Source organism: Nocardioides caricicola, assembly GCF_039541135.1.
Lineage (GTDB): Bacteria > Actinomycetota > Actinomycetes > Propionibacteriales > Nocardioidaceae > Nocardioides > Nocardioides caricicola.
Window position 1 is genome coordinate 394110 of record NZ_BAABFQ010000003.1, and the last position, 54565, is coordinate 448674.

Consider the following 54565-nt stretch of genomic DNA (forward strand, 5'->3'; position numbering starts at 1 on the left):
TCGTCGCACGTCGTCCGCGCGATCGACCGCTACCTGCACTGGCACTGGAACGGCTGGCGCCGCGAGCGCGAGCCCGCTTGAGTCGGGCCCGCACGGCGCCCTCGGCCTGGCCGCGGATGGATCTGGGGTAGACGACGGGGAGGCGGACCCCGATGATCTCCCAGACCAGGCGCACGATCAGGCGGGCGAACAGGTAGCCGAGCGGGATGCCGACCACCCATCCGCAGAGCGCCAGCACGACCCCCTCGGTCGTGAAGATCCGAGGGATGTCCCGAGCGCGTGCGACGTGGTGCCGTCTACGGCACCGGTGTCCCCGGAGTCCGGGACCTTCTGCGTCGCCTGGGGACCTTCGCCTCTGGGACCTCACCTGACTGAGGCAGACCGTGGAGGGGAGGGAAGGGTCTGGAGGCTGCGAGATGAGTCGCCGCATTGCAGGGATGGTGGCGGTCGTGGTCGTGCTCCTGGTGGGTGTGACCACGGCAGTAGCCGCGACCGTCGTGGATGACGATGATCGTTGGAACGGTCGCGGTGGCGGCATGACGTCGTCCCAGATGATGATGTTCGGCGGCATGCACGGGATGCGGGCAGCCAGCGAGGACGTCTACCTGGCGGAGATGGTCGCCCACCACGAGGAGGCCGTCGCAGCAGCGCAGCAGCTGCGTCGTTCGCCGCGCGCCGAGATGCGTGAGTTCGGTGAGTCCATCGTCGCCTCCCAGTCCGCCCAGATCGACCAGATGCGGCAGTGGCTGGCCGACTGGTACCCGGATCGCACCGAGCAGGTCGCCTACCGGCCGATGATGCGAGACCTGACCGGCCTGTCGGGAGACCGGCTGGACCGAGCCTTCTTGCAGGACATGATCCGGCACCACATGGCGGCCGTGATGATGTCGCAGCAGCTGCTGGTGCGGGGTGGGGCCGAACACGACGAGGTCGAGGCGCTGGCTGAGGACATCCGCGACGAGCAGCACGCCGAGATCTTCCAGATGCAGCAGTGGCTGCGGGACTGGTTCGGTGTCGGGTGGCAGCACGGCATGCACGGCGGGCCCTGGATGATGCGGTAGCCGCGCCAGGGAGACCACAGGCGGCCCCAGGCCGTCGGCGACAGCGCCCAGCAGGGAGAGGTCTGGCGGCTCTCGGACGGCGACAGCTGAGCGAACAGGCGCTCCGTCCTGCTCCGTCCTGCCCGTGGGCGCGACTACCGGCAGTCGACGGCGACGATCGGCCGCCACGTCTGCTGTTCGACGGTCACCTCGCGTGCCTGGAAGCGCACCGGAACCGACGTGCCGGGCTTCACGCGAAGGCACGCCGGGACACCGTGGTCGTGCCAGGTACCCGAGGAGTCGATCCAGCTCATCACCGACAAGCCAGAACCGTACGTCCAGTCGTCGTGCGCGACAGAGAACTGATCAGCGCCGACGTGGGCCACACCTTCCGCCCAGGATCCGGAGGCTGCACCGGAATCCATGGCCGCCCGTGCAAGCCAGATGGCCGTGGCCAGGGTCAACGAGAGGGTCACCAGCACCACGACGAGTCGACGTCGATCGGCCGTCTGCTGATCAGCAGGTGCTCGACCTTCGGTCGACGTCCCGAGAGTTCTCACACCCAGCAGTGTGCAGTACACCCACCCTCGTCTGCCCGACGTGCGCCCTCACGCCGATGAGGGAGATGCCCACGCTGACACCCATGCGGGCCACACAGATGAACGGAACCTGGAACCCGCGACCTCCGCGATGCGGTGACTCCAAGCTTGCGATTCGAACATATGTTCGATAGACTGGGGCATGGCCGCACTCTCGGAAGCTGAACTCGTGGACGCGATCCGCGAGCTCGAGGACCTGAAGTGCCGCGCAGCGGCACAGCAGGCACGGCTCGCCCGAGACCTGGCTGCGGCCCGTGAGCGCGACGCCGCCGCCCTGGTTGCCCACGCACGGCGCGAGTCGCCCACGCGCGGCACCCGGCTCGTCGGTCTCGCCACCGCGCTCGCCGAGCTTGCGCACACCGAGGCCGCGATGGATGCCGGCGTGCTGTCGGAGTGGCGCGCGACGATCATCGCCCGCGAGACCGCCTGTCTCTCCCGCGAGGACCGCGCCGCGGTGGATCACCGGATCGCCGCACCCGACGCGGCGGGGCGCCGCCCGCTCGACGGCTGGGGTGATCGCCGGCTCGCTGCCGAGGTCCGCGCGCTCGTCGCGCAGCTCGACCCGCAGGCCGTGGTCGACCGGCACGCCCGCGCCGAGGCCGATCGCCGCGTGACGCTGCGACCGGCGCCGGACACGATGGCACAGCTGACGTCCCTGCTCCCCGTGGCCCAGGGCGTCGCCGTCTGGGCGACCCTCAGCCGGGCCGCGGACGAAGCCCGGGCCGCCGGCGACCCGCGCAGCCGCGGACAGGTCATGGCCGACACGCTCGTCGAGCGGGTCACCGGTCAGTCCCGTGCGGACGCCGTTCCCATCACCGTCGACCTCGTCGTGTCCGACCGGTCGCTGCTCGCCGGCGGCCACGAGCCGGCCTGGCTCCAGGGGTACGGCGCGATCGCGGCCGACCACGCCGACGAGCTCGTGCAACAGGCGGTGACCAACGCCCGCGCCGCGCTGCGCCGGCTGTACGCCGCCCCGACCGGCGGCCTCGTCGCGATGGAGTCCCGGTCGCGCGAGTTCCCCGAGGGACTCGCCCGGTTCCTCGAGCTGCGCGACCGGACCTGCCGCACCCCGTGGTGCGACGCCCCGATCCGGCACCGCGACCACGTGGTCGCCCATGCGGTCGCCGGCTCGACCAGCGAACCGAACGGCCAGGGCCTCTGCGAGCAGTGCAACTACGTGAAGCAGGCGCCCGGCTGGCGCGCGAGGCCGATCACCGGGCCACCCGGCCATCCCCATCAGGTCGAGATCACGCTCCCGACCGGCCACGTCGTCCGGAGCACCGCTCCCCCGGCACCGAAGCCGAGCGGGCTCCGTCCCGCACACCGACTCGAATGGGCGCTGGAGAGGATCGTGCTCGCCGCCTGACAACTGGGCCGAAGCCTGTGGATTGCGCGGGCTGCCGGGACCTCGATCGAGCTAGCGTGCCCATGCCTCGCTCGGGAGGCATCTCCAGATCGGAGGCTCACATGGGGCACTACCACCGGATCGTCAATCTCACCCAGCACCAGGTCATCACGCCCATGGATACCGGCGTGCTCGACAAGCTGCTGGAGTTCGGCCAGAGCTCGGCGACGGCGATGGCTGCACTGTGGTTGCTTCTGGGTCGCGAGGCGTGGTGCGGTGATCGCATCGCCATCCTGGGCTACGAGGGCAGGCGCCACGACCTGTCACCTGAAGTCGTGGCCGAGACGGGACACGACGGGACTGCCTTCTACGACACCACCTTGAGATGCGCCGGAGAACTGGCCCGATCCGTCCTGGTCGAGCGAGGCATCTGTTCGTTCACCAGCGAGGCTCGCGAGGGATACGACGTCTGGCGATCACATCCTTCCGAGGAGGTTCGCCCCGCCGGCGTGGACGTCGTCGCCGCCGACCTGGACCGCCACGAAGTGCTCGATCCAGTCCAGTTCGGCGACGACCGCGACCTTCACCTGGCCGCCGCAACCGGCGGTCTCGGAGGCGTCACGACCGCCTTGACGGCCGTCCTGGCGGGCTCGAACAAGCTCGGCGGACGCGGCGGTGGCGACTTTTGCAGTACCGACCCGATCATCGGCTCATGGGCAGGTGATCACATCGGCGTCGTGCCACTCGCCGCTGCGCACGGTTTCACCGACATCTCGGCCGAGGTTCGGCGTGCTCTGACCGGCACCGGTGAGTTCGCGTACCGGGAGGCCGCCGGCAGGGTCACCCGTGCGGATCCTCCGTGGCGGGCCCGCGCGATCAGCCATCTCGACGCCGGGTAGTCGCCGTCTCGTCAGGCGTCGAGAAGACCTGCACGCCGCGCTCAGGCGCCGGTCTCCTCCGGCCCCTCCGCCACCTGCCGCAACGTCGCGACGACGGTCGCCTCCGGCCAGTGCTTGGCGTGCAGCTCGGCGAACTCCTGCTGCCCGGCGACGGCCTCCTCGAGGGTGTCGTACCTCATCAGCGCCCAGCCGCCCACGACCTCCTTGGCCTCGGCGTACGGGCCGTCGACCCGGCTGACCTCGCCGCCGCTGGAGATGAAGTTCACCGTGTCCTCGGTGCCGAACAGGCCGCCACCGTCGAGGAAGACGCCCTTCGCGGCCTGCTCGCCGATGTAGCTGTCCATCGCGTCGTACAGCGCCTGCGGCGCCGTGCCCTGGCCCTCTTCCATCCGTACGAATCCCATGAAACGCGGCATCTCGATCGGTCCTCCTGGTTGTTGGTCGCTTGCTTCTCGCGGGTACGTCGAACGGCGACCCCGTTCTTCGACACCGGGCGCGCAGTCAGTTGATGATCTCGGCGCGCTCGTCGTGGAGCAGCGCCGCCAGCCGGTCGCGCCACGCCTGGAGCGCCTCGGGGGCCAGTCGCGGCCAGTCGTCCACCTCGCGGACCACGCGGATCGGCTCCGTGCTCCGGTAGGAGCGGGTGGGGTTGCCCGGGAACTTCTTGTCGGTCACGTTCGGGTCGTCCTCGAAGTCCCCCGTCGGCTCGACCTCGTAGACGCGCGGCGCTCCGGGTCCGGTAGCGAGCTCCGCGGCCAGGCCGGCACCGTCGATCACCGCGGTGAAGTAGATGTGGTTCATCACGATCTCGGGCCGGTAGTTCGAGCTGAACCCCGCCCGGAGCAGGTCGCCGACGTGGAGGTCCGCCTTGGTGCCGTGGAAGAACGGCCCGTCGTCCAGCGCGTCGGTCACCGGGCCAGCGTACGAGGACCGCGCTCGGACGGCGACGCCTTTCTGCGCGGGCGCTGCACGATCACGCCGTACCAGCCGAGGCCCTCGTAGGTCTCGTAGCCCGGCGTGCGGGCGAAGCCGACGACCTCGCCGTCGCGACGGGTGAACGACCCCACCTCGGTCGAGCCCATCGGCGCCAGGTCGATGTGCTCGGACAGCACCCCGGCGCCGTCGGAGGACGCGAGCACCCGGTGGGAGGCGTCCACCAGCAGCACCCGGGTCACGTCGCGGTCCGCGTCGGCGACGCGGACGCCGGTCACGATGTCGTGCGCCTGCGGGGCGAAGTCGAAGAAGATGCCGAGCGCGCCGAGCACCTCGCCGTCCTCCTCGCCGCCCGCGCGGATCGCGGTGGCGTACGTCGCCACCGTGGCGACGCCGAGCAGGTGGTTGGTGGAGACGTCGTCCACGACGTACTCCGCGCCGGACGTGGTCGCGACCGCGCGGGCGAACCACGGCTCGCGCGAGACGTCCGCGCCGCGCACGGAGCCGAAGCGTCCAGGACGGCCGTGCGCGATCACCCGGCCGTCGCGGTCGGCGACCCACAGGTCGAGGTAGACGGTGTACGACGAGAGGATCACGCCCAGCCGGCGCGAGGCGTGCCTGGCCTCGTCGGTCCCGGCTCCCGCCACGCACGCCTCGACCATCGCCGAGTCGGTGGCCCACCAGCGCACGTCGCAGGAGCGCTCGTAGAGGTTGCGGTCGATGAGCTCGACGGCGTTGAGAGCGAGGTCGGCGAGCCGGGTGCCACGCACCTGCTCGACCAGCGAGGCGCCGAGGGTCGACAGCTCCTCGACCAGGGGCGCGAGCTGCTCGTCGAGCTGCGTCGACAGGGAGCGGACGGTGTCCGCGACGGTGCCGACCTCACGGGCCACGATCGCGAACCCGGCGCCGGCCGCACCGGCGCGCGCAGCCTCGATGGAGGCGTTGATCGCGAGGATCTTGGTCGAGGAGGCGACCCCGCTGACCTCCTTCAGGCGGGCGCGGGTCAGGGACGACACCTCGTCAGCCAGTCGGACGACTCTCTCGGGCATGGGTGAAGCCATCGGCCCGGCCCGGCGCCGGATGAGTGCTGTGAGGGCTCCGTAAAGACCCCGTAACACTCCGGTCTAGCCGGGCCTCAGCGCGGTAGGCCCAGGATCCGCTCGCCGGCGACGTTGCGCAGGATCTGCGTCGTGCCGCCGGCGATCGACAGGCAGCGGGTGTTGAGCATCTCCCACACGTCGTCGCGCACGTCGTCGTCGCCGAGGGCGACCTTGTCGCCCAGCAGCGCGACGACGAGCTCGGCGCCGTCCTGCCGGTTGCGCACCCCGAGCAGCTTGGCGACGCTCGACTCCGCTCCGGGGCCCAGCCCGGCGAGCGAGCGCATCGTCGAGCGCACCCCGAGCAACGAGCACACCGTGGACAGGGCGATCGAGTGGCCGACGGCGACCCGCTGCGCGGGCGTGGCGCCGGCCGCGGCGAGCTCGACGGCGCGCTCGGTGCTCTTGCTGAGCCGGCTGGTCGCCATCGCGACCCGCTCGTTGGCGAGCGTCGTCCGGGCGAGCTTCCACCCGTCGTCCACCTCGCCGACGATCATGTCGTCGGGCACGAACACCTCGTCGAGGAACACCTCGTTGAACAGCGCCTTGCCGGTGATCTCGCGCAGCGGCCGGACCTCGATGCCCGGCGCGCGCATGTCGACCAGGAAGTACGAGATGCCCTTGTGCTTCGGGGCGTCGGGGTTGGTGCGCGCCAGGCAGATGCCCCAGTCCGCGCGCTCGGCGACCGAGGTCCACACCTTCTGCCCGGTGATCTTCCACCCGCCGTCGACCTTCTCGGCCTTCGTGCGCAGCGCCGCCAGGTCGGAGCCGGCGCCCGGCTCGGAGAACAGCTGGCACCACACCAGCTCGCCCAGCAGGGACGGCGACACGAACTGCTCGCGCTGCGCGGCGGAGCCGTGCTCGAGGATGGTCGGGAGCGCCCAGCCGGCGATCACGATGTCGGGCCGGGTGAGCCCGGCCCCGGCCAGCTCCTGGTCGATGACGATCTGGGTCACCGCGTCCGCCCCCAAGCCGTACGGCGCGGGCCAGTGCGGCGTCAGGTAGCCGGTCTCGACGAACGCCGCGCGCCGCTGCTCCTCCGGCAGCGCCGCGATCCGCTCGACGCCGGTCCGGATGTCGGCACGGACGGCCTCGTCGCGTCCCTCCAGGTCGAGCTGGACGCGGCGGCGTACGCCTCCGACGGCAGCGGCGGTCAGGCGCTCGGCGGCGTCGTCGCTGTCGCCGACGAGGGATCGGAGCGCCAGCGCCCGGCGGAGGTAGAGGTGTGCGTCGTGCTCGAAGGTGAAGCCGATCCCGCCCAGCACCTGGATGCAGGCCTTCGCGACCTCGACCGCGCCGTCGAAGCAGGTCGCCGCGGCGACCTCCACCGCGAAGGCCCACTGCTCGTCGTCGCCGGCGTCCGCGGCGGCGGCCGCGTCCCACGCGGCAGCCGTCACGGCCTCCGCGGTCTCCAGCATCTCGGCGCACAGGTGCTTGATCGCTTGAAACGCGCCGATCTTCTGCCCGAACTGCTCGCGCACCTGGGCGTACTCCACCGCGGTCGCCAGGCACCAGCGCGCGACGCCCGCGGCCTCGGCGGCGGCGAGGGTGACCGCGGTCCGGCGGACCCGGTCGCCCGACTCGATGTCGTGCGCGTCGACCGCGCGCCCGTGCCGCACGCTGAGGTCGACTCCCAGCACGGCCTGCACCTGGCCCTCGTAGTGGCTCCCGTCGGGCGCCAGAACCTCCTCGGCGGTCCCGCCGTCCCACACCACGCCGCCCGGCCGGACCTGGACGCCGTAGCGATCGGGCTGGCCGGTCAGCAGCGAGCCGACCGCCGCGCCGAGCAGGCCACCGGGCACCAGCTCGTGCGCGCACGCCTCCAGCGCGACCGCCTGGTCGAGCACGGTGCCGCCTCCGCCGCCGGCCGACTCCGGTACGGCGATCGCGTGCACCCCCATCTCCTCGACGGCCTTCCACGCGGCGTCGAACCGCTCCGCGGACTCGCCCTCGGCCGCCCGGACCAGCGCGACCGGGTCCAGGCTGGCGGCCCACTTGCGCAGGCTGGCGGCCAGCTCGACGTGCTCGTCGGAGATTCCGATCGACATGGGGCTCCCCTGATGGTCGAGGTCGAAACTAGAACGTGTTCCAATCCTACTAGAGTCGTGCCGTGACCACCGACTGGATCGACCACGCCCTGGCCGCCAAGGGCTTCATGCCCGAGGACGAGGGCCTGCTGCTGCACCGCTACGCCCGGGAGCGGCTCCCGCACGGGCCGGTGCTCGAGGTCGGCACCTACTGCGGCAAGTCCGCGATCTACCAGGGCGCGGCCGCCCGCGAGGTCGGCGGCGTGGTGTTCACCGTCGACCACCACCGCGGGTCGGAGGAGAACCAGGCCGGCTGGGAGCACCACGACGCCTCGCTGGTCGACGAGGAGTTCGGGCTCATGGACACGCTGCCGGTGTTCCGCCGGACGATCGCGCGCGCCGGCCTCGAGGAGCAGGTGGTCGCGCTGGTCGGCAGGAGCACGACCGTCAGCACCCACTGGCGCACGCCGCTGTCCATGCTGTTCATCGACGGCGGGCACGCCGAGGAGCACGCCCAGAACGACTACTCGGGCTGGGCGCCGTGGGTGATGCGCGACGGCCTGCTGGTGATCCACGACGTGTTCCCGGACCCGGCCGACGGCGGGCAGCCGCCGTACCACGTCTTCCTGCGCGCGCTCGAGAGCGGCGCCTTCACCGAGGTGGAGGCGCTGGGCTCGATGCGGGTGCTACGGCGTACGGCCGGGGACGCCGGAGAGGCTGTCGGCTGACGGGCAGCCGCACTCGAGCGCCAGCTCGGCGAAGTGCGGCGCCAGCGAGGTGCCGCGCATGATCCCGGAGCCGGCCGTGCCGTGGCCGGCGACCTCGCCGAGGGCATCGACGGCGAGGATCACCGCGGCGGCGGTGTACGTCGTGTGCTCGTCGGGCCAGTTCACGTTGCGGGGCTCGCCGGACTCGGGGTCGATGTCGGCGTCGCCGTACACCCAGCCGGTCCAGTAACGACCGTCGTCCTCGCGCAGGTGCTGCATGTCCTTCAGCAGCGTCAGCGCGCGGCGGTGGTCGCCGAGGATGTCGAGCGCCATCACGAGCTCGCAGGTCTCGGCGCCGGTGACCCACGGGTTCGTGGAGACGCAGAGGATGCCGAGCCCGGGGCGCACGAAGTCGTCCCAGCGGCTGTCGAGCAGCTCGAACGCGTCGCGACCGCGCACGGCGCCGCCGAGGACCGGGTAGTACCAGTCCATCGAGTGGATCGACTTGTCCGCGAACAGGTCGCGGTGCTCGCGCACAGCGTGACCGAGCCGGCCACCCGCGAGCTCCCACTCCGGCTGCGGGTCGTCGAGCAGGTCGGCGAGCGCGACGCCGGCGCGCAGCGACTGGTAGATGCTGGAGTTGCCGGTCAGCAGGCAGTAGTCCTCGGTCGGCGTGTAGTTGATGCCGCCCCAGGAGACCTGCTGCGCGACCACCCAGTCGAGCGCGGAGCGCACGGTCGGCCAGTAGCGGCGAACGAACTCGATGTCGCGGCGCACCAGCCAGTGGTGCCAGATGCCGACCGCGAGGTAGGCGGTCATGTTGACGTCGCCGCGGTCGTCGTCGGCCACGCCGTTCACGATCTTCATCGGGAACGACCCGTCGGCGTGCTGCATCGTCGGCACCCAGGCGTAGGCGCGCTCGGCCGCCTCGACCTGTCCCCCGACCAGCATCGCCATCGCGGCCTCGACGTGGTTCCAGATGTCGACGTGCTCGCCGGTCGTCCACGGCACCGCGCCGCACGGCTCCTGCATCGCCGCGATCGCGGCCGCGCTGTCGGCGACCTGCTCGGCCGTGAGGATGCCCTCCACGTAGGGAAGGCTCACGAGAGCGCTTCCGGCTTGCGGAAGTACAGCACCATGCTCTTGCCGATCAGCGGGTCGAGCACCTTGGCGGCGTACTGGAGCGTCTTGGGCTGCTTCATGATCTCCCAGACCAGCAGCTTGTGGTAGGCCTTCGCGGCCGGGTGCTCGTCGTTGTTGACCCCGACCGCGCACTTGATCCACCAGTACGGCGCGTGCAGCCCGTGGGCGTAGTCCTTGCCCTCGAAGACCATCGCGTCGCCCGGGGCGCCGTCGTTGAACTTGCCGGCCTTGGTGACCTTGTCGATCAGCTCGTGGTCGGTGTAGATGCGGATGTGGCCGCCCTCGGCGTTGTGGTACTCGTCCGACAGCTTCCAGTTGATGACCTCGGGGAGCCACCGGGGCACGGTGATCGCCATCGTGCCGCCCGGGCGCAGCACCCGGACCAGCTCCTTGATCGCGTCGACGTCGGCGTGGATGTGCTCGAGCACCTCGGCCGCGACGATCCGGTCGAACTCACCGTCGGCGAACGGCAGCTCGAGCGCGTCGCCCTGCTTGATGTCGGCGCTGGCGCCCGCGGGCACCTCCCCCTGCTCCTTCATCGCACCGAAGATCTCCAGCACCCCGGCCAGCTCGTCGGCATCCATGTCGAAAGCGACGACGTCGGCGCCGCGGCGGTACATCTCGAACGCGTGCCGTCCACCGCCGCAGCCCATGTCGAGCACCCGGTCCCCGGGCAGCAGCCCGAGGCGGTCGAAATCAACGGTCAGCAACGGGGTGGTCCTTCCGGTTCTCTGCCCGATACTGGGCAATCACTTCTTCGTACGCCACGGCGACCTTCTGCGCCACGGCTCGCCAGCTGAACAGCTCCTCGACGCGCTTGCGGCCGGCGGCGCCGTACCGTGCCCGGCGCTCGGGGTCGTCGAGCAGCGCGGCGATCGCCTGCTCGAGCTCGCCGACGTCGCCGGCGGTGACCAGGTCGGCGCACAGGCCGTTGGGCCCCACCACCTCGGGGATCGCGCCGGCGTCCGAGGCGACCAGCGGGGTGGCGCACGCCATCAGCTCGGCGGTCGGGAGCGAGAAGCCCTCGTACAGCGACGGCACGCACGCGAGCTCGGCGGACCCCATGAGGTCGACCAGCTCGGCGTCGCTGATGCCGTGCACGAAGTGGACCGAGTCCTGGATCGAGAGCTTGTCGATGAGCTTCTCGGTGCGGCCGCCCGGCTTGGGCTTGGTCACCAGGAACAGCTCGAGGTCACGCTCGGTGCGCAGCTTGGCGAACGCCTCGAGCAGGGTCGCGATGCCCTTCATCGGCGCGTCGGCGCTGGCCATCGCCATGATCCGACCCGGGACCCGGGGCTTGGTCGGCGGGACGAAGATGTCGTCGACGCCGAGCAGGATCACCTGCATCCGGGCGGGGTCGACGCCGAAGTCCTTGGCGATGTCGCGCTTCGAGGTCTCCGACGGGGTCAGGATCTTGCGTGCCTGCCGCGCGACCCGGGCCTGCATCTTCACGAAGCCGTACCAGCGGGTGAGCGTGAACTTCCGCCACGGGTTCTTGGTCGAGGCGATGTCGATGCGGCGGTCGTAGCTGATCGGGTGGTGCAGCGTGGTCAGCAGCGGGAGACCCATCTTCTCGATCTCGAGCATCCCGTAGCCGAGCACCTGGTTGTCGTGGACGATGTCGAAGTCGTCGACGCGCTCCTTCAGGGCGCGCGCGGCGCGCAGGCTGAAGGTCTTCGGCTCAGGGAAGCCGGCCACGCACATCGTGGCGAACTCCTCGACGTCGATGCGGTCGCGGAACTCCTTGAGCTTCGGCACGCGGAACGGGTCTGGCTCCCGGTAGAGGTCGAGGCTCGGCAGCTTGGTCAGCGCCACGCCCTCGTCGAGCTCCGGGTAGGGCTGTCCGGAGAACACCTCCACGTGGTGACCGAGGTTCGTGAGCTCCCGGCTGAGGTGCCGGATGTAGATGCCCTGGCCGCCGCAATGGGGCTTGCTCCGATAGGACAGCAGTGCGATCCGCATCCGCACCCTCTCTGTTGCGCCCGAGCCTGTCGGGGTCTGCCGGATGCGTGGGACACGCCGTACCGGTGAACTGGAACGTGTTCCTATTTTAGACCACCGATTGCTAGCCTAGTGGCCGGTATCAACCGGACACTCGGGGGTTCCCTAGACTCTGCGTTCCGGACATGACGTAGATGGGGGTCCCCGTGAGCAGCGCCAACTCGCTGGCGGTCGACGACCTGGGCTCCGCCGCCCAGCGCGACCGTCGCAAGCGCATCCTCGATGCGACGATCGCGCTCGCCTCGCAGGGCGGGTTCGACGCCGTCCAGATGCGCGCCGTCGCCGAGCAGGCCGACGTCGCGCTGGGCACGCTCTACCGGTACTTCCCGTCGAAGATCCACCTGCTCGTCTCCGCGCTGCAGCGCGAGTTCGAGCGCACCGAGATCGCGCTCCGCGACAAGCCGGTCGACGGCGACACCGCGGCCGACCGCGTGATCAGCGCGCTCAAGCGCACCACCCGCGGCATGCAGAGCGACCCGCAGCTCACCGAGGCGCTCACGCGGGCGTTCATGTTCGCCGACGCCTCGGTCGCGGCAGAGATCCACCAGGTCGGCATGCTGCTGACCGCGATGGTCACCCGCGCCATGTACCCCGAGGGTCACGAGGAGCTCACCGACGAGGACGTCTCGATCGCCCAGGTGATCGGTGACGTCTGGCTCTCCGCCCTCGTCGGCTGGGTCACCGGCCGTACGTCGGCCGCCGAGACCGGCCAGCGCATCGAGGTCGCGGTCCGGCTCGTCCTGCGCGACTAGCCGAAGGCCTCGGCCGCGCACCGTTGTGCGTCGGTCTCGACCGCGGCCGCCATCTCGGCGTTCGTGCGCGGCGGCGCACCCTCGTGCCACCGCTCCTTGGTCTGCACGGCCCAGAACACCGCGACGTTCGCGATCATCCAGGCCTCGACCAGGAACACGTAGTGGTCGACGAACCACGTCGGGCCCAGCTCGGCCTTGCCCGGCACGAACAGGACCACCGAGACCACGAGCATGGCGACGGCCTGGCCGACGTACAGCCGCGCCCGCCTCCCGTCGCGCTCCGGAGACAGGGCGATCTCGCCCAGGCAGGCGTTGAAGGCACGCGCCAGCCTCCCGCCGGCCTCCCGCAGCCGCCGCCGGCCGAACCACCAGGCGACGCCGATCCAGAGGATCCCGAGCGTGATGAGGACGAACATCACGATCGCCGAGGTGAAGTGGACGTCCTGGTAGAACCAGCTCGCCCCGCCCGGGGTCCGGTCCCGGACGGAGAACTGCCAGAGACCGAGCACCCACAGCGCGGTCGCCAGGCCGAGCGGCACCCAGAAGCCGACCTGGTTGTCACGGATGAGCGGCCACCGGTTCTTCACGCGTGCGATGACGCCGACCGCCACCAGCACCGCCAGGAAGATCCCCACCACGATCAGGTAGCTCCACATCGCGTTCGCGATGGCCGCCTGGTTGCGGACCGGGTCGAGCGCGCTGTCAGCGGGACACAGTCCGTCGTCCTTCGCGGGGACGAAGGCGACGACGGGTGCGAGCAGCCCGGCGAGGTTGAAGAGCGCGTCCTCGATCGCGGTCTTGCCCCACAGCGCGATCAGCACCAGCCCGATGGCGCACAGCGCGCCGACGAAGACCGAGCGCACCGGGGAGTAGAAGTACGCGCTGATCGAGCCCTTGAGGCACCAGTCGGTGCGCTCGACCTCGATGAGGATGGAGATCGCCAGGAGCCCGATGACCCCGATCACCGTCAGCCGCAGGAAGCGGTACGTCCTCAGCGCGACCGCAGGGACATGGGGCTGGTCGTCCATGGCACTCCTCCTCACCCAACCGTCAGGAGCCCGGCGGACCGCCGTCAGATACCCGTGGCCCGGTCAGTACCCCAGCCCGTGCCCGTACGGGAACAGCGTGCCGGTCCCGTCGGTCTGCGGGATCGCGACCGGCAGCGTGCCGACCGGGTCGATCTCGCCGAACAGCACCCGGGCCAGCGCCTCGACCTGGTCGGCGGTGTAGCCGAACGTGTCGACCACGGTCGGGGCCGAGGGGAAGGACGCGACGTCGTACGGGTTGCGCATCGCGGCGACGACGACCGGGGTCCCGGTCGCGAGCAGCGCCGTGACCAGCTTGGTCTGCGCGGCCGCACCGGCGGTCGGGTTCCCCGTGCTGGCGTCGACGGCGTACGCGTTGTTGGTCGAGACGACGACGAGGTCGGCGTCCTCGGCGGCCTCGACGGCGAAGTCGATGTCGTCCTGGGTCGGCGTGGTGCCCGTCTGGAGCACCGTCGGGGTCGCGCCGCGCGCGCCGAGGGCGGTGCCGAGCAGGGCGGTCGTCGTGACGCCCCATCCGGTGACGAGGACGTCGCGCGGTCCGGCGCTCAGCGGCAGCAGGCCGTCGTCGTTCTTCACCAGCGTCGTGGTGCGGTCGGTGATCGCCTGGGCGTCGTCGAGGTGCTCGTCCATGCCCACGACCTGCGCTGCCGTCGACGGGTTCACCAGCGGGTCGGCGAACAGCCCGCGGCGGAACTTGTGCAGCAGGATCCGGTAGACCGACGCGTCGAGCCGGCTCTTGCTGATCTCGCCGCTGTCGACCGCATCGAGGACCGAGGCGTACGCCGTGTCCATCTGCGGCGGCACGAGCAGCTGGTCGGCACCGGCGAGGATCGCCCGGACCGGCGCGACGTCCGGCGGGAAGGTCTCGGTGGCACCGGCCATGTCGAGGGCGTCGGTCACGATCAGCCCGTCGAAGCCGAGCTCCTTGCGCAGCAGGCCGGTCAGGATCTTGCGCGACATCGTGGCCGGCACGCCGCTCGGGTCGATCTCGGGCATCACGACGTGCGCGGTCATGATCGAGTCCACGCCGGCCTTGATTGCGGCACGGAACGGCGGCAGGTCGATCTTCTCCAGCTGCGCGCGGGTGTGGGTCACCTGCGGCAGGCCGTAGTGGCTGTCGACGCCGGTGTCGCCGTGGCCCGGGAAGTGCTTCGAGACCGCCGAGACACCACCGTCGTGGAAGCCGCGCACCTGCGCGGTGACCAGACGCGAGACCAGCGCGGGGCTGGACCCGATCGAGCGGATGCCGATCACCGGGTTGTTCGGGTTCACGTTCACGTCGGAGACCGGCCCGTAGTCCTGCGTCACGCCCACCGCGGCGAGCTCCTCGCCGATGACCTCGGCGGAGCGCCGCGCGTCCGCGGACGAGCGACCGGCGCCGAGCGCCATGTTGCCGGGCATCTGCGTCATCGGCGCCCCGAAGCGGGCGACCAGCGAGCCGCCCTCCTGGTCGACCGAGATCTGCAGCGGAATCTCGTGCGGCTGGGCGAGCGCCGCGAACTGCAGGCCGTTCGACAGCGTCGCCACCTGGGACGGGCTGCCGAGGTTGTCGTCGTTGTTGCGCGTCGTGAAGTAGATGACGCCGCCGGGCTGGTACTTCTCGATGACCTCGGCGGGCGTGTCGACGCCGTACAGCCTCTGGTTCGTCGCCTTCGCCGTGTCGCTGACGGTGTAGGCGTCACGGCCGGCGACCTCGATCACGAAGAGCTGTCCGACCTTCTCCTCGACGCTCATCTGCCGCAGCAGCTTGAGCACCTTGGCCCGGTACGGCGCATCCGCGGGCGAGCCGGGTGCGGCCGAGCCGGGAGCAGCCGAGGCCGGCGCTACGGGTGGGCCGGCGACTGCCGCCAGGACCAGCGACAGCCCCACGACCAGGGCACGACGAGCAGGGGTCCGCGTCACCCTGCGGACACTACCTCCCGGAGGCGGTCCAGCATGGTCTGTTCGCGATCACTGACCCGGACGGCACCGATGCCCATGAAGCCGCCCTCCTTGCCGGCGTCGGCCGCGGCCTGGGCGACGTCGACCAGCCAGAGCCCGAAGGCCGCGGTCTCCTCGGGCGTCGCCTTCGCGGCCACGAGGTCGCGGGCCTCGGTCAGCTCCGTGAGCACCTGCTCGGCGAGCGTGCCCGGGGCGTCCTTCGCCGGCTTGTAGCCCTTGAGCGGGTTCTGCTTGTTCTGCGACTCGGCCTGGATGTCGAGGGCGATCTCGGTGATCAGCTGCTCGCGGCTGGTCGGCGAGGTGGCGGCGCGCAGCATCGCCACCGACTCCTTCGCGATCTCGATCGGGCCACCGGGGTCGGCCATCGAGATGGCCATGCCGGCCACGAACGGGGCACGGGTGATGCGGGTCCACTCGTCGGCGGAGAACTCACTCTTGGTCGTCATGAGCCCAAGAATGCCGCAGTGGTCCCACCGAGCTCCATGGCCGGCAGTCCCAGCTTGCGGTGGTCCCACGACCGGACCCGGTCGGGGTCGAGCCGGATCGCCGCGCGGTTCTTGGCCATGAACTCCACGAACGGCTTCATCTCCTCGGAGTACGGGCCGTTGTAGCGCTCGAAGATGTTCACGCAGACGTTCCAGACCACGTCCTCGTCCTCGACGACCACACCCTGACCCTCGATCGAGACACCGCGCAGCTGGTCATAGGTGTGGCCGGCCTCGACGAGGAACGTGCAGCGCGGGTCGCGCCGCAGGTTCACGGTCTTCTGGGCCTTCTTCTTGGTCTCGAACCAGATGTGGTCGTCCATCACGGCGTACCACATGCCGACCAGGTGGATCTGACCCTGCGGCCCGAGGGTGCCGAGCGTGCACTCACGCTGCTGGTGGAGGAACTCGACCTGCTCGTCGTGGGACATGACGATCTGGGCGCGCTGGTTGGCCATGGCGAGAACCTAGCCTCCGAACGCGTGGGTGGCGGTGACGCCCCCGTCGATCGAGATCTCGGCGCCGTTGATGTACGACGACTCGTCGCTGGCCAGGAAGACGTACAGCGGCGCGATGTCCTCGGGGTGCCCGACACGACGCAGCGGCACCTTGGAGGCGCCGTACTCCATCGCGATGTCGCCGCCGTGCACCCGCGTCATCGGGGTGTCGATCATGCCGGGGTGCACGGAGTTGACCCGGATGCCCTTCGGGCCGAGCTCCATCGCGCCGCACTTGGTCATGCCGCGGATCGCCCACTTCGTCGCGGCGTACGCCGTGCAGTTGGCCATGCCGGCCAGGCCCTCGACCGACGAGGCGTTGATGATCGAGCCGCCGCCGTTGGTGCGCATGGTCGCCGTGACCGCCTGCATGCCGAGGAAGCAGCCGAGCTGGTTGACGCGGAACAGCAGCTCGAGCTCGTCGACCGGCATCGTCTCGATCTCGCCGAAGCGCAGCAGCCCGGCGTTGTTGGCGAGCACGTTGACCGGACCGAAGCGCTGGTTGGTGTCCTCGACGAGCGCGGTCCAGGAGGCCTGGTCGCTCACGTCGTGGTGCACGAAGTGGGCGGCGTCGCCCCCGAAGTCCTGGCAGAGCTCGTCGGCGAGCGCCTGGCCCTGCTCCTTGGCGATGTCGGCGATCGCGACCCTCGCGCCCTCGGCCACGAACTGCCGCGCGATCCCGGCACCCTGGCCCATCGCGCCGCCGGTGACGATCGCGACCTTGTCGTCCAGACGTCCCATCGTCACACCGTCAGCTTCATGATCGAGTCCGCGGCGAAGCCGGCGGACGGGTCCCGGTCGGAGAAGTAGCTCCCGAGCTGCTTGTCGAGGTCGTCGGCGGTCCACAGGCTGCCGGCCTTGTCGAAGCGCTGCTCGACGACGGGCGGCGCGATCAGCGCGACCATCCCGCCGTACACGACGAAGACCTGGCCGGTGATGCCGGACGCGGCCGGCGAGGCGAGGTAGGCGACCAGCGGCGCGACGTGGTCGGGCGAGTACGGGTCGACCTCGAGGCCGGACTGGTCCTCGCCGAACACGTCGGCGGTCATCGCGGTCCGCGCCCGCGGGCAGATCGCGTTGGCGCGGACGCCGCTGCTGGCCATCGCACGGGCGGTCGAGACCGTGAGCGCGGCGATGCCGGCCTTGGCGGCGCCGTAGTTCGCCTGTCCCGGCGGACCGGAGAGGAACGCCTCGGAGGCCGTGTTCACCACGGCCGCGTCGACCGGGCCGGACTCCTTGGCCTGGGCCCGCCAGTACGCCGCGGCGTTGCGCGAGAGCAGGAAGTGCCCGCGCAGGTGGATCTTGATGACGAGGTCCCACTCCTCGTCGCTCATGTTGAACAGCATCCGGTCGCGGGTCACCCCCGCGTTGTTCACCACGATGTCGAGCCGGCCGAAGCCGTCGACGGCAGCGGCGAGCATGGCGTCGGCGGTGGACCGCTCCCCCACGTCGCCCGTGACGACGCTCGCCTCCCCACCGCGGGACCGGATCTCCTCGGCCGCCTCGTCGGCGCCACCCGGCAGGTCGTTGAGGACGACGCGCGCTCCGGCATCGGCCAGCGCGAGCGCCTCGGCGCGCCCGAGACCGGCGCCGGCCCCGGTCACGATCGCGACGCGGCCGTCGAGAGAGGTGCTCAAATCAGTCCTCCAGGGAGATGGCGGCGCGCGGGCAGGCCGCGACGGCGCGCTTGACGTTCTCGATGTTCTCGGGAGTGGTCTCCTCGGTCTTCAGCTGGAGGTAGTCGTCGTCGTCCAGCTCGAACACCTCGGGTGCCATCGCCTCGCAGAGGGCGTTGGACTCGCAGAGGTCGAAGTCCACCTTGATCTTCATTGCTCAGCTCCCTTCCGAGGAGTGACCGGGGAACACGTGGGCGGTCGGGTCGATCACGACCGCAGCGTTGTTGACCGCGGTGGCGGCCTCGCCGAAGCCGACGGCGATCAGCCGCACCTTGCCGGGGTACTCGGTGATGTCGCCCGCGGCGAACACGCGCGCGAGGTTCGTGCGCATCGACGGGTCCACGACGATGTGCCGCTTCTGCACCTCGATCCCCCACTGCTGCAGCGGTCCGAGGTCCGCGATGAAGCCGAGCGCCGCCACCACCGCCTGGGCCGGGCGCGTCGTGGTCTCGCCGTCCACGGTGATCTCGACCGACTCGAGGACGCCGTTGCCGTGCAGTGCGGACACCTCCGCCCGGGTGACGATCTCGACCGAGGAGTCACGGACCGCCTGCACGGTCCGCTCGTGGGCGCGGAACGCGTCACGCCGGTGCACCAGCGTGACCGACTGCGCGACCGGCTCGAGGTGCAGCGCCCAGTCGAACGCGGAGTCACCGCCGCCGACGATCACGACGTCCTTGCCGGCGTACGGCGCGAAGCTGGGCACGAAGAACTCGAGTCCCCGGCCGAGCCAGCCGTCGCCGGCCGGCAGCGCGCGCGGGCTGAACTTGCCGATGCCGGCCGTGATCAGCACGGCCTTGGCGCGGATCTCGGTGCCGTCGTCGAGGCCGACGACGACGCTCTCGTCCTCCTCGGTCAGCGTGGTCGCGGTCCGGTCGAGGAAGTACGCCGGGTCCGCGGTCGTCGCCTGGGCCACCAGCCCCTCGACGAGCTCGCGGCCCTTGATCGACGGGAACCCGGCGACGTCGAGGATCTGCTTCTCGGGGTACATCGCCGTGATCTGTCCGCCCAGCTCGGGCAGGGAGTCGACGATCGCGACGCTCATGCCGCGGAAGCCGGCGTAGTAGGCGGCGAACAGGCCGGTCGGGCCGGCGCCGATGATCAGGAGATCAGTGTCGTGTTGGTCGGCCACGCCGCGATCCTGCTCCTCTCGAAGGGGTCGACTCAACTATAACCTGTTCTAGTTTTGTCGCGGCGTCAATCTCGTCACTGCGTCTCGATGTCGGAGACCAGCCACCCGTGGTCGGTGCGCACGACCGTGACCAGCGCTCGGTACTGCGCGTAGTCGGTCCGCGGCTGGCCGTCCACGACCTTCTCGACGTACTGGTTCAGGAAGAGCAGCGCCTGGACCTGCTCGGGCGACGCCTGCACCACGCTCTGGCCGACCGTCTCGAACTGGAGCTTCGTCTTCCCGGCGACGAACCGGTCCTTGATGCCCTCGGCGGTCGCGCGGTACTCCTCGGCGAAGCTGTCGGTCATCTTCGAGGTCGCCTGCTCGACCTGCTCGTCGTAGTCCTCGTACGACGTCGACAAGATGTCGACGGCCGACGTGGCCGCCGCGTCGACCGCGGCCCGGTGGCTCAGCTCTCCGGTGACGACCGGTCGGTCGGCGGACACCGTGGCCGTGGCGTCCTGGTTCAGGTAGAGGATCTCGGCGATGCCGATGCCGAGCAGCACCACGATGGCCGCGGCCAGCACCCAGGTGCGCCGTCCGGTGGTTGAGGTGCGAGCGGAGCGAGCCTCGAAACCACCGTCGTCGGCAGGTGCGGTGGTTTCGAGGCTCGGCGCTGGCGCGCCTCGCACCTCAACCACCGGTTCCGACCGCCGTCCGGCGATCTTCTTCGGCTTGCCCGTCGGGTTGCGTGACGTCATCAGCTCACGAACTCCAGGTTGCTGGTGCGCCACTCGCCGTCGACGTACTGCAGGTCGAGCTTGAGCCGGAAGTAGCGCGCGACCGGCTTGTTGCCGGACGCCTTGTTCGCGACGGTGCCCTTGGTGGAGGCGAGGACCGTCGCGCTGTCGCCGTCGAGGTCGACGACGCCGGCCGAGAGCACCTCGCCGTCCATCACGGACTGGTTCTGCTCGAGCAGCTGCACGACACCCTCGGTCGAGGAGTCGTACTGCTCGGCGAACTCGCCGGTCGCGCCTTCGGCGACGGCGTCGATGCTCGCCTGGGCGTCGCGGTAGTCGATGTTGATGAACGCCTCGACCTCGTCGCGTGCCGCCGCGAGCACGGCGCCGTACCGCGCCTGGGCGACCGCCTCGCTCTCACGGTTCTGGTGCTCCTTGTAGACGAGCACCCCGCCGAAGACGACCGCACAGGCCAGCAGCAGCGCGACCGCGAACAGGGCGATGTCGAGACGGACCCGCGTCACGGGTTCATCACGGAGCTCGCCAGGAGCCACTTCCATCCATCCCCTCCCAGGATCGACAGGTCACCCTGATCGACGAATCGTACGGGGTTGCCGTGCCGATCGACCGCTCCCGACACCAAGCCGCTGCGCGGGTCGTAGGACGAGCGGTAGACCCGTCCCGGGGAGTTCGGGCCGGAGTTCTGGCCGGAGTTCGGGGAGTACTTGGGACCGCGCATCACGAACGGCGGACCGCTGGCGCACTGCGCGGGGTAGATCGGCGAGTCCGTGAGGTCGTTGGTACGCCGCCACTCGCTGCGCGGCTTGTACCCCTCGGTGCACGGCGGCTGGCGGTAGTCGAGCTGCAGGTTGACGTGTCCGTACCCGTCGCCGGGCGTCCCGGTGAACCCGCTCGCGATCGTCGTCGGGTAGGTGACCAGCAGCTGCTCGAGCCCGGCGAGGTGGGTGACCACGACCTGGTTGACGCTGACCGCGTTGCCCAGCAGGACCGGCAGCGTCGGCTGGAGGTCGCGCAGCAGCGCGTCGACCTCGCGGGCGGCGCGCGGCGTCCCGTCGAGGACCCGCTCGAGGTCGTCGTCGCTGCGGGCGAGGGCGTCGGTGATCTCGGCCAGGTCGCCGGCGAGGCTGGTGATGTTCTCGCGCTCGCCCTGCTGGGTGGTCAGCACCCGCTTGCCCTGGTCGAGCAGCCGGATGGTCTCCTCGGTGTGGGCGGCCGCCTCCCGGACGAACGTGCTGCCGTTGTCCAGCAGCCGTTGCAGCGGCCGGCCGGTGTCATTGAACATCGTGCCGAGCTCGCGGACGACGGTGGTCAGGTTGTCCTGGTCCACCGAGCCGACGAAGCTGTCGAGCTCGACCAGGAGGTCCGCCTCGTCGACCGGGAGTGACTCCTCGTCGCCCTCGAACGTGTGGCCGTTCTCGGCGTACGGGCCGTCGTCGTCGGGCGGTTCGAAGTCGAGGTACTGCTCCCCCACCGCCGACAGGTTGTGCACGTGCATCGCGGAGTCGAGCGGGAGCTCGGTGCCGTCTTGGAGGTTGAGGTCGAGCGTGACCCCCTCGGCGGTCGCGTCCATCCGGGCGACCTTGCCGACCTTCACGCCGCGGTAGGTCACCTCGCTGCCCTCGAACAGCCCGCCCGAGGTCGGCAGGGTGGCGTGCACGGTCAGCCCACGCCCGAGGACCTTGTCGACGAGTCCGAGGTAGGACCCGGCCATGTAGACGATGCCGACCGCGCTGAGCACGATGAACGCCGCGATCCGGATCTTCACGCCGCGGGTCATGAGCCACCTCCGAACAGCCCGCTCGCGCTCGGCTCGGCGCTCGGCCGACCGTCCGCGAGCGCATCACCGAGCAGTCCGCCGAGGCCGGGGAAGCCAGGGAGACCGGGCAGCTCCGGGAGCCCGCCGGTGTCGCCGCCCGGGAGACCGAGGATGCCGAGCAGGTAGTCGAGCACGCCCTGGAGGTCCAGCCCGTCACCGGCGCCCGGGAGCGCCCGGATGACGACGCAGACCGGGTTCTGGTCGTACTTCTTCTTGCGGCACTCCTTCTTCAGGTTCTTGAACAGCCGCAGGTTGTCGAGCAGCTTGACGCAGGCCTTGCTCTGGATGTCGCCGGAGCGCAGGCACTTCTCGACGTTGGTGAGCACCTCACCGGGGTCCGGCAGGATCGGCGGGATGCCGCCGCCCGGCTGGCCGTTGGGGATGATGTTCTCCAGGTTGATGTCGGCGCGGATCGACGTGTTGGCGTAGTCGCCCTTGACGATCTCGCCCGCTTCCTTGGGGAACGGGAAGCTCACCAGCAGGTTCAGCCCGGGCGCGAGGTCGGCGCCGGCCTCGTGCAGCCGCTGCAGCACCGGCTGCAGGTGGTCCAGCGACGCGAGGATGTCGTCCTTGCTCTGGGTGATCACGCGGGTGCCGACCTCGCCGAGCTCGTCGAGCGAGCCCAGCATCGCGATCAGCTCGTCGTGCTGGGCGGCCAGCACCTCGATGGCGGGGCCGGTCACGTCGAGTGCGTCGGTGATCGTGTCCTTCTCGGCGTTGAGCGTCGCGGTGAGGCTGTTGATCGACTCCATCGCGCGGAGGATGTCCTCCTTCTGGTCGTCGATGGTGCCGACCACGTCCTCCAGCGACCCGAGCAGGTGCCGGAGCCGGTCGGTGCGACCGTCCATCACGGCGTTCAGCTCGTGCGTGATCGTGCCGAGCTGCGCGACTCCGCCGCCGCTCAGCAGGAACGACAGCGCCCCGAGCACCTCCTCGACCTCCGGGTTGCGACCGGTGTCGGCGAGGTCGATGGTGTCGCCCTCCGACAGGTTGCCGCTGGGCGCGACGTCGGTCGGCGCCTCGAGCGCGACGTACTTCTCGCCGAGCAGGCTGACCTGCCGGATGTCGGCGACCGCGTTGTCGGGGAGGTCCACGTCGTCGCGGATCCGGAGCGTGACACGCGCGTGCCACCCCACGCGCTCGACGTCGGTGACCTCGCCGACGGTGACGTCATCGACCATCACCGGCGAGCGGGGCACGACGTTGAGGATGTCCGCGAACTCCGCGGTGACCTCGAACGAGCTGTCCTCGTCCACAGGAGAGCCGGGCAGCGGCAGGTCGTAGGCGCCGTCGAAGTCGCAGGCGGTCGTCACGAGCGCCAGCGAGACCAGGCCGAGGAGGAGCCGCTTCACGAGCCGCCTCCCATCATCGACGACAGCGACCCGGAGGACGCCCCACCGAGGTTCGGGGCGGGCCGGTTCGGGACCGCCGGCGGGACCGTCGGCAGCTGGTCCTCGACCGGCTCCAGGAGCTGCTCGAACAGCCGGCACGCGAGGTCGGCGGCGGCCCGCGGCAGACCCGCCTGCTGGACGACGGCGCACAGGAAGCCGTCGGCGTCCCACAGGTTGCCGCTGATCCCGATCCGCGAGCCGATGGTGCCGGTCTGGCTGTTGAACGCGAGCCCGAGGTTGCCGATCGCGACCGGCGCGATCCGCAGCGCGTCGTCGATGCTGTCGCGCTCCGAGTTGATCGTCTTCATCACCCGCGTGAGCTTCTCGACGTCGGTCACCAGCGCGTCCCGGTTGTCGTGGACGAACGTGCGGACGGTGCCGACCGCGTCGGCGACCGACGCCAGCGCCCCCTGGATCTCCTGCCGCTCGTCGGACAGCTGGGCGGTCACGTCGGCCAGGTCGCGGATGAACGCGCGGACGAGCCGGTCGTTCTCCGCGAGCGTCGTGCTGAACTCGGCGAGCTGGGTGACGGTCTCGAACAGGGGCCCCGCGCCCTCGCCGAAGGTCTCCGCCGCGGCGGCGAGCTCGGTCAGCATCTGGTTGCCGAGCTCACCCTGGCCGTCCAGCGCCTGGGCGCCGGCCTCCAGGACGTTGTCGAGCGTGCCGTCCTTGTTCACGCCGTTCGGTCCGAGCGCCGCCGACAGGTCGCGCAGGCTCGCGTAGATCCGGTCGAGCTCGACCGGCACACCCGTGTCCGGCAGCGCGATGTCCGCACCGTCGGCCATCACCGCGTCGCCCGGGTCGTACGCCGGGGTCAGCTGGACGAACCGGTCCGCGACCAGGGTCGGGGTGACGATGACGGCCTTCGCGTCGGACGGCACCTTGTACTGCGCGTCGTACTCCATCTCGACCCGCACCGAGTTGCCCTCCGGGGCCACACTGGTGACCTCGCCGACGTTCACCCCGAGGATCCGCACGTCGCTTCCGGGGTAGATGCTCACCGCGCGCGGGAAGTGCGCGGTGACGGTCTTGGTCTCGGTGCTGTCGCGCACCGCGAAGAACCAGATCCCCGCCACCAGCACCAGCGCCAGCACCACGGCGACGATCCGCCCGCTCGTCCTGCTCAGCACGTCCATCAGTTCGCCTCCGTGAATCCGGGGAGGAACTCGCCGGTCGGGATCGCGAGGAGGTTGGCCGCGTAGGCGTCGAACCACGGGCCGGTCCCGATGATGTTGCCGAGGATCGACACGTAGGGGCCGAGCGCGGCCAGCGTCGCCTTGAGCTCCTTCTCCTTGCTCACCAGCAGCGAGAGCAGGTCGTCGACCTCCTTCAGGGCCGGCGCCATCTGCGCCTGGTTGTCCTCGGCCACGCCGCGCAGCTGCTCGGCGAGGTCGCGGGCGTTGACGAGCAGCAGGTGGATCGCCTCCTTGCGGCGCTTCACCTCCTCGAACACCAGGTCGCTGTTCTTCATCAGCTCGACCAGGTCCTCGCTGCGCGCGGCGAGCACCTTGCTGACGCTCTGCGAGCTCTTCAGCAGCGCCTGGATCTGCTCGTCGCGCGACGCGACCGTCTGGGAGAGCCGCGCGATGCCGCGGAAGCTCTGCTCGATCTCGGGTGCCGCCTGGTTGGTGGTGTCCGCGACGATGTCCAGCGCCTTCGTGAGCTGGTCGGTGTCGATCCGCTCGGTCGTGGTGGTCAGGTCGCCGAAGACGCCGACGATGTCGTACGCCGACTCGGTGCGGTCCCTGGGGATCACGTCGTCGCCGAGGTCGCCCTCACCGGCGGGCTGGAGCTCGAGGTACTTCTCGCCGAGGAGGTTGAGCACCTCGACCGAGGCGCGGCTCTCGTCGCCGAGCTCGACGTCGTTGTCGACCTCGAACGTGACCAGGACCGTGCTGCTGTCCTCCAGCGCGACCTCCTGCACCCGGCCCACCCGGATGCCGCCGACCTGCACCATGTTGCCCTTGCGGATCCCGCTGGCGTCGGTGAACTCCGCGCGGTACGTCGAGCCCTTGAACCCCGGGAACTGAGAGAGGTTGAAGGCGGCCGCCATCACCAGGAGCATCACCACCAGGGTGATCGCTCCCCACCGCAGCGTGCGGGCCTCGCTCGGGCGGCTCATTCGCCCGCTCCGTTGCAGCGCGGCGCCGAGGAGTGGAACTCCAAGCGGTTGAGCAGCGTCATCAGCTGCCGCACGCCGGGGATCTCACCGAGGCTCAGCGGCAGCGTGATCCGGCCGCTGAACCCGCAGACGTAGTAGCTGTACCAGGAGCCGTAGGTGCCGGTCCGGGTCTGGTCGGTCATCGACTCGGGGAGCCGGTCGAGCATCTCGACCACCTGGGCGCGGTTCTCCTTCTTGTTCAGCAGCTCCGCCAGCTTGCGCAGCTTCGCCACGTCGGACTTGATCAGCGGGCGGCCCTGCCGGATGAGGTCGGCCACGACGACCGTCAGGTCGGAGATGTTGTCGAGCGAGGAGCCGATGAGGTTGCGGTCGGCAGCCAGGTCGGCCATCCAGTCCTTCAGCCCCACCACGAGCTCGCTGAGCTGCTGATGCCGGCTGTCGACGGTGGTGAGCGTCTGGGTGAGGTTGTCGATGACGCCGCCGATGAGCTCGTCGCGGTCGGCGAGGGTGTTGGTGAGCGACGCGGTCTTCTGCAGCAGTCCCTGGACCGTGCCGCCCTCGCCCTGCAGCACCTGGACGAGGTTCATGCTCAGGTCGTTGACCTGCTGGGGGTTCAGCGCCTGGAACAGCGGCTGGAACCCGTTGAACAGCACGGTCAGGTCGAGCGCGGGCTTGGTCTGCTCGATCGGGATCGTGGCGCCGCCCTCGAGCGGCTCGGCATCGGTGTCGCTGCCCTCCTCGAGCGCGAGGTAGCGGTCGCCGACGAGGTTCAGGAACCGGATCTCCGCCCGCGAGGCCGTCGTCAGGGGGACGTCGGACTGCACCCGGAACGTCACCAGCGCCTGGGTCCGGTCGTGGTGCTCGACGTCCTTCACCTCACCGACGCTGACGCCCGCGACCCGGACGTCGTCGCCCTTCTGGAGCATCGAGGCGGTGCTGAAGACCGCCTTGTACGTCGTGCCGGGACCGAAGCCGATGTTGCCCATGATCACGGCGAGCATCCCGGTCACGAGGATCGAGATGACCGTGAAGATCGCGAGCTTGACGCCCGCGGCGATCGTCGTCGAGTTGCGGCTCATCGGGCGTTCGCCCCCTGCCGGACCAGCGGGCCGTACATCAGGGATCCGAGCGAGCCGAAGCTGTCCGCCGGCTGTCCGGTGCGCGCGCCGAGGAGCGCGTTCACGATCGTCTGCTCCCCCTCCGTGCCGCTGTAGTCGGCACCCGGGCGGTTGAGGCCGAGGTAGTCGGGGATCAGCGCCGTGGGCGGGTTCTCGTCGATGTCGCTGCCCTGGTCGAGCGCGACCGGCGGCAGCGGCACCTTCGGGTTCGGCAGGCCCAGGCACCACGGGCCGTGGCCGACCTCGCCGAACGTCGGCTTGTCGTCCTCGTCGTACGCGCTGTACTGCGGCGTGCCGACCTCGAGGTACTGCTTGACCTGGTTGCCCTCGAACGTGCGCGCCAGGCGCGGCGCATAGCGAGCGGCGCCGCTGAGCAGGCACGGGAACTCGGGCGCGTAGGTCGCGAGGACCTTGAGGAACGGCTCGGTGACCTCACCCAGGCGGATCAGGTTGGCCTCGTTCTCGCGGAGCACGGCCGTCGACGTGTCGGACAGGCCCTGCAGGTCGGAGAAGAAGACCCCGATCTGCTTCTCGTTGTCGATCACGGTCTCGCTCGTGGTGGTGATGTCGCGCAGCACGTCGAGCAGGTCGGGCGCGGCGATGTCGTAGGTGTCGGCGACGTCGGCGAGCTTGACCAGGTCCTCGCGCAGTGTCGGCAGGTGGTCCGCGATCTCACCGAGGTAGCCGTCGAGCTGGTCCATGGTCTCGCCGAGCTGCTCGCCGCGACCGCCGAGCGCGGTCGACAGGGCGTTGAGCGTCGCGTTCAGGTCGGCCGGCCGGACCGCGCGCAGCAGCGGGAACAGGTCGGCGAGGATCCGGCTCAGCTCGACGTTGGTCTCGACCCGGTCGGGCGGGATCACCGCGCCGTCCTCCAGCGCGGTCCCCGACGGCTCGTCCGGGAGCACGAACGACACGAACTTCTGGCCGAACAACGTGGTGGGCAGGATCTCGACCGTGACGTTGTCGGGGATCTGGTCGGCCTCGTCCGGCTCGAGCGCCACGTCGATCACGGCCTTGTCGCCGTCCTGGCCGACCGAGCGCACCTGGCCGACCAGCGCGCCGTTCAGCCGGACGTCGCCGAACTTCGCGAGCTGGAGGCCGGCCCGGTCCGCCTCGATGGTCACGTGGGTGGCCGGCTCGAACGCCTTGTTGTAGATGGCGATGGAGAGCCCGATCAGCAGCGCGATCACGGTCACGAACGCGACGCCGGCCAGCAGCAGCCGGCGGTGCTCCCGCGGGCTGTCGTGGTAGATGTTCACCAACATCAGCCGGTGATCCTCACCGTGGTGGTGGAGCCCCAGATCGCGAAGCTCAGGAAGAAGTCGGCGACCACGATCGTCACGATGCTGGTGCGGATCGCGCGGCCCACCGCCATGCCCACGCCGGCCGGCCCGCCCGACGCGGTGTAGCCGTAGTAGCAGTGGATCAGGATCACCGCGACCGCGAGGAACAACAGCTTGAAGAACGACCACAGGATGTCGACCGGCGGCAGGAACTGCAGGAAGTAGTGGTCGTAGGTGCCCGACGACTGGCCGTAGATCAGCGTGGTGATCAGCCGCGGCGAGAGGTACGACGCGGACAGCGCCACGATGTAGAGCGGGATCACCGCGATGAACGCCGCGATCATCCGGGTGGTCACCAGGAACGGCAGCGACGGGATGCCCATCACCTCGAGCGCGTCGATCTCCTCCGAGATCCGCATCGCGCCGAGCCGGGCGGTGTAGCCGCACCCGACGGTCGCGGCGAGCGCGATCGCCGACACCAGGGGCGCCACCTCGCGGGTGTTGAAGTACGCCGAGATGAACGCGCTGAACTTCGCGACGCCGATCTGGCTCAGCGAGGCGTAGCCCTGGATGCCGACCTCGGTGCCGGCGAAGAACGCGAGGAACGCGATCACGCCGACGGTGCCGGCGATCAGGCTGAGGCCGCCCGCACCGAAAGTGACCTCGGCGAGCGTGTTGGTGATCTCGCGGGGGTACCGGCGGATCGCGCGCGGCACCCAGGCGAGCGCCTTGATGTAGAAGAACAGCTGGTCGCCGCGCTGCTCCAGCGAGAACCGCCAGCTGCGGGCGAAGGAGGAACCGAACGTGCCGATGGTCGCCATGTCGTCACAGCCCCGGGGGTGGGACGACTTGGAAGTAGATCGCGGTGATGATGGCGTTCAGGAAGAACAGCAGCATGAACGCGACGATCACCGACTCGTTCACCGCACGGCCCACACCACTGGGTCCGCCGCCGGCGTTCAGCCCCTTGTATGCGCCGACGATCGCGGCCAGCCACCCGAAGACGACGGCCTTGATCATCGAGATGTAGAGGTCCGGCAGGCTCGCGAGCGCGGTGAACGACGACAGGAACGCCCCGGCGGAGCCGCCCTGCACGATCACGGTGAAGAAGTAGCCGCCGCCGATGCCGGCGGCGATCACGATGCCGTTGATCATCAGGGCGACGAACATCGTGGCGACGACACGGGGCGCGATGAGCCGCTCCAGGGGGTCGACCCCGAGCACCTCCATCGCGTCGATCTCCTCGCGGATCTTGCGCGCGCCCATGTCGGAGCAGATCGCGGAGCCCGCGGCACCCGCGATGATCAGCGCCGCCGCGATCGGGGCCGCCTCCCGGACGACCGCGAGCACCGCGGTCGCGCCGGCGAACGACTGCGCGCCGAGCTGGCCGGTGAGGTTGCCGACCTGCAGCGAGATCACCGCGCCGAACGGGATCGACACCAAGATCGTGGGCATCAAGGTCACGCTGGTGATGAACCAGGCCTGCTCGATGAACTCCCGGAACTGGAAGGGCCGGGTGAAGATCCGCTTGGTGACCTCGACGACCATCACCGCGATCTCACCGGGCCCGCGCAGCACCGAGGCGGCAGTGACCGACACGTGCCCACCTCCCGAACCCTGTCTAGACAACCCGGACAGACTAGAACGTGTTCTCGTTCTGGGCAACGCCGACTGCGCTCCCCTGCTCCCACCCCACGTAACGACGCTTCTCCCCGGAGGTAACGGGCGTGAAACGTGGGCTGGACCGCTGCTCCTACGATGTGCGCGTGCCCAGGACGCCCCGATGACCGGCACCCCGGAGGTCTGGTCGTCGTTCACCTACGACCCGCGCGAGCCGCGGTACGCCGCCCTGCGTGCGTCCGACCACGACCGTGCGGTCGTGCACCAGGTGCTCGCCGAGGCCTACGCCGACGGCCGCCTCGACCGCGAGGAGTACGACGAGCGCAGCCAGCGCGTGGACGGCCTCCGGGTGCTGGGTGACTTCCGGCCGATCCTCGACGACCTGGTCGCGCCGCCGCCGACTCCCGGGCGCAGCCTGGCGCACGCCTCGCACCGCGACCTCGAGACGCTCGCCGAGCGGGCCTGGCGGACCAAGCGCCGCGAGGCGTCGTTCTCGTTCGCCGGCGCGAGCCTGGTGACGACCGCGATCTGGTTCGCGACCTGCTTCAGCGACGGCACGTTCGACCCGTACTTCTTCTGGCCCGGCTTCGTCATCGCGTTCAGCCTGCTGCACCTCGTGCGGGTCGCGAGCTCGCACCGCGAGATCGTCGACTCCGAGCTGCGCCGCCTCGAGAAGCGCCGGGCCAAGGACCAGCGCGGACGCGGGCCGCTCGGATGACCCACGAGCACATGCCGGTGCGCCAGGTCCTCGGCAAGCACCCCTCCGCGGTGCTGCTGGGGGCCCAGCTCGTGACGGTGCTCGCCTACCCGTTCCTGAGCAAGGACTTCGCGGGACGCGCGGTCATCGGCGTCGCGCAGATGTGCGTCGTGGTGCTCGCGGTCTGGGCGGTACGGCGCACGCCGTCGTTCACCTGGGTGGTCGGGGCGGTCGCGGTCCCCGCGATGGCGTTCACGGTCCTCGAGGCCGCATCGCCGGACACGGACTGGATCGTGCTGACGTCGGCGCTGCTGCACGCGCCGTTCTACTTCTACGTGTCGTACTCGATGATCCGCTACCTGTTCCACGACGACCAGATCACCACCGACGAGCTCTACGCGACCGGCGCGGCGTTCACGGTCGTCGCCTGGGGCTTCGCCTACCTGTTCGCCGCCACCCAGGTCGTCTGGGCGGGCTCGTTCATCGGCAACGGCGGCGAGGGCGAGCGCACCTGGTTCGAGCTGCTGTTCCTGTCGTTCTCGACCCTGACCAGCGTCGGCCTCTCCGACGTCATCCCGGTCCAGGAGCACGCCCGGTCCGTGGTGATGATCGAGATGGTCGCCGGCGTCTTCTACGTCGCGCTGGTCGTGGCCCGCCTGGTCGGGCTCACCGTCCGCCGGCCACCTGTCTGACGGCCGACGGTCTGACAGCGGCTACGCCGAGGCGAGCGCGTACGCCGCACCCTCGACGGTGCGGATCCGGTCGGTGCCGGCGCCGGCCTTGCGGAGCTTGCGGCGCAGGTTCGCGACGTGCACGTCGATCAGGTAGTCGGACTCGATGAACTCGCCGCCCCAGACCTCGCTCACCAGGTCGGAGCGGTCCCAGGCGCGTCCGGGCTCGCGGGCCAGCACGGCCAGCACGTCGACCTCGGGGGGCGTCAGCGGCACCGGGTTGCCCTCGAACATCGCGACGTGGCGCACCGGCACCAGCACCAGGCCCCCGCCCGCCTCCACGACGTCGTCCTCCGGCCGCTCCGGCTCCGCCGCGCGCGCCCGCCGGAGCAGCGCGGCGCTGCGCGCACCGAGCTCCCGGGTCGAGAACGGCTTGGCGAGGTAGTCGTCGGCGCCGAGGTCGAGGGCCAGCAGCCGGTCGACCTCGTCGGTGCGCGACGTGATCATCATGACGAAGGTGTCGCTGAACTCCCGCAACCGTCGGCACACCTCGGTCCCCTGCATGTCCGGCAGCTGCACGTCGAGCGTGACGAGGTCGGGCTTCAGGTCACGGATCAGCCGCAGCCCCTCGTCCCCCGTCTCCGCCCCGTGCACCTCGATGCCGGCCTTGCGGAGCACGATGTCGATCAGCTCCCGCGTGTCCGCCTCGTCCTCGACCACGACTGCCCGAGCGGCCATGTCACCCCTTCCCGCAAGGTCCCCGGCACCGGTGGTAGGTCATGCTGGACCAGACCACCCCGATCTGAGGAGGATACGACCATCATGAGCGAGCAGGCGTCCAGCACGCTCCGCGTCGCCCAGAGCCTCGGACACTGGGACCAGCGCTCCGAGCGGCTCGACCGGATCACCCGACTGACCCGCACGATCTTCGACGTGCGGTGGACCTCCATCACCGTGCTCGACGACGAGCAGGCGTGGTTCCCGAGCGCCCAGGGGTTCGACCAGCGGGTCATGCCGCGCGAGGACACGTTCTGCAACCACACCGCGCGTGCGGACGAGGAGGTCCGCGTCGCCGACGCGACCCTCGACCTGCGCTTCCAGGGTCTGCCGGCGGTCGTGAACGACGGGATCCGGTTCTACGCCGGCGTGCCGCTGCGCGACCCGGCCGGGCACACGGTGGGCGTCTTCTGCCTCTACGACGACCGCGTGCGCGAGCTCGACGCCGACGAGCAGCAGACCCTCGAGGACCTCGCCGCCTGGGCCGAGCAGGAGCTGCTGGCCTCCGCGGAGATGGTCCACGCCTCCCAGGTCCAGAACTCGATGCTGCCGGCGGGCCCGATCCGGCTGGCCGGCTGGAGCGTGCACGGCATGTGCCTGCCGGCGCTGGCCGTCGGCGGTGACCTGTTCGACTACGCGGTCTCCGACGAGGTGCTGCACGTCGGGATCGGCGACGTGATGGGCAAGGGCACCGGCGCCGCCCTGCTGGGCGCCGGGGTCCGCTCCGCGCTGCGCAGCACTCACCAGGCGGTGGTCGCCGGCGTCGACCTCGGCGTCACCGTCACCCAGGTCGCACGCGCGCTCGACCCGGACCTGCGGCGCGCGGGGGCGTTCGTGACCCTGGTCGAGGGGGCGATCGACCTCGACGACGGCTACTTCCGCTACGTCGACGCGGGCAGCGGCCTGTGCCTCGTGGTCCGCGCCGACGGCACCGTCGAGCGGCTGCGCAGCGACGACCTGCCGCTCGGCATCCTGTCCGACGCGCACTGGACCGAGCGGTCCACGAGCCTCGAGCCCGGCGACCGGATGCTGCTGTTCAGCGACGGCCTGCTCGACCTCGTCGAGGACCAGGTCGAGTGGTGGAAGCCGATCGGCGCGATGGTCGCGGCGTACGGCGACACGACCGACCTGCTCGGCCACGTCGCCGAGCTCACCGCCCGGATGCAGCCGAGTGACGACGTGACGGTCGTGGCGGTGTTCCGCGCCGCCGAGTGAACCCTGGTGACGCCGCGGCGCGGAATCAGTCGTCGTCCTCGTCGTCCTCGTCGTCGTCGAGCAGGCCCTCGCGCCGCGCCTCGGCGACGATGCGGCGGACGTTCTCGATCCGGCCGCAGTCCGCGTCGATCTGGGCGTTGCGCTCCTCGGCGAACAGCACGCCGAGGTCGGCGCGCACCTGCGGGCCGACCTCCTCGCGGGCCGGATTGAGGATCGTCAGCTCCTCCTCGGTGAGGTGGTGGTTCACCAGCCGGGCAAGCTCCTCGACCGCGTCGTCGAAGGCCTGGGTGTCGGTGCCCTTGAGCTCCAGGACCGCGAGCAACGCCTCGTTGCCCTCGGCGTGCTCCTCGACGCCGTGGTCGGCCTCCTCGTCGTCGACGGCGTTCTTGCGCTTGAGCTTCGGATAGACGTGCTTCTCCTCGGCCTCCGCGTGCGCGACGTGCAGCGCTGCGAACGCCCGGCGTACGGCGTCTCGGTCCTGACTGCTGTCGCGCAGGTCGCGCAGCAGCGCCTCGAAGCGGCGGTGGTCGTCGAGGATCAGCTCGACGACGTCCCCCTGGACCGGTCGACCCAGATCGATGTTCGTCATGGCCCGACCGTGCCCGCGCCGCCGCGAACCAAACCCTGGTCGACATGGATCCTGGTCACAGGGGAACATGACCGACGGGGACCATCTTCTCGGGAAAGGTGGGGCATGGGGCTCCGGCTATGGGTGATCCGCATCGTCGTGCTGGTGACGGCGATCCTGGGGATCAACTACGTCGTATGGCGCTGGCTGGCGTCGGTCAACTGGGACGCGTGGTGGATCGCGGTGCCCCTGGTCGTCGCGGAGACCTACAGCCTCGTGGACTCGCTGCTCTTCGGGCTGACCATGTGGCGCTGCCGCGACCGCGGCGAGCCCCCGGAGCCGGAGCCGGACCTCACGGTCGACGTGCTCATCGCGACGTACAACGAGCCCATCGACCTGGTGATGCGGACCGCCCGCGCGGCGGCGGCCATCCACTACCCGCACCGGACCTGGGTGCTGGACGACGGTGCCCGACCCGAGATGAAGGCGGCCGCCGAGGCCGAGGGCATCGGCTGGATCACCCGGTCCGAGGACTGGTCGGGCAAGGCCCGGCACGCCAAGGCCGGCAACCTCAACAACGCGCTGCTGATGACCGACGGCGAGTTCCTGCTGATCCTCGACGCCGACCAGGTGCCGTTGCCGGAGATCCTCGACCGCACGCTCGGCTACTTCCGCGACCCGAGGATGGCGCTGGTGCAGACGCCGCAGTGGTTCGAGAACGTGCCGGCCGACGACCCGCTGGGCAGCCAGGCGCCGCTGTTCTACGGCCCGATCCAGCAGGGCAAGGACGGCTGGAACGCCGCGTTCTTCTGCGGCTCGAACGCCGTCATCCGCCGCGAGGCGCTGATGCAGCTGGGCGTGTCCCGCTACGCCGGCGAGGTCGAGGCCGGCGTACGCCGGGCGCTGCGCACCGCCCGCTCGGTCCTGCGCCGGGCCCGCAAGGACCTCACCGGCGACGACCAGATGGTGCGCGCCGCGCTCGACGCGATCGAGTTCGACCTCCGGCGCGCGCAGCAGGAGCTCGACGCCGGCGAGGCGCTCATGGACGTGACCTACCGCTTCCAGCAGCGCGTGGCCGCGGTCCGGCGCGAGATGGTCGCCGCCGACCTGACCGCGCTCGAGAGCGACCTGGCCGCGATCGCCGAGCTGGACGACCTCGCGGGCGACGGCGTCGGCCTCGACCTGGACGCGCTCGACAAGCTCTCCGCCCGCGAGTACTCCCCGCTCGGCGCGGTCGAGACCGTGCAGGCGCTGATCGAGGCCGTCGACGTCGACCTCGGCGGTGAGGCCCAGCCGATCATGCCGATGGCGACGATCTCGGTGACCGAGGACATGGCCACGTGCATGCGCATCCACGGCCTCGGCTGGCGTACGGCGTACCACGACGAGGTGCTCGCCCACGGCCTCGCGCCGGAGGACCTGGCCACCATGCTCACCCAGCGGCTGCGCTGGGCGCAGGGCACCATGCAGGTGATGCTGCGCGAGAACCCGCTCGTCCAGCGGCGGCTGACCTGGCCGCAGCGGCTGATGTACTTCTCCACGATGTGGAGCTACCTCTCGGGCTTCGCCGCGATCGTCTACCTCGCCGCCCCGATCGTCTACCTCACCCTCGGCATCCTGCCCGTGCAGGCGCTGAGCACCGAGTTCTTCATCCGCCTCGTGCCATTCCTGGTCGTCAACCAGCTGCTGTTCTTCATCGTGGCGGACGGGCGGCCGACCTGGCGCGGGCAGCAGTACTCGCTGGCGCTGTTCCCGACCTGGATCAGGTCGGTCACCTCCGCCGTCGGGAACGTGGTCTTCGGCAGATCTCTCGACTTCGCCGTCACGCCGAAGACGAAGCAGGAGAGCGACCGCCGCCCGTGGCACCTGGTGCGCCCACAGCTGTGGGCCATCGTCGCGCTAGTCCTGGCCGCCGTCATCGGCGTGGTCCGGATGTCGACCGGCCACGCCAACGTGCCCGGCACCCTCTTCAACATCGTGTGGGTCGGCTTCGACCTGGCGATCTTCTCCGTCATCATCAAGGCTGTGCGCTACCGCGGCTTCGACCCGGCGGCCGAACAGCCACCGTCCATCATCCGAGCCCGCCGAGGAGCAGCATGATCGAGTTCGCCGTCGAGACGACCCCCCAGGGCATCGCCGTCGTGCGCCCCCAGGGCCGCCTGAACATGGCGGCCGCCCGCCGGCTCAAGGAGGTGCTCGACGGGCTCGTGGGTGACGGCCGCAACCGCATCGTCGTCGACATGGAGGAGACGACGTTCCTCGACTCCTCCGGCCTCGGCGCCCTCATCGCCGGCCTGAAGTCCGCCCGCCAGGCCGGCGGCGACCTGCGGGTCGCGCGCCCGACCGAGGCGGTGCGCACCGTGTTCTCCCTGACGAACCTGGACCGCGTGCTGAAGCCGCGTGACACCGTCGAGGACGCGTTCGATGACTGAGGGCAACGACGGCCGTCTCGACCTGTCGGCACCCGCGACCCCCGAGATGATGGGCCTGGTCCACGCCGTGCTCGAGCAGCTGTGGGAGGCTCACGACGACGTCGCCGCGACCGACCGGGTCCGCTTCGAGATGGCGGTCATCGAGATCCTCGGCAACATCGTCGAGCACGCCTACGAGATCGACTCGACCGACACCGGCAGCCGGCGCTTCGACGTCTCCGTCGCGGCCACCGAGACCGAGCTCGTCGCGTCCTTCGGCGACAACGGCCTCCCGATGTCGATCGACCTCAGCGACGTGGCGATGCCCGACGAGCTCGCCGAGTCCGGGCGCGGGCTCGCGCTGGCGATGGCCGCTGTCGACGACCTGTCCTACGAGCGCGAGAACGGCCGCAACCTCTGGCGGCTGACCTGCACCAGGAAGGGCTGAACCCGCGCCGACCGCGCACCAGCCGGTCAGCCGACCGCGCGGGTGATGCCCTCGAGCTCGTCGCGGTCGACGACGCGGCGGGTCTTCACGCGGTAGCGGTAGACCTGGGTGAGACCCAGCGCCCACAGCACGTACTGCGCGCTCATCGCCCAGCGGAACGCCTCGGGCGGGTAGGCGTCACTGTCCCCGGGCGTGCGCCAGTCGAGGATCAGCCCGATGGTGATCACCAGGACCAGCGAGGCGAGGAACCCGCCCTGGTTGATGATCCCGGTGGCGCTCGCGAACCGCTCGGCCGGGTTCGACGTACGACCCAGGTCGAAGCCGATCATCGACGCGGGGCCACCGACGCCGACCACGACCGCGAGCACGACGAGCAGCCACAGCGGTGCGTTGCCCGGCCAGGCGAGCACCACGGTCCACACGCCGGCGATCACGGAGACGATGGCCAGCACGGTCGTCGAGCGGTGCCATGGGTGCGCGCCGACCAGCCAGCCCAGGATCGGGCCGGCGCACATGACGGCCAGCACCATGACCGTGAGCAGCGCGCCGGCGGTCCCGGACGAGAGGCCCTCGCCGCGGACGAAGAACGGGTAGCCCCAGAGCAGGCTGAGCGCGGTGGCGCTGAACTGCGTCGAGAAGTGCATCCAGAACCCGAGCCGTGTCCCCGGGTGCGCCCAGGACGCCGCCAGGCTCGTGCGCACCGCTGTCAGCGACATCGCCGGTCCGCGCAGGTGCCGGACGCCGGGTGCGTCCCACAGCACCACGAGGATCGCGGCGGTCAGCAGCAGGCCGAGGGACGCGGTGGCCAGGTAGGCGCGGGTCCAGCCGACCTCGCGGAGCGCCCAGGTCATCGGGATCGCCGCGGCGACCGCGCCGAGCTGGCCGAGGGTCCCGGTCAGCTGGGTGACCAGCGGGATCCGCCGCGCCGGGAACCAGCTGCTGACCAGGCGCAGCACGCAGATGAACGTCATCGCGTCGCCCATCCCGACGAACACCCGCGCGACCAGTGCCAGGGAGTACGACGGCGCCAGGGCGAACCCGGCCTGCGCGACGGTGATGAGGATCGTGCCGGTCAGCAGCACGCTGCGCGAGCCGAAGCGGTCGACCGCCAGGCCCACCGGGATCTGCATCGCGGCGTACACCAGCAGCTGCAGCATCGTGAAGGTCGCCAGCTGGGCTGCGGAGATGTCGAAGCGCTCGGTGGCGGCGAGACCGGCCACCGCGAGCGAGGAGCGGTGGAACACCGCGACGAGGTAGACCAGGAGCCCGACGATCCAGACCGCCGTGGCGGTGCGGACGGTCGGCTTCACTGACCTGATTCTACGGCCGCCTAGGCTCGGAGCATGCCCCGCCTCTCGTCCGTGGTCATCCACTGTGCCGACCCGGCTGTGCTTGCCCCGTTCTGGAGCCTGGTGACCGGGATCCCGATCCTCGAGGAGGACGCCCGGGCCATCGCCGAGGGCACCTTGGAGGACGACGAGTCGGTGCTGCTGCGCGGGCCCGAGGGGCACGCCGACGTCTGGCTGACACCTGCCACCCACCGTGGTGGCCGAGCGGGAGCGCTGGACGGTGCTCGCGGACCCGGAGGGGAACGAGTTCTGCGTGCTGCCCGAGAAGCACTGACCCGGCTGGCGGGTCATTTCGACTTCAAGAACACCTGCACCGAGATCACCAGCAGCCCGATCACCCCGCCGGTCGCCGACGCCAGCAGCCAGGGGCCGCCGCGGTAGCCGGCCCGCCGGCTGGCGAGAGCAGCCATGCCGATCAGGGTGACGGTGCCGGTGACCAGCACCAGCGCCCGCACGTGGGACATCCCCATCGGCGTCATCCGGCCGAGCGCCAGGATGATCAGCGCCGGCGCCGCGGCCAGCACGACGTGCCCCTGCCGCCACACCGCGAACCGCCACTCCTCGCGGGTCAGCCGTCGGGCATGGGTGGCGTGCGCGTGGAGCACCTGGGAGAACGCGTGGGCGATCGCGATCGCCAGCACGGGAGCGAGCACGATCAACGCACCCGCGGCGTACGACAGGCTGTGCCAGCCGCCGTACACACCGAGCTCGGCCATCACGACGATCGTGGCGTAGCTGAGGTGCTCGACGTCGATGTCGTAGCCGCGGACGCTGACGAAGTGCTGGTCGAGGTCGCTCACGCGGGCAGGCTACTGAGGCCTGCGCTCAGTCGAGGCAGAACTCGTTGCCCTCGGGATCCTGCATGATGATGTGCCCGCCGGCCATCGGGGGCGCGGGCTCGTGGCGCTCCACCCGGGTGGCGCCGAGGGCGACCAGGCGCTCGCACTCCTCCTCGAGCGCGGCCATCCGCTCGTCGCCCTGGAGGCCGGGAGCCGCGCGGACGTCGAGGTGCACGCGGTTCTTCACCGTCTTGCCCTCGGGCACCCGCTGGAAGAACAGCCGCGGACCGACCCCGGCCGGGTCCTCCGACGCCGAGGCGCTGTTGCGGTGTGCCTCGGGCAGCGTCTCGGAGAAGGCGTCCCAGGAGTCGAAGCCCGGCGGCGGTGGCGGGAACTGGTAGCCCAGCACGTCGTTCCAGAACAGGGAGAGCGCGCGCGGGTCCGCACAGTCGAACGTCACCTGCACCTGCTTGACGGTGGTCCCGTTCGTCGGAGTCATCGTGCACCAGCCTCCATCATCTGTCGCAGCTCCTTCTTCAGGTCGCCGATCTCGTCACGCAGCCGCGCGGCCACCTCGAAGTGCAGCTCCGCCGCGGCTCCCTTCATCTGGTCGGTGAGCTCCTGGATCAGCTGGGCGAGCTCCGCGCTGGGCAGGCCCGCCAGGCCCTGGGCGTGCTTGCCGGCCTCGCCGCCGGCCATCCGGGACAGGGCCGGGACCGGGGCCTTGCGGTTCTTCGGGTCCTGGTGCTGCCAGGTCGCGAGCAGCTCCTGGGTCGACTCGTCCTCGCGGGCGAGCATCTCGGTGATGTCCGCGATCTTCTTCCGCAGCGGCTGCGGGTCGACCCCGGCGGCGGTGTTGTAGGCGACCTGCTTGGCGCGGCGCCGGTTGGTCTCCTCGATCGCCTTCTCCATCGACGGCGTGATCTTGTCGGCGTACATGTGCACCTGGCCCGACACGTTGCGGGCCGCGCGACCGATCGTCTGGATCAGCGACTTGTCCGAGCGCAGGAAGCCCTCCTTGTCGGCGTCCAGGATCGACACCAGCGAGACCTCCGGCAGGTCGAGACCCTCACGGAGCAGGTTGATGCCGACGAGGACGTCGTACTCCCCCATCCGCAGCTCGCGGAGCAGCTCGATGCGGCGCAGCGTGTCGACCTCGGAGTGCAGGTAGCGGGTGCGGATGCCGGCGTCGAGGAGGTAGTCGGTGAGGTCCTCGGACATCTTCTTGGTCAGCGTGGTGACCAGGACCCGCTCGTCCTTCTCGGCGCGGGTGCGGATCTCGTGGATGAGGTCGTCGATCTGGCCCTTGGTCGGCTTGATGACCACCTCGGGGTCGACCAGGCCCGTCGGCCGGATGATCTGCTCCACGGTGTCCGGCACACCCCCGGGAGGGGTGACCTTGTCGAGCTCGTAGTTGCCCGGCGTGGCGGAGAGGTAGACGGTCTGCCCGATCCGGTCGAGGAACTCCTCCCAGCGCAGCGGCCGGTTGTCCATCGCGCTCGGCAGCCGGAAGCCGTGGTCGACCAGGTTGCGCTTGCGCGACATGTCGCCTTCGTACATCCCGCCGATCTGCGGCACGGTCACGTGCGACTCGTCGATGACGACGACGTAGTCCTCGGGGAAGTAGTCGAGCAGGCAGTTGGGCGCGGAGCCGTGGGTGCGGCCGTCCATGTGCATCGAGTAGTTCTCGATGCCGGCGCAGGAGCCGACCTGGCGCATCATCTCGACGTCGTACGTCGTGCGCATCCGCAGCCGCTGGGCCTCGAGCAGCTTGCCCTGCCGCTCGAACGTCGCGAGCCGGTCCTCGAGCTCGAGCTCGATCCCCCGGATCGCGCGCTCCATCCGCTCCGGGCCGGCGACGTAGTGGGTGGCCGGGAAGACGTAGAGCTCCTTGTCCTCGGTGACCACCTCACCGGTGACCGGGTGCAGCGTCATCAGCCGCTCGATCTCGTCGCCGAAGAACTCGATGCGCACCGCGTGCTCCTCGTAGACCGGGAAGATCTCGAGGGTGTCGCCGCGCACCCGGAACGTGCCCCGGGTGAACGTCATGTCGTTGCGGGTGTACTGGATCTCGACCAGGCGGCGCAGGATCGAGTCGCGGTCGTGCTCCTCCCCCACCTTGAGCCGGACCATCCGGTCGACGTACTCCTGCGGGGTGCCGAGGCCGTAGATGCAGGAGACGGTGCTGACCACGATCACGTCGCGGCGGGTCAGCAGCGAGTTGGTCGCGGAGTGCCGCAGCCGCTCGACCTCCTCGTTGATCGAGGAGTCCTTCTCGATGTAGGTGTCGGTCTGCGGGACGTACGCCTCGGGCTGGTAGTAGTCGTAGTAGGAGACGAAGTACTCGACCGCGTTGTCGGGGAACAGCTGGCGCAGCTCGTTGGCGAACTGCGCCGCCAGCGTCTTGTTGGGCTGGAGCACCAGCATCGGCCGCTGCACCTGCTCGGCGACCCACGCCACGGTCGCGGTCTTGCCGGTGCCGGTGGCGCCGAGCAGCACGACGTCCTTGACGCCTCCCTCGAGGCGCTTGGCGATCTCCGCGATCGCGGTCGGCTGGTCGCCGGAGGGCTGGTAGTCGGAGACGACCTTGAAGGGCGCCACCCGGCGCTCGAGATCGGTGACTGGACGCATGTGTCCAGCGTAGAGGGGGCCACCGACAGTGCCTCCCGAGCCGAGATCCGGGCGAAACCCACACGCTTCCTCAAGGGAACCGCAAGGGATCCACCAGGAACGGCGGAGGTTGCCCGAAGGGCCTCAGGGCCGTGCTCACAGCACCGATAGCGTCCGGCCGCACGACGGACCCGCACGGATGCGGGCCCGACGAGCCCGCACCTCGCGGGCTCGAAGCCTTGGGGGGCACACGACATGATCAAGCGACACATGAAGACCGGCGCCGCGGTGGTTCTCGCCGGAGCGCTGTTCGCGGCCGGCGGCATGGGGACCGCGACCGCGGCGAAGATGATCAGCGGCAGCGACATCGAGGACAACTCGATCACCGCCCAGCAGCTGGCCGGCGGCAGCGTCGGCGAGTCCGAGCTCAAGAACGGCGTCCTCAAGGGCGTCAAGGGCGAGAAGGGCGACGACGGCAAGCGCGGCCCGAAGGGCGACACCGGGCCGCAGGGTCCCGCCGGCGAGTCCGGCGCCGCAGGCGCCGAGGGCGTGCGCGGCCTCCAGGGTGCCGACGGCGCCCCCGGCCCGCAGGGCATTCCCGGCGCCCAGGGTCCGCAGGGCCCGCAGGGGCCTGCCGGCGACCCGGCCTCCGACGTGGCGGGCACCGTGGCGGGCTACCTGACGACCGACCCCGCGCTCATCAACCAGATCGGCGGCACGTTCAGCACCCGCGCGACCGAGCTCGGCACGCTCACGCTGCCCGCCGGCACCTACGTCCTCACCGGCAACGCGTTCTTCGGCTCCCAGGTCGCCGTGTCCGGCAAGACCCGGCTCCAGCTGGCGCTGCGGACCGTGGCCGGCGAGGACGTCGGCACCTGCTTCACCGGCGCGACGAGCCAGCTCGCCAACCGCGAGACCACCTGCTCGACCACCCGGGTCGTCGAGTTCGCCTCGACGACCGTGGTGCGCGTGCTCGGCTTCGGGTACGCCGACGACCAGGGCTCCGCCGACGGCGGCAAGTTCGGCGTCGTCTCGTACGTCACGGCCGTCCGCGCCTGAGCGGCACCGACAGCGGGGCAACCGCCGCCCGGCGGGAGCCCCGCTGTCGTGCTCGCTAGATTGACCCCGTGAGCCACCAGCCCCTGTCGCCCGCGAGCCGGGTGCTGCGGGCGGTCCGCCGCACGCTGCTGGCGATCTTCGGCCTGCAGCTCGCGCTGGCGATCGGGATGTCGTTGGTCGACTCCTACCGCCGCCGCGGCAAGAAGCCGAAGCCGTTCCCGGTCACCGAGCCGCGCGAGGTGCCCGTGGGCGACGGCACGCTGACGACGTACACGTTCGGCCAGGACCTGTACGACGCGATGCTCGCCGCGATCGAGGGCGCGCAGCGCCAGATCCTCTTCGAGACCTACATCTGGAAGGGCGACGAGGTCGGCGAGCGGTTCAAGGCCGCGCTCGCGGCCGCGGCGGACCGGGGCGTCGAGGTCTACTGCATCTACGACGGGTTCGCGAACCTCGTGGTGTCCCCGCGGTTCAAGCGGTTCCCCGCGACCATGAAGGTGCTGCGCTTCCCGGTCTACCCGGCGGGACTGCGGTTCTTCGACCTGAGCCGCTACGGCCGCGACCACCGCAAGATCCTGGTCGTGGACGACAGCGTCGGCTTCGTGGGCGGCTACAACATCGGCACGCCGTACGCGACCGAGTGGCGCGACACCCACGTCCAGATCACCGGGCCCGGCGTCTGGGACCTCAAGCGGGCCTTCGCGGACTTCTGGAACCTCAACCGGCGCCGGCGGTTCGGCGCCAGTGAGCGCCCGTTGCTGCTGGAGACGGCGTCGACCTGGGAGCCGCGGATCCGGATCCACCGCAACGTGCCGCGGCTGTGGATGTTCCCGATCCGCTCGATGTACATCGAGGCGATCAACCGGGCGTCGACGAACGTCTGGATGACGCACGCCTACTTCTGTCCGGACCAGGACTTCGTCGACGCGATCAAGGACGCCGCGCAGCGCGGTGTCGACGTGCGGCTGCTGGTGCCGCTGAAGTCCAACCACATCGTCGCGGACTGGATCTCGCGCGGGTACTTCTCGCAGCTGCTCGAGTCCGGCGTCCGGATCTTCCGCTACAAGGAAGCGATGGTGCACGCGAAGACCTCGACGATCGACGGCACCTGGTCGACGGTCGGGACCGCGAACGTCGACCGGCTCAGCCTGCAGGGCAACTACGAGATCAACGTCGAGGTGATCGACGAGGCGTTCGCGGCGAACCTCGAGGAGATCTACCTGACCGACGAGGGCAACTGCCTCGAGCTCACCCGGAGCGAGTGGGAGGCCCGGGACCTGCACCGGAAGTTCACCGAGATGATCCTCGCTCCGCTGCGCCCGCTGCTCTGACGGCTACTCCTCCACCCACTCGAGCAGGTCGCCCGGCTGGCAGTCGAGCACCCGGCACATCGCCTCGAGGGTGCTGAACCGCACCGCCTTGGCCCGCCCGTTCTTGAGCACGGCGACGTTGGCCGGGGTGAGGCCGACCTGCTCGGCGAACTCCCCCACGCTGAGCTTGCGCCGGGCGAGCTGCACGTCGATGCGCACCACGATCGGCATCAGATGACCCCGTCCAGGTCGGTCCGCAGCGCGGTCGCCTGGCGCAGCAGCGCCCGCATCACCACCACGACCAGCCCGACCACGGTGACCGCGCCCAGCAGCAGGCAGAGCAGCAGCGGCAGCCCCGGGTCGTCGGCGTTGAACCCGACGAGCAGGAACACGACCAGCAGCACGGCCCAGCCCGCACCGATCGCGCCGATGATCGCGTCGACCCACGTGAACGAGGCCTCGCTGAAGATCCGGTCGCGCTGCACCATCGTGAGCAGCCGCCAGATGGCGACGAGGACGACCTGGGCGCACAGCACCCAGAAGACGGTGACGACCGTGGCCGGCCAGCGCAGCCACGCGTCGTCCGGGTCCTCCTCGGCCAGGTGGGCGAACTGCCCGGGCAGCGAGACCACCTGGAGGAAGACGAGGAGCCCGAACAGCAGGACGAGGAACACCCGGAGGGCGAGGACGGCGGTGCGGTCGAAGTTCACGCATCGAGTATCGACACAAACCTATCGAAAATCAATAGATTCCTGGATCGAGTGAACGCCGCGGCGGGAACGCCGAGTATGAGAGGCATGCAGCGCGGAGAGCGGGACGCAGCCTTCTCGGAGTTCTACGCCGCTCGCGCGCTCGCGCTGCGGCGGGTCGCGTACGTCGTCACCCGCGACTGGCACGCCGCCGAGGACGTCACCCAGCGCGCGTTCGTGAAGATCTACCGCGCCTGGCCGCGCATCGAGCGCGGCGGCCTGGAGGCCTACGCGCGACGAGCGGTCGTCAACGAGTCGCTCACCCATCTCGGCCGCCGGCGCCGCGACGTCGTCGTGGAGTCGGTGCCGGACCGGCCGGCGCCCGAGCCGGTGGTCCCCCTCGACCTCGCGGCGGCCCTCGCCGCCCTGCCCGTCCAGCAGCGGGCGGTGGTCGCGCTGCGCTTCGTCGACGACCGCTCGGTGGCGGAGACCGCCGAGGCCCTCGGCATTGCCGAGGGGACGGTCAAGAGCCACACCTCGAAGGCGATCGCCACGCTCCGACAGCACATCCCGACCCTGACCGGAGGCCAGCCATGAACGACCCCGACGTCACGACGCTCCTGCGCGAGCACCTGACCGACGAGCCCGCACTCACCCGGACCAGCGCGGACGTGATCCGCACGGCGCGCCGGCAGACCGCCCGCCGCGGGCTCGTGGCCGGCGGCGCCGCCGCGCTCGCCGTGGCGGCGGTCGTCGCCCTCGGCGCCGGCGTACCCACGACGGTCCGCGACGGTGCCGCGCCCGCCACGACCACCGAGGAGCCGCCGCCAGTCACCGAGGTGATGGAGTCCGTCGCCGGGGCCGGCTTCGGGGCGTACGTCGGGGAGCTCGGGGAGCCGCAGTGGTCGGTGAACACCGTTCTCGGCGACCCGGTGGAGGCCGGCGCTCCGGACGCCCAGCACTACCTGCTGTCCTACCGGCCCGCGAGCGGGCCGACCCAGCTGAACCTCTCGGTCGGCGGCTTCGCCCCCGAGGACCTGGCGACGTACGACTTCGCCGACTCCTGTCGTCACCAGCTCGAGCAGCGGCTGGCGAAGTCGTGCACCGTGCGGACGCTCGAGGACGGGTCGCTGCTGATGACCACCGTCGCGCTGCGGTCGGGGATCGGGACCGACGCGCCGCGGATGCTCACGCTGGAGGAGGTGGCCGCCCTGCCGCCGGGCGAGGCGTCGTGGGTGCGGGTCGTCAGTCTCAGCACGCCCGACGGGATGGCGGTCGACGCGGCGGAGTACGCGCCCGCGGACCGTCTCACCGCCGCGCGGTGGACCGTGCCGCTCGACGCGCTCCGGGGACTCGCCCTCGACCCGGACCTGCGCGCAGCCGAGGTCGCGCACGCGCCGATGCCCGCCATCACGGACGAGTGAGTCAGCGACGAGTGACCCGCGCCGGCAGGTGCGTGCGCGGCGCCATCCGCGCTCCGCGCCGCGGGCGCCGCTGACCACCGAGCAGCAGCAGGGTCACCGCCCGACCCCGGTGCGGCCGCCACGGCTCGAGGAACTCCGCCATCTCGGCGTCGTCGAAGTCGCGGCCCGCCACGGCCCAGCCGACCTGGTGGGCGACGTGGTAGTCACCGAAGGACACGGCGTCCGGGTCGCCGTGGGCGCGCTGGCGCACCTCGGCGGCGGTCCACACGCCGATCCCGGGGAGCGAGGTCAACCGACGCTCCACCTCATCTCCGGGCAGCCCGACGGTGCGCTCGAGCGACTCCGCGACCCGGGCGGCGGTCACGACCGCGCGGGACCGGGCCGGGTCGACGTGCATCCGCAGCCACTCCCACGACGGGACCCGTCGGACGGTCTCGGCGTCCGGCTGCACCCAGAGGCCCATCTCGGCGCCCGGCCCGGGGGCGCGCTCGCCGTACCGGTGCACGAGCATCCGGAACCCCGCGAACGCCTCTTGCCCGGTCACCTTCTGCTCGATGATCGCGGGCACCAGCGACTCCATCACCAGGCCGCTGCGGCCGAGCCGCCAGCCGCCGTGGTGGCGCATCGCCTCCTCGACGACCGGGTGGCGCGGCTCGAAGCCGGTCAGGTCGTCCTCGGCGCCGAGCAGCGCCGGCACCGAGTCCAGCACCCACTCCGCGCCGGGACCCCACGCCCGCGCGTGGACGGTGCCGTCGGCGCGGCGGGCCTCGACGGCGAGCGTCGCGGGACCGACGGGAGTGCGGATGCCGCGCCAGTGCGTGTCGCCGACGAGCTGGTACGTCGGGTCGCCGCCCCCGCGCCGATGGACGCGCAGGATCGGGCCGACGGGACACGGCCAGCCGGGTCGCCAGTCCCGCACCCGTCCGTCGTCCACGCCTCGACCCTAACCGGGGCCGCCGACACTGGAACGTGTTCTAGTCTCGGAGGCATGGTGCTGCAGATCGAGGACCGCGCGCGGGTCCGGACCATCACGCTCGACCGTCCGGAGGCGCTCAACGCCTTCAACGAGGAGCTGTACGACGCGACGACCGAGGCCCTGCGCGCCGCGGCCGACGACCCGGCGGTCGCCGTCGTGCTGATCACCGGCAACGGGCGCGGGTTCAGCGCCGGCACCGACCTGCTCGAGATGCACAAGATCGCGACCGACCCGGAGTTCGTGCGCGGCGAGCACGGCTTCGTCGGGCTGGTCGACGCGCTCGTCGACTTCCCGAAGCCGCTGGTCTGCGCGGTCAACGGCGTCGGCCTCGGCATCGGGACCACGATCCTCGGCTTCGCCGACCTCGCCTTCATGGCTAGCACCGCGCGCCTGAAGTGCCCGTTCACCAGCCTGGGCGTGGCCCCCGAGGCGGCGTCGTCGTACCTGCTCCCCCGGCTGCTCGGTCGCCAGGACGCCGCGTGGGTGCTGCTGTCGGCCGAGTGGATCTCGGCGGCCGAGGCGCTGGAGATGGGCCTGGTCTGGCGGGTCTGCGAGCCCGACGACCTGCTGCCCGAGGCGCGCCGGCACGCCGAGGTCCTGGCCGCACGGCCGATCTCGTCGCTGGTCGCGGTGAAGCGGACGATGACCGAGCCGCTGCGGGCCAAGATCGCCGAGGCCCGTCAGCGCGAGAACGCGGCGTTCGCCGAGCTGATGGGTGGCCCGGCGAACATCGAGGCGCTCACCGCGTTCGCCGAGGGCCGCGAGCCGGACTTCACGACGCTGCCGCCTGGCTGGTGAAGTCGACCTCGGCCGTCGGCACCAGGCCGGTCTCGCGCCCGGGCGCCTTCGTGAAGGACCAGTAGAGGTTGGTGTGCGCCACCACCAGGTCGGGCGAGGGCGCGCCGTACGCGCTCAGGTCCTCGGTGGTGTGCGCGTCGGACACCAGCGTCGTGTCGTAGCCGCGGACGAGCGCGCCGTGCAGGGTCGACCGGATGCACGCGTCGCTCTGCGCGCCGCTGACCACGAGCCGGCCGACGCCCAGCCCGGCCAGCACGTCCTCGAGGTCGGTGTCCTCGAACGAGTCGCCGTACTGCTTGTCGACGATCGGCTCGCCCTCGCCGATGGCGAGCTCCGGCACGAGCTGCCAGCCGTCGCTCTCGCGCGGCAGGTGCTCCGGGTGGTTGTGCAGCACCCAGACCACCGGCGTCCCGGCGGAGCGGGCCTTGTCGACGAGGCTCGCGATGTTGGCCACGACCTGGTCGCGCTCGTGGGCGTCGGCGACGACGCCGGCCTGGACGTCGATCACGGTGAGGGCGGTGTGCGGGCGGTTCTCGAGAGTGGTCATGGGACCACCGTAGGATCCAATGTGGACGATCCACTTCCGCTTAGGACGCCGACATGCCCGAATCCAGTCCGACCTCCCGCGCGCTGCTCGCCCTCGAGGCGCTCCAGGACTCGCCGGGCATCACCGCCGAGCGGCTCGGCGCCCGGCTCGGCGTGACCTCCCGCGCGGCCCGGAGGTACGTCGAGATCCTGCGCGAGGCCGACATCCCGGTCGAGTCGGTGCGCGGGCCCGACGGCGGCTACCGGCTCGGCCGCGGCGTGCGTCCGCCCCCGCTGCGCTTCGGCTCCGACGAGGCGCTCGGTCTGGTGATGGCTGCCCTCGACGGGCAGCACGACGCGGCCGACCCCGACGGCCCGGTCGGGCGCGCGCTCGGCAAGCTCCTCGGCGCGCTGCCCCGGTCCGTGGCCGCGCAGGCAGAGGCGGTACGCCGGACCGCCGCACCGGTGCCCAGCCGCGACCCCGCGCGACCCGACCCGGCCACCACCGTCGCGCTCGTGGAGGCGTGCGCGGCGCAGCGACTCGTCCGGATGGGCTACCGCACCGAGAAGGGCAACGACCGGCTGCTCGAGGCCGAGCCGTGGGCGGTGGTGGTGCGCTACGGCCGCTGGTACCTGCTGTGCCGCTCGCTCGAGGCCGACGCGGTGCGCACCTACCGGATCGACCGGGTGACCTCGGTCGAGGTGCTGCCCGGGACGTTCGAGCCGCCCGCCGACCTCGACGCGGTGGCGGTGCTGGAGGAGAACCTCGGCGCCGGCTGGCAGTACGACGTGGAGGTGGTCGTCGACGCCCCGCTCGACCGGGTCGCGGCGGCGATCCCGCGCACCATGGGACGGCTGGAGGCCGTGGACGCGTCGACGACCCGCCTCATCGGGTCGACCCGCAACGCCCCGGCGTACGCCATCCAGCTCGCGATGCTGCCGGCGTCGTTCCGGGTCGAGGTCGGCGACGAGGTGCGCGAGGCCCTGGGGCGGCTGGCCGAGCGGCTCCGGCACGCTGCGACCCTGTAACGCCTCGACATGTGTCTGTGCAGGCACCCGTCGAACGCTGGAGGAACCATGCCGACGCCCCCGTGGACCGAGGACCACTCCCACCTCGTGGCCCGGACCGCACCGCCCGTCCCGGAGACGACCGATGCCGAGGTCGACCGGGTCTGGAACCGGGTCGCCCCGGAGCTCGCCGCCGCGCCGCCGCGCCGTCGGCGGGGTCGGCGGATCGCCGTCGGCGCCGGCGTCGCCGCGGTCGTGCTGGGGCTGTCCGGAGTGGCCGCCGCCGACCTGTTCAGCGCACGGACCGGCGAGGTCCAGACCGACCCGGAGAGCATCCGGCTCGGCGGCCCCGGCGAGAAGATCGATCCGCGCGGCAGCGACTACGAGCAGGTCCTCCGCGAGGAGATCGCCGACATCCCGTTCGCCTCGGACGAGGCCCGCGAGATCGCGGTCGCCGACCAGCTGTTCTTCGCCCGCCGCGACGTCCGCAGCATGGAGATCGCCCAGGCGCGCGGCGACCGGGACTGGCGCATCGTCCACATCACCGGCGGCATGCGGGCCGAGGCCGCGCGGGCAGCGCTCTGCTCGTGGGCGAACGCCTGGGCCGCCGCCACCACCTCCGGCGACGCGACCGGGCGGGCCGAGGCGATCGCGATGCTGGAGGCGTCTCGGGAATGGCCGGCGATCACCGACGTCGACGCCGAGCAGACGATCGGGCGTGCCGAGTCGGAGGTCGTCGAGCTCGAGAACGGCGAGCGCAGGACGGTCACCTTCTACGACAACACCCCCTTCGGCTTTCTCCCGCGGATCGTCGAGGCCGCGCACGGCACGGACCTGCGGGCGATGGGCCGGCCGTTCGTCGAGTTCACCCGCTGCGTCCCGGCGCTGGTGCCCGACCTGCCCCAAGCGGTGCCGGCCACGTTCCGGGGGCAGTGAGATGGGACGGCCCCTGACCGAGCCCGAGTTCGAGCAGCTCTACCGGTCGACGGTGCGCGACCTCGTGGGCTACCTGCGCCGGCGCGGCTCCGCCGACCCGGAGAACGACGCCGCCGAGGTGTACGCCGTCGCCTGGCGGCGCCGCGCCGACCTGCCCGCCACGCTGCTGCGCCGCGCCTGGCTCTTCGGCGCCGCCGCCAAGGTCCTGCAGGCCGGCCAGCGGCACCGGGCGCAGGAGGGCCGGGCGGCCGCCGAGCTGGCGCAGCAGCCCCAGGAGCCCGCGCTCGCCGACGACCCCGCGACCGCGGTCATGGCGGCCGCGATGGCTCGCCTCTCCCCCGGCGAGCGCGAGGTGCTGCGGCTCGTCGAGTGGGAGAGGCTGACGCCCGCCGAGCTCGCCACCGCGCTCGGCGTACGCCCCGGGACGGCGCGGGTGCGCCTGCACCGCGCGCGGCAGGCCCTGGCGCGAGACCCCGAGGTGCGGGCGCTGATCGACCGGCGTCAGGTCGCCGCGGCGGGCGGCTCGGTGAGCACCCGCAGCGCGAGGTCGGTCGTCGACGGGACGCCGAGGTAGCCGACCACCCGCAGCACCCGCTCCGCGTCCAGCGGCAGCAGGCCGGGGCTGCCGGGCACGTCGGGGCGCAGGCCGAGGTCGAGGTCGGTGCGCCCGGCCATGATCGACAGGTTGAACTCGAAGCGCTCGCGCGCCTCCGGTGTCGCCAGCTTCTTGAGGACAGCGGCGCCGACGCGCGGCCGGCCGACCTCCTCGCAGTACGAGTCGATCGTCGCGACCAGCGTCGCGCCGCCGCAGTGGTCGATGTCGGCCCACACGGCGCGCATCGAGCCCATCTCCGACAGCAGGAACGGCGCGATCTTCTCGCCGATGCCCGGCACGCCCGGCAGGTTGTCGCTCGGGTCACCGCGGAGCGCGGCGAACTCCAGGTAGTTCTCCGCGGCGACGCCGTACATCGCCCGCAGCGCCGCCGGGCCGAGCAGCGGTGACCCGTTGATGCCCCCGGTGATCAGCCGCAGCACCTTGGTCCGCTCGCTGATGTGCGCGAACGCGTCCCGGTCCGACGTCACCAGCACGCAGTTCCAGCCGTGCTCCTCGGCCCACGTCGCCGCGGACGCGTTGACGTCGTCGGCCTCGTACCCGGGCGGGGTGACCGTGAGCATCCCGAGCGCGTCGAGCAGGTCCGCGGCGCGCTCGAGCTGGTCGACGAGCGCGGGGTCCTTCTCGGCGCGGCCGGCCTTGTAGAGCGGGTACGCCGTCTCGCGAACCGACTGAGAGCGGTCGTCGATGCCGAACAGCACGGCGTCCGGCGCGAACTGGTCGATCGCCTCCAGGATCTGGCGCAGCATCCCGTGCAGCGCCCAGGCCGGCCGGCCGCCGCGGTCGAGCAGGCCGGACTCGGCGCGCGCGTGGTGGTTGCGGTGGAGCAGCGAGGGAGCGTCCACAGCGAGGAGCAGCCTGGGATGTGCCGAGCCGCTCACAGGAGCCCGATCGACTCGGCGTGGCGTCGTACGGCGTCGCTGTCGGCGGCGAGCACGAACGGCACCTCGGAGTCCCAGGCGTCCCTGACCTGCTCGACGCGGCCGTCGCCGGGGTCGAGGCGCACCTCGCGGATGTAGACCGCGAGGAACCGGTCGGGATGCGCCTTCACCATGTCGGCGTAGATCTGCGGGTCGTGCTCGCCGGAGTCGCCGAGCAGCACGAACGGCAGGCCGGGGTTGAGGTCGAGGACGCTCTCGATCCGCTCGTGCTTGCGCGCCCGGCCCGCGTCGGTGCCGATCAGGTCGCGCAGCAGCACCGGGCCGGTCGGGAAGTCGCGGTGGCGGAGGAAGCCCTGGAGGAACGAGTAGAGGTTCCAGGGGCTGGAGGAGACGTAGAAGACCGGGTTCACGCCGGCGGCGAGGTCGCGGTAGAGCTCCGGGGCGCCCGGGAACGGCGTCCGCGTCAGCTCCGAGCCGGTGAGCGTGGTCTGGATCATCTGGCCGACGCGTTGCACGCCGGTCTGCAGGATCGTGTCGTCGATGTCGGACACGATGCCGAAGCGCGCGTCCGGGCCGGGGACCAGGATCCGGAGCGGGGTGGTGTGCGGATCGGTGAGCCGGCGGTACTCCCCCGCGAGCTCGACGGTGCCCTCGAGCCACGGCCCGGTGACCTCGCCCGGCACGAACTGGACCAGCCAGTAGCCGTCGTCGTCGCTGACCGTCTCGATCGAGATGGCGCCCACCGTGACCCGCAGGGGGACGCCGGGCAGGTCGTCGGTGAGGAAGTGGCCGACGGTACGCCGGATCGCGGCGCCCACGCCCTCGCCGTCCACCGCCTCCGGCGGCGGCGGGTTGTCGAGCACGCGGCCCCCGACGACCACGCCCGCCGGGCCGCCGTACCCGAGGTAGGTCTCGATCCGGAAGTTCTTCGGCCGGAACAGCGCGCGCCGGCGGCGTCGGCGTTCGTCCCATGCGCGCTCGAGACCGAGCGCCCAGCGCCGTGCATCCATGGCGCCACCGTAGTGTCGGCGGCGTCGGCTTGAATGGTCAGGTGCTGCTCGCGGACGTGGTCGCCACCTCAGGAGCCGTCGCCGCCACCCGCTCCCGCAAGGAGAAGGTCGCGGCGATCGCGGCGCTGCTCGCGCGCGCCGCGCCCGACGAGGTCGAGACCGTGACGGCGTACGTCGGCGGCGCGCTGCGCCAGCGCCGCACCGGGCTGGGCTGGCGCGGGCTCGCCACGCTGCCCGACCCGGCCGCGTCGTCGACGCTGTCGGTGGCGGAGGTGCACGAGGCGTTCGAGCGGCTGTCGGCGCTGGCCGGCGCCGGGTCGCAGTCGGCGCGGGCCCTCGCGGTCGCGGACCTGTTCGGGAGGGCGACCGCCGACGAGCAGACGTGGCTGCGTGGCGTGGTGACCGGCGCGGTGCGCCAGGGCGCGCTCGACTCGCTCGTACAGGAGGCGCTGGCGGTCGCGGCCGACGTGCCGCTCGCCGACGTGCGCCGGGCCGCGATGCTCGCCGGGTCGACGGTCGCGGTCGCGCGCGCGGCGTTCGAGGGCGTGGACGCGCTGGGCGCGTTCGGCCTGCAGGTCGGTCGTCCGGTGCTGCCGATGCTCGCCTCCAGCGCTCCCGACATCGCGGCCGCGCTGGCCAAGGTCGGCGGCGAGGTCGCGGTCGACACCAAGCTCGACGGCATCCGCATCCAGGTGCACCGCCAGGGCTCCGAGGTGCTCGTCGCCACCCGGTCGCTGGAGGACATCACCGCTCGGCTGCCCGAGGTGGTCGCGGTCGCGCTGTCGCTCCCGGCCGAGTCGTTCGTCCTCGACGGCGAGGCGCTCGCGCTCACCGAGGACGGCCGCCCGCGACCGTTCCAGGAGACCGCGTCCCGCACGGCGATGGCCGAGGGGGTGGTCGTCACGCCGTACTTCTTCGACGTGCTGCACCTCGACGGCACCGACCTCCTCGACGCGCCCGCCTCCGAGCGCGCGGCCGCCCTGGAGCGGCTGGTGCCCGAGGCACACCGCGTGCCGCGCCTGGTGACCGACGACGTCGCCGCGGCCGAGGAGTTCGCGGCGCAGGTGCTGCGCGCCGGCCACGAGGGCGTGGTCGTCAAGGCGCTGGGTGCGCCGTACGACGCCGGCCGCCGCGGCGCCTCGTGGGTGAAGGTCAAGCCCGTGCACACCCTCGACCTCGTCGTGCTCGGCGTCGAGTGGGGCTCCGGCCGCCGCAAGGGCTGGCTGTCGAACATCCATCTCGGTGCCCGTGACCCCGACGGAGGCTTCGTGATGCTCGGCAAGACGTTCAAGGGGATGACCGACGAGATGCTCGCCTGGCAGACCGAGCGGTTCCAGGAGCTCGCGGTCGACGACAACGGCTGGGTCGTGACCGTGCGTCCCGAGCAGGTCGTCGAGATCGCGTTCGACGGCGTGCAGCGCTCGACCCGCTACCCCGGAGGTGTGGCGCTGCGCTTCGCCCGCGTGGTTCGCTACCGCGACGACAAGCCGGTGTCGGAGATCGACACGATCGAGACGGTGAAGGGGTTCTTGGGGTGAACACGCTCACGGGCGGACTGCTGGCCACGTTGCTGGCGCTGCCGCTCGTGGGGTGCTCGTCGGACGCCGCCGAGCCCGAGCCCGCACCGGCCAGCGAGGCCACCGAAGCCGCCGAGGTGACGGACCTCGAGGCGCTGTGGACCGCGGACCTCCTCGTCCCGCCGAACGGCACGGGTGGGGTCGACGCCGTGTCGCAGGGCTACTTCATCGGCGCCGGGTCGATGGACAGCTCGCCCGGCACCACCAATCCCACGCCGAACGTCGCCCTCGACTACGGCATCGGGGACGCCGGGACCGGCGAGGTCGTGTCCATGGCTCCCCTGTCCGGGATGCCCGGCACCGTCGAGTCGATCCCGGGCACCGACCTCTTCGTGGCGGTCGCGCCGGCAGGCTGGGAGATCGTCGAGGGCCGGCCGCGCATCACCGGCCACCGGATCGGCGTCGTCGACCCGGCCACGGCGTCGTTCCTGTGGACGCGCCGGTCGATCGGGAGCGAGGTGCTCGGAATGTCCGCGACCCGGATCTACCTCGGCCACGACACTCCGAAGGGCCGGCCGATCTGTTTCGCCGTCGACGACGGCACGCTCACCCGCGACGCCGCGTGCCGCGACTCCATGTGGACGAAGACCGAGGGCGTCGACGGCGTCACCTGGTCCGCGAACGAGCGCATCGTCGACCTGCCCACCGGGGAGCAGGTCACGATCCCCGTCACCCAGGCGCAGGACGAGGCCAGCTCCGAGCAGCTGTGGACGTACGGCGATACGTCCGCCTGGGTCGAGGGCGGCGACGTCGGCTACGAGACGTCGACGTTCGCCAGGTCTGACCTCGGCCTGGTCCGCGTCGACTACACCTACAGCGGCACC

Annotated in this window: 61 protein-coding genes (2 of these 61 only partly in view); 23 read left to right on the forward strand and 38 right to left on the reverse strand. The window is 71.1% G+C overall.

Features of this window, described 5'->3' with window-relative positions; all coding sequences use genetic code 11:
- Positions 1–81, forward strand: partial view of an alpha/beta hydrolase fold domain-containing protein gene (locus ABD875_RS03630; protein ID WP_345171298.1) — the final stretch only. The gene continues 1155 nt to the left of window position 1, outside the view; only the last 81 of its 1236 coding nucleotides appear in the window; its start codon lies off the left edge, out of view; it ends in the stop codon at positions 79–81.
- Between the two features lie 335 nt (positions 82–416).
- Positions 417–1061 (forward strand): DUF305 domain-containing protein, encoded by a 645-nt coding sequence (locus tag ABD875_RS03635; protein WP_345171300.1) that lies wholly within the window; start codon positions 417–419, stop codon positions 1059–1061.
- 134 nt (positions 1062–1195) lie between these two features.
- Here ABD875_RS03635 and ABD875_RS03640 read toward each other — a convergent pair whose 3' ends face one another.
- On the reverse strand, positions 1196–1522 hold the full coding sequence (locus ABD875_RS03640; protein ID WP_345171302.1) for a hypothetical protein: 327 nt from the start codon (positions 1520–1522) through the stop codon (positions 1196–1198).
- A 259-nt stretch (positions 1523–1781) separates the two neighbouring features.
- Between ABD875_RS03640 and ABD875_RS03645 the strand changes: the two genes are divergently transcribed.
- The gene (locus tag ABD875_RS03645; protein ID WP_345171304.1) at positions 1782–3005 is read left to right on the forward strand and encodes an HNH endonuclease; all 1224 of its coding nucleotides are present in this window, start codon (positions 1782–1784) and stop codon (positions 3003–3005) included.
- 101 nt (positions 3006–3106) lie between these two features.
- Positions 3107–3883, forward strand: a complete 777-nt coding sequence (locus ABD875_RS03650; RefSeq protein WP_345171306.1) for a hypothetical protein — start codon at positions 3107–3109, stop codon at positions 3881–3883.
- Between the two features lie 41 nt (positions 3884–3924).
- Here the strand turns inward: ABD875_RS03650 and ABD875_RS03655 are convergent, their stop codons facing one another.
- The 4 genes from ABD875_RS03655 to ABD875_RS03670 form a co-directional block, all read right to left on the reverse strand.
- Positions 3925–4272: a YciI family protein gene (locus ABD875_RS03655; RefSeq protein ID WP_345171307.1), complete on the reverse strand. Its 348-nt coding sequence runs from the start codon at positions 4270–4272 to the stop codon at positions 3925–3927.
- Between the two features lie 112 nt (positions 4273–4384).
- Entirely contained in the window at positions 4385–4795 is a 411-nt protein-coding gene (gene arr, locus ABD875_RS03660) for an NAD(+)--rifampin ADP-ribosyltransferase (RefSeq protein ID WP_345171308.1), read from the reverse strand.
- The gene (locus ABD875_RS03665; protein ID WP_345171310.1) at positions 4792–5865 is read right to left on the reverse strand and encodes a cache domain-containing protein; all 1074 of its coding nucleotides are present in this window, start codon (positions 5863–5865) and stop codon (positions 4792–4794) included. Before ABD875_RS03665 ends, arr begins: the two co-directional genes overlap by 4 nt.
- An 86-nt stretch (positions 5866–5951) precedes the next feature.
- Positions 5952–7961 carry an acyl-CoA dehydrogenase family protein gene (locus ABD875_RS03670; RefSeq protein ID WP_345171312.1) on the reverse strand — a complete coding sequence of 670 codons (2010 nt, stop codon included), beginning with the start codon at positions 7959–7961 and terminating at the stop codon, positions 5952–5954.
- A gap of 62 nt (positions 7962–8023) precedes the next feature.
- On the opposite strand from ABD875_RS03670, the gene ABD875_RS03675 reads away from it, so the two are divergent.
- The gene (locus ABD875_RS03675) at positions 8024–8668 is read left to right on the forward strand and encodes a class I SAM-dependent methyltransferase (protein WP_345171314.1); all 645 of its coding nucleotides are present in this window, start codon (positions 8024–8026) and stop codon (positions 8666–8668) included.
- Here ABD875_RS03675 and ABD875_RS03680 read toward each other — a convergent pair.
- The 3 genes from ABD875_RS03680 to ABD875_RS03690 are packed head-to-tail and all read right to left on the reverse strand — an operon-like array spanning position 8627 to position 11752.
- Entirely contained in the window at positions 8627–9751 is a 1125-nt protein-coding gene (locus tag ABD875_RS03680) for a prenyltransferase (RefSeq protein ID WP_345171316.1), read from the reverse strand. The two genes, ABD875_RS03675 and ABD875_RS03680, sit on opposite strands and share 42 nt — an antisense overlap.
- The gene (locus tag ABD875_RS03685) at positions 9748–10500 is read right to left on the reverse strand and encodes a class I SAM-dependent methyltransferase (protein ID WP_345171318.1); all 753 of its coding nucleotides are present in this window, start codon (positions 10498–10500) and stop codon (positions 9748–9750) included. Before ABD875_RS03685 ends, ABD875_RS03680 begins: the two co-directional genes overlap by 4 nt.
- The gene (locus ABD875_RS03690) at positions 10487–11752 is read right to left on the reverse strand and encodes a glycosyltransferase family 4 protein (RefSeq protein ID WP_345171319.1); all 1266 of its coding nucleotides are present in this window, start codon (positions 11750–11752) and stop codon (positions 10487–10489) included. The genes ABD875_RS03685 and ABD875_RS03690 overlap by 14 nt, the downstream gene beginning before the upstream one ends.
- 185 nt (positions 11753–11937) lie before the next feature.
- Between ABD875_RS03690 and ABD875_RS03695 the strand changes: the two genes are divergently transcribed.
- The gene (locus ABD875_RS03695; protein ID WP_345171321.1) at positions 11938–12543 is read left to right on the forward strand and encodes a TetR family transcriptional regulator; all 606 of its coding nucleotides are present in this window, start codon (positions 11938–11940) and stop codon (positions 12541–12543) included.
- On the opposite strand, the gene ABD875_RS03700 is transcribed toward ABD875_RS03695, so the two are convergent.
- The 18 genes from ABD875_RS03700 to ABD875_RS03785 all read right to left on the reverse strand — a co-directional run bounded on the left by ABD875_RS03700 (position 12540) and on the right by ABD875_RS03785 (position 29389).
- Complete coding sequence (locus tag ABD875_RS03700) at positions 12540–13571, reverse strand: hypothetical protein (RefSeq protein WP_345171323.1); 1032 nt, start codon at positions 13569–13571, stop codon at positions 12540–12542. The two genes, ABD875_RS03695 and ABD875_RS03700, sit on opposite strands and share 4 nt — an antisense overlap.
- Before the next feature lie 63 nt (positions 13572–13634).
- Positions 13635–15491 (reverse strand): glycoside hydrolase family 3 protein, encoded by a 1857-nt coding sequence (locus ABD875_RS03705; RefSeq protein WP_345171325.1) that lies wholly within the window; start codon positions 15489–15491, stop codon positions 13635–13637.
- Complete coding sequence (locus ABD875_RS03710; RefSeq protein ID WP_345171327.1) at positions 15488–15976, reverse strand: hypothetical protein; 489 nt, start codon at positions 15974–15976, stop codon at positions 15488–15490. The genes ABD875_RS03705 and ABD875_RS03710 overlap by 4 nt, the downstream gene beginning before the upstream one ends.
- Positions 15973–16473, reverse strand: coding sequence for a pyridoxamine 5'-phosphate oxidase family protein (locus ABD875_RS03715; RefSeq protein WP_345171329.1), 501 nt, complete (start codon positions 16471–16473; stop codon positions 15973–15975). The genes ABD875_RS03710 and ABD875_RS03715 overlap by 4 nt, the downstream gene beginning before the upstream one ends.
- Positions 16474–16482: 9 nt before the next feature.
- Positions 16483–17253, reverse strand: a complete 771-nt coding sequence (locus ABD875_RS03720) for a glucose 1-dehydrogenase (protein ID WP_345171331.1) — start codon at positions 17251–17253, stop codon at positions 16483–16485.
- 2 nt (positions 17254–17255) lie between these two features.
- The gene (locus tag ABD875_RS03725; protein ID WP_345171333.1) at positions 17256–18149 is read right to left on the reverse strand and encodes a 3-oxoacyl-ACP reductase; all 894 of its coding nucleotides are present in this window, start codon (positions 18147–18149) and stop codon (positions 17256–17258) included.
- A gap of 1 nt (position 18150) precedes the next feature.
- Positions 18151–18342 carry a ferredoxin gene (locus ABD875_RS03730; RefSeq protein ID WP_345171335.1) on the reverse strand — a complete coding sequence of 64 codons (192 nt, stop codon included), beginning with the start codon at positions 18340–18342 and terminating at the stop codon, positions 18151–18153.
- A gap of 3 nt (positions 18343–18345) precedes the next feature.
- The gene (locus tag ABD875_RS03735; RefSeq protein WP_345171337.1) at positions 18346–19320 is read right to left on the reverse strand and encodes an NAD(P)/FAD-dependent oxidoreductase; all 975 of its coding nucleotides are present in this window, start codon (positions 19318–19320) and stop codon (positions 18346–18348) included.
- 74 nt (positions 19321–19394) lie between these two features.
- Positions 19395–19886: a hypothetical protein gene (locus ABD875_RS03740; protein WP_345171339.1), complete on the reverse strand. Its 492-nt coding sequence runs from the start codon at positions 19884–19886 to the stop codon at positions 19395–19397.
- A gap of 173 nt (positions 19887–20059) precedes the next feature.
- Entirely contained in the window at positions 20060–20563 is a 504-nt protein-coding gene (locus ABD875_RS03745; RefSeq protein ID WP_345171341.1) for a nuclear transport factor 2 family protein, read from the reverse strand.
- On the reverse strand, positions 20560–21837 hold the full coding sequence (locus ABD875_RS03750) for an MCE family protein (protein WP_345171343.1): 1278 nt from the start codon (positions 21835–21837) through the stop codon (positions 20560–20562). Before ABD875_RS03750 ends, ABD875_RS03745 begins: the two co-directional genes overlap by 4 nt.
- A complete protein-coding gene (locus ABD875_RS03755) occupies positions 21834–23228 on the reverse strand; it encodes an MCE family protein (protein WP_345171345.1) in 1395 nt (464 codons plus the stop codon). Before ABD875_RS03755 ends, ABD875_RS03750 begins: the two co-directional genes overlap by 4 nt.
- Positions 23225–24403: an MCE family protein gene (locus ABD875_RS03760; RefSeq protein ID WP_345171347.1), complete on the reverse strand. Its 1179-nt coding sequence runs from the start codon at positions 24401–24403 to the stop codon at positions 23225–23227. Before ABD875_RS03760 ends, ABD875_RS03755 begins: the two co-directional genes overlap by 4 nt.
- Positions 24403–25389: an MCE family protein gene (locus ABD875_RS03765; protein ID WP_345171349.1), complete on the reverse strand. Its 987-nt coding sequence runs from the start codon at positions 25387–25389 to the stop codon at positions 24403–24405. Before ABD875_RS03765 ends, ABD875_RS03760 begins: the two co-directional genes overlap by 1 nt.
- Positions 25386–26468 (reverse strand): MCE family protein, encoded by a 1083-nt coding sequence (locus ABD875_RS03770; RefSeq protein ID WP_345171351.1) that lies wholly within the window; start codon positions 26466–26468, stop codon positions 25386–25388. Before ABD875_RS03770 ends, ABD875_RS03765 begins: the two co-directional genes overlap by 4 nt.
- Entirely contained in the window at positions 26465–27772 is a 1308-nt protein-coding gene (locus ABD875_RS03775) for an MCE family protein (RefSeq protein WP_345171353.1), read from the reverse strand. Before ABD875_RS03775 ends, ABD875_RS03770 begins: the two co-directional genes overlap by 4 nt.
- The gene (locus tag ABD875_RS03780) at positions 27772–28611 is read right to left on the reverse strand and encodes an ABC transporter permease (RefSeq protein ID WP_345171355.1); all 840 of its coding nucleotides are present in this window, start codon (positions 28609–28611) and stop codon (positions 27772–27774) included. The genes ABD875_RS03775 and ABD875_RS03780 overlap by 1 nt, the downstream gene beginning before the upstream one ends.
- A gap of 4 nt (positions 28612–28615) precedes the next feature.
- Positions 28616–29389: an MlaE family ABC transporter permease gene (locus ABD875_RS03785; RefSeq protein WP_425576180.1), complete on the reverse strand. Its 774-nt coding sequence runs from the start codon at positions 29387–29389 to the stop codon at positions 28616–28618.
- Between the two features lie 184 nt (positions 29390–29573).
- On the opposite strand from ABD875_RS03785, the gene ABD875_RS03790 reads away from it, so the two are divergent.
- Positions 29574–30128, forward strand: coding sequence for a DUF1707 SHOCT-like domain-containing protein (locus ABD875_RS03790; RefSeq protein WP_345171357.1), 555 nt, complete (start codon positions 29574–29576; stop codon positions 30126–30128).
- Positions 30125–30799: an ion channel gene (locus tag ABD875_RS03795; RefSeq protein WP_345171359.1), complete on the forward strand. Its 675-nt coding sequence runs from the start codon at positions 30125–30127 to the stop codon at positions 30797–30799. Before ABD875_RS03790 ends, ABD875_RS03795 begins: the two co-directional genes overlap by 4 nt.
- A gap of 21 nt (positions 30800–30820) precedes the next feature.
- Here ABD875_RS03795 and ABD875_RS03800 read toward each other — a convergent pair whose 3' ends face one another.
- A complete protein-coding gene (locus ABD875_RS03800) occupies positions 30821–31516 on the reverse strand; it encodes a response regulator transcription factor (RefSeq protein WP_345171361.1) in 696 nt (231 codons plus the stop codon).
- An 84-nt stretch (positions 31517–31600) separates the two neighbouring features.
- On the opposite strand from ABD875_RS03800, the gene ABD875_RS03805 reads away from it, so the two are divergent.
- Positions 31601–32770 carry a PP2C family protein-serine/threonine phosphatase gene (locus ABD875_RS03805; protein WP_345171363.1) on the forward strand — a complete coding sequence of 390 codons (1170 nt, stop codon included), beginning with the start codon at positions 31601–31603 and terminating at the stop codon, positions 32768–32770.
- Between the two features lie 25 nt (positions 32771–32795).
- On the opposite strand, the gene ABD875_RS03810 is transcribed toward ABD875_RS03805, so the two are convergent.
- Positions 32796–33359 (reverse strand): hemerythrin domain-containing protein, encoded by a 564-nt coding sequence (locus ABD875_RS03810; protein WP_345171365.1) that lies wholly within the window; start codon positions 33357–33359, stop codon positions 32796–32798.
- Between the two features lie 105 nt (positions 33360–33464).
- On the opposite strand from ABD875_RS03810, the gene ABD875_RS03815 reads away from it, so the two are divergent.
- The 3 genes from ABD875_RS03815 to ABD875_RS03825 are packed head-to-tail and all read left to right on the forward strand — an operon-like array spanning position 33465 to position 36197.
- Positions 33465–35438: a glycosyltransferase family 2 protein gene (locus ABD875_RS03815; protein WP_345171367.1), complete on the forward strand. Its 1974-nt coding sequence runs from the start codon at positions 33465–33467 to the stop codon at positions 35436–35438.
- Positions 35435–35770: an STAS domain-containing protein gene (locus ABD875_RS03820; RefSeq protein WP_345171369.1), complete on the forward strand. Its 336-nt coding sequence runs from the start codon at positions 35435–35437 to the stop codon at positions 35768–35770. Before ABD875_RS03815 ends, ABD875_RS03820 begins: the two co-directional genes overlap by 4 nt.
- Positions 35763–36197 (forward strand): ATP-binding protein, encoded by a 435-nt coding sequence (locus tag ABD875_RS03825; protein WP_345171372.1) that lies wholly within the window; start codon positions 35763–35765, stop codon positions 36195–36197. The genes ABD875_RS03820 and ABD875_RS03825 overlap by 8 nt, the downstream gene beginning before the upstream one ends.
- A 26-nt stretch (positions 36198–36223) precedes the next feature.
- On the opposite strand, the gene ABD875_RS03830 is transcribed toward ABD875_RS03825, so the two are convergent.
- Positions 36224–37507, reverse strand: a complete 1284-nt coding sequence (locus ABD875_RS03830; protein WP_345171374.1) for an MFS transporter — start codon at positions 37505–37507, stop codon at positions 36224–36226.
- Positions 37508–37540: 33 nt separating this feature from the next.
- Here ABD875_RS03830 and ABD875_RS03835 point away from each other — a divergent pair, with 33 nt between their 5' ends.
- A complete protein-coding gene (locus tag ABD875_RS03835; RefSeq protein WP_345171376.1) occupies positions 37541–37927 on the forward strand; it encodes a hypothetical protein in 387 nt (128 codons plus the stop codon).
- Here ABD875_RS03835 and ABD875_RS03840 read toward each other — a convergent pair.
- From ABD875_RS03840 to uvrB, 3 genes are read right to left on the reverse strand one after another with little or no spacing between them, the layout of a single operon-like run.
- Positions 37834–38346, reverse strand: coding sequence for a hypothetical protein (locus ABD875_RS03840; protein WP_345171378.1), 513 nt, complete (start codon positions 38344–38346; stop codon positions 37834–37836). The two genes, ABD875_RS03835 and ABD875_RS03840, sit on opposite strands and share 94 nt — an antisense overlap.
- A gap of 25 nt (positions 38347–38371) precedes the next feature.
- Positions 38372–38824 carry a VOC family protein gene (locus tag ABD875_RS03845; RefSeq protein WP_345171380.1) on the reverse strand — a complete coding sequence of 151 codons (453 nt, stop codon included), beginning with the start codon at positions 38822–38824 and terminating at the stop codon, positions 38372–38374.
- On the reverse strand, positions 38821–40956 hold the full coding sequence (uvrB, locus tag ABD875_RS03850) for an excinuclease ABC subunit UvrB (protein ID WP_345171382.1): 2136 nt from the start codon (positions 40954–40956) through the stop codon (positions 38821–38823). The genes ABD875_RS03845 and uvrB overlap by 4 nt, the downstream gene beginning before the upstream one ends.
- Before the next feature lie 234 nt (positions 40957–41190).
- Between uvrB and ABD875_RS03855 the strand changes: the two genes are divergently transcribed.
- Both ABD875_RS03855 and ABD875_RS03860 read left to right on the forward strand, forming a co-directional pair.
- Positions 41191–41994 carry a hypothetical protein gene (locus tag ABD875_RS03855; protein WP_345171384.1) on the forward strand — a complete coding sequence of 268 codons (804 nt, stop codon included), beginning with the start codon at positions 41191–41193 and terminating at the stop codon, positions 41992–41994.
- A 68-nt stretch (positions 41995–42062) separates the two neighbouring features.
- Positions 42063–43325: a phospholipase D-like domain-containing protein gene (locus tag ABD875_RS03860; RefSeq protein WP_345171386.1), complete on the forward strand. Its 1263-nt coding sequence runs from the start codon at positions 42063–42065 to the stop codon at positions 43323–43325.
- A 3-nt stretch (positions 43326–43328) separates the two neighbouring features.
- On the opposite strand, the gene ABD875_RS03865 is transcribed toward ABD875_RS03860, so the two are convergent.
- The gene (locus ABD875_RS03865; protein WP_345171388.1) at positions 43329–43535 is read right to left on the reverse strand and encodes a helix-turn-helix domain-containing protein; all 207 of its coding nucleotides are present in this window, start codon (positions 43533–43535) and stop codon (positions 43329–43331) included.
- A complete protein-coding gene (locus tag ABD875_RS03870; protein ID WP_345171390.1) occupies positions 43535–44014 on the reverse strand; it encodes a DUF2975 domain-containing protein in 480 nt (159 codons plus the stop codon). Before ABD875_RS03870 ends, ABD875_RS03865 begins: the two co-directional genes overlap by 1 nt.
- Before the next feature lie 87 nt (positions 44015–44101).
- Here ABD875_RS03870 and ABD875_RS03875 point away from each other — a divergent pair, with 87 nt between their 5' ends.
- Positions 44102–44590 carry a SigE family RNA polymerase sigma factor gene (locus ABD875_RS03875; protein WP_345171392.1) on the forward strand — a complete coding sequence of 163 codons (489 nt, stop codon included), beginning with the start codon at positions 44102–44104 and terminating at the stop codon, positions 44588–44590.
- Positions 44587–45417, forward strand: a complete 831-nt coding sequence (locus ABD875_RS03880) for a hypothetical protein (RefSeq protein WP_345171394.1) — start codon at positions 44587–44589, stop codon at positions 45415–45417. The genes ABD875_RS03875 and ABD875_RS03880 overlap by 4 nt, the downstream gene beginning before the upstream one ends.
- A gap of 1 nt (position 45418) precedes the next feature.
- Here the strand turns inward: ABD875_RS03880 and ABD875_RS03885 are convergent, their stop codons facing one another.
- Positions 45419–46351 (reverse strand): DNA-3-methyladenine glycosylase family protein, encoded by a 933-nt coding sequence (locus ABD875_RS03885; RefSeq protein ID WP_345171396.1) that lies wholly within the window; start codon positions 46349–46351, stop codon positions 45419–45421.
- Between the two features lie 54 nt (positions 46352–46405).
- Here ABD875_RS03885 and ABD875_RS03890 point away from each other — a divergent pair, with 54 nt between their 5' ends.
- Positions 46406–47191 (forward strand): enoyl-CoA hydratase/isomerase family protein, encoded by a 786-nt coding sequence (locus tag ABD875_RS03890; protein WP_345171398.1) that lies wholly within the window; start codon positions 46406–46408, stop codon positions 47189–47191.
- On the opposite strand, the gene ABD875_RS03895 is transcribed toward ABD875_RS03890, so the two are convergent.
- Complete coding sequence (locus ABD875_RS03895; RefSeq protein WP_345171400.1) at positions 47166–47738, reverse strand: isochorismatase family protein; 573 nt, start codon at positions 47736–47738, stop codon at positions 47166–47168. The two genes, ABD875_RS03890 and ABD875_RS03895, sit on opposite strands and share 26 nt — an antisense overlap.
- Before the next feature lie 53 nt (positions 47739–47791).
- On the opposite strand from ABD875_RS03895, the gene ABD875_RS03900 reads away from it, so the two are divergent.
- Genes ABD875_RS03900 through ABD875_RS03910 form a run of 3 tightly spaced genes read left to right on the forward strand, consistent with a single transcriptional unit; the run spans position 47792 to position 50234 of the window.
- Positions 47792–48745 (forward strand): helix-turn-helix transcriptional regulator, encoded by a 954-nt coding sequence (locus ABD875_RS03900; protein WP_345171402.1) that lies wholly within the window; start codon positions 47792–47794, stop codon positions 48743–48745.
- Between the two features lie 48 nt (positions 48746–48793).
- Positions 48794–49660, forward strand: coding sequence for a hypothetical protein (locus tag ABD875_RS03905; RefSeq protein WP_345171404.1), 867 nt, complete (start codon positions 48794–48796; stop codon positions 49658–49660).
- Position 49661: 1 nt separating this feature from the next.
- Positions 49662–50234 (forward strand): RNA polymerase sigma factor, encoded by a 573-nt coding sequence (locus tag ABD875_RS03910; RefSeq protein WP_345171406.1) that lies wholly within the window; start codon positions 49662–49664, stop codon positions 50232–50234.
- Here the strand turns inward: ABD875_RS03910 and ABD875_RS03915 are convergent.
- Both ABD875_RS03915 and ABD875_RS03920 read right to left on the reverse strand, forming a co-directional pair.
- Positions 50162–51118, reverse strand: coding sequence for a 5'-3' exonuclease H3TH domain-containing protein (locus ABD875_RS03915; protein ID WP_345171407.1), 957 nt, complete (start codon positions 51116–51118; stop codon positions 50162–50164). The two genes, ABD875_RS03910 and ABD875_RS03915, sit on opposite strands and share 73 nt — an antisense overlap.
- 32 nt (positions 51119–51150) lie before the next feature.
- Complete coding sequence (locus tag ABD875_RS03920) at positions 51151–52164, reverse strand: phosphatase domain-containing protein (RefSeq protein ID WP_345171409.1); 1014 nt, start codon at positions 52162–52164, stop codon at positions 51151–51153.
- Between the two features lie 41 nt (positions 52165–52205).
- Here ABD875_RS03920 and ABD875_RS03925 point away from each other — a divergent pair, with 41 nt between their 5' ends.
- Both ABD875_RS03925 and ABD875_RS03930 read left to right on the forward strand, forming a co-directional pair.
- Entirely contained in the window at positions 52206–53702 is a 1497-nt protein-coding gene (locus ABD875_RS03925) for an ATP-dependent DNA ligase (protein ID WP_345171411.1), read from the forward strand.
- On the forward strand, positions 53699–54565 hold the 5' portion of the coding sequence (locus ABD875_RS03930; RefSeq protein WP_345171413.1) for a hypothetical protein. 201 nt of this gene lie beyond the right edge of the window; the window shows 867 of its 1068 coding nt (coding positions 1–867); the start codon lies at positions 53699–53701; the stop codon falls past the right edge of the window. Before ABD875_RS03925 ends, ABD875_RS03930 begins: the two co-directional genes overlap by 4 nt.

Excerpts from the sequence above, each read along its gene's own strand:
- ABD875_RS03910 (WP_345171406.1), top strand. The coding sequence starts at position 49,662 with ATGGGACGGCCCCTGACCGAGCCCGAGTTCGAGCAGCTCTACCGGTCG.
- ABD875_RS03765 (WP_345171349.1), bottom strand. The coding sequence starts at position 25,389 with ATGAGCCGCCCGAGCGAGGCCCGCACGCTGCGGTGGGGAGCGATCACC.
- ABD875_RS03805 (WP_345171363.1), top strand. The coding sequence starts at position 31,601 with ATGAGCGAGCAGGCGTCCAGCACGCTCCGCGTCGCCCAGAGCCTCGGA.
- ABD875_RS03810 (WP_345171365.1), bottom strand. The coding sequence starts at position 33,359 with ATGACGAACATCGATCTGGGTCGACCGGTCCAGGGGGACGTCGTCGAG.
- ABD875_RS03890 (WP_345171398.1), top strand. The coding sequence starts at position 46,406 with ATGGTGCTGCAGATCGAGGACCGCGCGCGGGTCCGGACCATCACGCTC.
- ABD875_RS03865 (WP_345171388.1), bottom strand. The coding sequence starts at position 43,535 with ATGCCGATCGTGGTGCGCATCGACGTGCAGCTCGCCCGGCGCAAGCTC.
- ABD875_RS03800 (WP_345171361.1), bottom strand. The coding sequence starts at position 31,516 with ATGGCCGCTCGGGCAGTCGTGGTCGAGGACGAGGCGGACACGCGGGAG.
- ABD875_RS03905 (WP_345171404.1), top strand. The coding sequence starts at position 48,794 with ATGCCGACGCCCCCGTGGACCGAGGACCACTCCCACCTCGTGGCCCGG.
- ABD875_RS03795 (WP_345171359.1), top strand. The coding sequence starts at position 30,125 with ATGACCCACGAGCACATGCCGGTGCGCCAGGTCCTCGGCAAGCACCCC.
- ABD875_RS03790 (WP_345171357.1), top strand. The coding sequence starts at position 29,574 with ATGACCGGCACCCCGGAGGTCTGGTCGTCGTTCACCTACGACCCGCGC.
- ABD875_RS03635 (WP_345171300.1), top strand. The coding sequence starts at position 417 with ATGAGTCGCCGCATTGCAGGGATGGTGGCGGTCGTGGTCGTGCTCCTG.
- ABD875_RS03820 (WP_345171369.1), top strand. The coding sequence starts at position 35,435 with ATGATCGAGTTCGCCGTCGAGACGACCCCCCAGGGCATCGCCGTCGTG.
- ABD875_RS03895 (WP_345171400.1), bottom strand. The coding sequence starts at position 47,738 with ATGACCACTCTCGAGAACCGCCCGCACACCGCCCTCACCGTGATCGAC.
- ABD875_RS03780 (WP_345171355.1), bottom strand. The coding sequence starts at position 28,611 with ATGGCGACCATCGGCACGTTCGGTTCCTCCTTCGCCCGCAGCTGGCGG.
- ABD875_RS03760 (WP_345171347.1), bottom strand. The coding sequence starts at position 24,403 with ATGGACGTGCTGAGCAGGACGAGCGGGCGGATCGTCGCCGTGGTGCTG.
- ABD875_RS03775 (WP_345171353.1), bottom strand. The coding sequence starts at position 27,772 with ATGTTGGTGAACATCTACCACGACAGCCCGCGGGAGCACCGCCGGCTG.
- ABD875_RS03770 (WP_345171351.1), bottom strand. The coding sequence starts at position 26,468 with ATGAGCCGCAACTCGACGACGATCGCCGCGGGCGTCAAGCTCGCGATC.
- ABD875_RS03670 (WP_345171312.1), bottom strand. The coding sequence starts at position 7,961 with ATGTCGATCGGAATCTCCGACGAGCACGTCGAGCTGGCCGCCAGCCTG.
- ABD875_RS03730 (WP_345171335.1), bottom strand. The coding sequence starts at position 18,342 with ATGAAGATCAAGGTGGACTTCGACCTCTGCGAGTCCAACGCCCTCTGC.
- uvrB (WP_345171382.1), bottom strand. The coding sequence starts at position 40,956 with ATGCGTCCAGTCACCGATCTCGAGCGCCGGGTGGCGCCCTTCAAGGTC.
- ABD875_RS03835 (WP_345171376.1), top strand. The coding sequence starts at position 37,541 with ATGCCCCGCCTCTCGTCCGTGGTCATCCACTGTGCCGACCCGGCTGTG.
- ABD875_RS03880 (WP_345171394.1), top strand. The coding sequence starts at position 44,587 with ATGAACGACCCCGACGTCACGACGCTCCTGCGCGAGCACCTGACCGAC.
- ABD875_RS03875 (WP_345171392.1), top strand. The coding sequence starts at position 44,102 with ATGCAGCGCGGAGAGCGGGACGCAGCCTTCTCGGAGTTCTACGCCGCT.
- ABD875_RS03710 (WP_345171327.1), bottom strand. The coding sequence starts at position 15,976 with ATGACGACCAAGAGTGAGTTCTCCGCCGACGAGTGGACCCGCATCACC.
- ABD875_RS03825 (WP_345171372.1), top strand. The coding sequence starts at position 35,763 with ATGACTGAGGGCAACGACGGCCGTCTCGACCTGTCGGCACCCGCGACC.
- ABD875_RS03715 (WP_345171329.1), bottom strand. The coding sequence starts at position 16,473 with ATGGCCAACCAGCGCGCCCAGATCGTCATGTCCCACGACGAGCAGGTC.
- ABD875_RS03700 (WP_345171323.1), bottom strand. The coding sequence starts at position 13,571 with ATGGACGACCAGCCCCATGTCCCTGCGGTCGCGCTGAGGACGTACCGC.
- ABD875_RS03845 (WP_345171380.1), bottom strand. The coding sequence starts at position 38,824 with ATGACTCCGACGAACGGGACCACCGTCAAGCAGGTGCAGGTGACGTTC.
- ABD875_RS03855 (WP_345171384.1), top strand. The coding sequence starts at position 41,191 with ATGATCAAGCGACACATGAAGACCGGCGCCGCGGTGGTTCTCGCCGGA.
- ABD875_RS03645 (WP_345171304.1), top strand. The coding sequence starts at position 1,782 with ATGGCCGCACTCTCGGAAGCTGAACTCGTGGACGCGATCCGCGAGCTC.
- ABD875_RS03720 (WP_345171331.1), bottom strand. The coding sequence starts at position 17,253 with ATGGGACGTCTGGACGACAAGGTCGCGATCGTCACCGGCGGCGCGATG.
- ABD875_RS03920 (WP_345171409.1), bottom strand. The coding sequence starts at position 52,164 with ATGGATGCACGGCGCTGGGCGCTCGGTCTCGAGCGCGCATGGGACGAA.
- ABD875_RS03650 (WP_345171306.1), top strand. The coding sequence starts at position 3,107 with ATGGGGCACTACCACCGGATCGTCAATCTCACCCAGCACCAGGTCATC.
- ABD875_RS03665 (WP_345171310.1), bottom strand. The coding sequence starts at position 5,865 with ATGCCCGAGAGAGTCGTCCGACTGGCTGACGAGGTGTCGTCCCTGACC.
- ABD875_RS03750 (WP_345171343.1), bottom strand. The coding sequence starts at position 21,837 with ATGACCCGCGGCGTGAAGATCCGGATCGCGGCGTTCATCGTGCTCAGC.
- ABD875_RS03815 (WP_345171367.1), top strand. The coding sequence starts at position 33,465 with ATGGGGCTCCGGCTATGGGTGATCCGCATCGTCGTGCTGGTGACGGCG.
- ABD875_RS03900 (WP_345171402.1), top strand. The coding sequence starts at position 47,792 with ATGCCCGAATCCAGTCCGACCTCCCGCGCGCTGCTCGCCCTCGAGGCG.
- ABD875_RS03655 (WP_345171307.1), bottom strand. The coding sequence starts at position 4,272 with ATGGAAGAGGGCCAGGGCACGGCGCCGCAGGCGCTGTACGACGCGATG.
- ABD875_RS03690 (WP_345171319.1), bottom strand. The coding sequence starts at position 11,752 with ATGCGGATCGCACTGCTGTCCTATCGGAGCAAGCCCCATTGCGGCGGC.